Annotated in this window: 60 protein-coding genes, 1 tRNA gene and 3 pseudogenes; 40 read left to right on the top strand and 24 right to left on the bottom strand. The window is 59.3% G+C overall.

The genetic code is table 11. From position 1 onward, the window contains the following. Positions 1–25: 25 nt before the first annotated feature. From fliG to motA, 4 genes are all read right to left on the bottom strand, one after another. Positions 26–1,069, bottom strand: coding sequence for a flagellar motor switch protein FliG (gene fliG, locus F3H58_RS24135; RefSeq protein ID WP_020811423.1), 1,044 nt, complete (start codon positions 1,067–1,069; stop codon positions 26–28). Between the two features lie 27 nt (positions 1,070–1,096). Further along, positions 1,097–1,636 carry a flagellar motor switch protein FliN gene (gene fliN / locus F3H58_RS24130; RefSeq protein WP_035263929.1) on the bottom strand — a complete coding sequence of 180 codons (540 nt, stop codon included), beginning with the start codon at positions 1,634–1,636 and terminating at the stop codon, positions 1,097–1,099. 64 nt (positions 1,637–1,700) lie between these two features. Beyond that, a complete protein-coding gene (locus F3H58_RS24125) occupies positions 1,701–2,660 on the bottom strand; it encodes a FliM/FliN family flagellar motor switch protein (RefSeq protein ID WP_188129056.1) in 960 nt (319 codons plus the stop codon). Then, positions 2,657–3,529: a flagellar motor stator protein MotA gene (motA, locus tag F3H58_RS24120; RefSeq protein ID WP_020010426.1), complete on the bottom strand. Its 873-nt coding sequence runs from the start codon at positions 3,527–3,529 to the stop codon at positions 2,657–2,659. The genes F3H58_RS24125 and motA overlap by 4 nt, the downstream gene beginning before the upstream one ends. Before the next feature lie 186 nt (positions 3,530–3,715). Here motA and F3H58_RS24115 point away from each other — a divergent pair, with 186 nt between their 5' ends. From F3H58_RS24115 to F3H58_RS24030, 17 genes and pseudogenes are all read left to right on the top strand, one after another. Further along, positions 3,716–4,495 (top strand): DUF1217 domain-containing protein, encoded by a 780-nt coding sequence (locus F3H58_RS24115; RefSeq protein ID WP_035263933.1) that lies wholly within the window; start codon positions 3,716–3,718, stop codon positions 4,493–4,495. A gap of 1 nt (position 4,496) precedes the next feature. Continuing rightward, positions 4,497–5,231, top strand: a complete 735-nt coding sequence (flgF, locus tag F3H58_RS24110; protein ID WP_004432506.1) for a flagellar basal-body rod protein FlgF — start codon at positions 4,497–4,499, stop codon at positions 5,229–5,231. Between the two features lie 11 nt (positions 5,232–5,242). Continuing rightward, complete coding sequence (gene fliI, locus F3H58_RS24105; protein ID WP_078051257.1) at positions 5,243–6,649, top strand: flagellar protein export ATPase FliI; 1,407 nt, start codon at positions 5,243–5,245, stop codon at positions 6,647–6,649. A gap of 42 nt (positions 6,650–6,691) precedes the next feature. Next, positions 6,692–7,216: a hypothetical protein gene (locus tag F3H58_RS24100; RefSeq protein WP_374996852.1), complete on the top strand. Its 525-nt coding sequence runs from the start codon at positions 6,692–6,694 to the stop codon at positions 7,214–7,216. Positions 7,217–7,387: 171 nt separating this feature from the next. Continuing rightward, complete coding sequence (gene flgB, locus F3H58_RS24095) at positions 7,388–7,780, top strand: flagellar basal body rod protein FlgB (RefSeq protein ID WP_004432502.1); 393 nt, start codon at positions 7,388–7,390, stop codon at positions 7,778–7,780. Between the two features lie 3 nt (positions 7,781–7,783). After that, a complete protein-coding gene (flgC, locus tag F3H58_RS24090) occupies positions 7,784–8,203 on the top strand; it encodes a flagellar basal body rod protein FlgC (RefSeq protein ID WP_004432501.1) in 420 nt (139 codons plus the stop codon). Then, on the top strand, positions 8,200–8,535 hold the full coding sequence (gene fliE / locus F3H58_RS24085) for a flagellar hook-basal body complex protein FliE (RefSeq protein WP_149744042.1): 336 nt from the start codon (positions 8,200–8,202) through the stop codon (positions 8,533–8,535). Before flgC ends, fliE begins: the two co-directional genes overlap by 4 nt. Positions 8,536–8,553: 18 nt before the next feature. Then, entirely contained in the window at positions 8,554–9,342 is a 789-nt protein-coding gene (gene flgG, locus F3H58_RS24080) for a flagellar basal-body rod protein FlgG (protein ID WP_004432499.1), read from the top strand. Positions 9,343–9,362: 20 nt separating this feature from the next. Next, positions 9,363–9,848 carry a flagellar basal body P-ring formation chaperone FlgA gene (gene flgA / locus F3H58_RS24075; RefSeq protein ID WP_149744041.1) on the top strand — a complete coding sequence of 162 codons (486 nt, stop codon included), beginning with the start codon at positions 9,363–9,365 and terminating at the stop codon, positions 9,846–9,848. A gap of 62 nt (positions 9,849–9,910) precedes the next feature. Next, positions 9,911–10,966: pseudogene (locus F3H58_RS24070) on the top strand (flagellar basal body P-ring protein FlgI); the annotation flags it as partial. Continuing rightward, the gene (locus F3H58_RS24065; protein ID WP_004432496.1) at positions 10,963–11,499 is read left to right on the top strand and encodes a MotE family protein; all 537 of its coding nucleotides are present in this window, start codon (positions 10,963–10,965) and stop codon (positions 11,497–11,499) included. The pseudogene F3H58_RS24070 and the gene F3H58_RS24065, both read left to right, overlap by 4 nt. Further along, positions 11,496–12,215, top strand: coding sequence for a flagellar basal body L-ring protein FlgH (gene flgH / locus F3H58_RS24060; protein ID WP_078051262.1), 720 nt, complete (start codon positions 11,496–11,498; stop codon positions 12,213–12,215). Before F3H58_RS24065 ends, flgH begins: the two co-directional genes overlap by 4 nt. A gap of 28 nt (positions 12,216–12,243) precedes the next feature. Next, positions 12,244–12,744 carry a flagellar basal body-associated FliL family protein gene (locus F3H58_RS24055; protein ID WP_035259607.1) on the top strand — a complete coding sequence of 167 codons (501 nt, stop codon included), beginning with the start codon at positions 12,244–12,246 and terminating at the stop codon, positions 12,742–12,744. After that, positions 12,741–13,478: a flagellar type III secretion system pore protein FliP gene (fliP, locus tag F3H58_RS24050; RefSeq protein WP_059760555.1), complete on the top strand. Its 738-nt coding sequence runs from the start codon at positions 12,741–12,743 to the stop codon at positions 13,476–13,478. Before F3H58_RS24055 ends, fliP begins: the two co-directional genes overlap by 4 nt. A gap of 372 nt (positions 13,479–13,850) precedes the next feature. Further along, positions 13,851–14,771 (top strand): flagellin N-terminal helical domain-containing protein, encoded by a 921-nt coding sequence (locus F3H58_RS24045; protein WP_149744039.1) that lies wholly within the window; start codon positions 13,851–13,853, stop codon positions 14,769–14,771. Between the two features lie 408 nt (positions 14,772–15,179). Next, positions 15,180–16,142, top strand: coding sequence for a flagellin N-terminal helical domain-containing protein (locus F3H58_RS24035; protein ID WP_149744038.1), 963 nt, complete (start codon positions 15,180–15,182; stop codon positions 16,140–16,142). 240 nt (positions 16,143–16,382) lie between these two features. Beyond that, entirely contained in the window at positions 16,383–17,324 is a 942-nt protein-coding gene (locus F3H58_RS24030) for a flagellin N-terminal helical domain-containing protein (protein ID WP_149744037.1), read from the top strand. A 187-nt stretch (positions 17,325–17,511) separates the two neighbouring features. On the opposite strand, the gene F3H58_RS24025 is transcribed toward F3H58_RS24030, so the two are convergent. Next, positions 17,512–17,586, bottom strand: a tRNA-Thr gene (locus tag F3H58_RS24025). A gap of 155 nt (positions 17,587–17,741) precedes the next feature. On the opposite strand from F3H58_RS24025, the gene F3H58_RS24020 reads away from it, so the two are divergent. The 10 genes from F3H58_RS24020 to F3H58_RS23975 all read left to right on the top strand — a co-directional run bounded on the left by F3H58_RS24020 (position 17,742) and on the right by F3H58_RS23975 (position 24,580). Then, positions 17,742–17,996 (top strand): hypothetical protein, encoded by a 255-nt coding sequence (locus F3H58_RS24020; protein WP_149744036.1) that lies wholly within the window; start codon positions 17,742–17,744, stop codon positions 17,994–17,996. A 101-nt stretch (positions 17,997–18,097) separates the two neighbouring features. Continuing rightward, positions 18,098–19,390 (top strand): UDP-N-acetylglucosamine 1-carboxyvinyltransferase, encoded by a 1,293-nt coding sequence (murA, locus tag F3H58_RS24015; protein WP_149744035.1) that lies wholly within the window; start codon positions 18,098–18,100, stop codon positions 19,388–19,390. A gap of 114 nt (positions 19,391–19,504) precedes the next feature. Continuing rightward, positions 19,505–19,945 carry a DUF2948 family protein gene (locus F3H58_RS24010; protein WP_149744034.1) on the top strand — a complete coding sequence of 147 codons (441 nt, stop codon included), beginning with the start codon at positions 19,505–19,507 and terminating at the stop codon, positions 19,943–19,945. A 133-nt stretch (positions 19,946–20,078) separates the two neighbouring features. Beyond that, positions 20,079–21,377 (top strand): histidinol dehydrogenase, encoded by a 1,299-nt coding sequence (hisD, locus tag F3H58_RS24005; RefSeq protein ID WP_149744033.1) that lies wholly within the window; start codon positions 20,079–20,081, stop codon positions 21,375–21,377. Between the two features lie 3 nt (positions 21,378–21,380). Next, positions 21,381–21,854: a UPF0262 family protein gene (locus F3H58_RS24000; protein ID WP_149744032.1), complete on the top strand. Its 474-nt coding sequence runs from the start codon at positions 21,381–21,383 to the stop codon at positions 21,852–21,854. A gap of 2 nt (positions 21,855–21,856) precedes the next feature. Continuing rightward, the gene (locus tag F3H58_RS23995; RefSeq protein WP_022555605.1) at positions 21,857–22,345 is read left to right on the top strand and encodes an arsenate-mycothiol transferase ArsC; all 489 of its coding nucleotides are present in this window, start codon (positions 21,857–21,859) and stop codon (positions 22,343–22,345) included. A gap of 144 nt (positions 22,346–22,489) precedes the next feature. After that, on the top strand, positions 22,490–22,708 hold the full coding sequence (infA, locus tag F3H58_RS23990; RefSeq protein ID WP_003503453.1) for a translation initiation factor IF-1: 219 nt from the start codon (positions 22,490–22,492) through the stop codon (positions 22,706–22,708). Positions 22,709–22,741: 33 nt separating this feature from the next. Next, entirely contained in the window at positions 22,742–23,365 is a 624-nt protein-coding gene (locus tag F3H58_RS23985) for a Maf-like protein (RefSeq protein WP_020010410.1), read from the top strand. Between the two features lie 3 nt (positions 23,366–23,368). Next, positions 23,369–23,596: a DNA gyrase inhibitor YacG gene (gene yacG / locus F3H58_RS23980; RefSeq protein ID WP_149744031.1), complete on the top strand. Its 228-nt coding sequence runs from the start codon at positions 23,369–23,371 to the stop codon at positions 23,594–23,596. Between the two features lie 150 nt (positions 23,597–23,746). Then, complete coding sequence (locus tag F3H58_RS23975) at positions 23,747–24,580, top strand: DUF6030 family protein (protein WP_188129055.1); 834 nt, start codon at positions 23,747–23,749, stop codon at positions 24,578–24,580. 12 nt (positions 24,581–24,592) lie between these two features. Here the strand turns inward: F3H58_RS23975 and galE are convergent, their stop codons facing one another. From galE to mscL, 3 genes are all read right to left on the bottom strand, one after another. Then, entirely contained in the window at positions 24,593–25,624 is a 1,032-nt protein-coding gene (gene galE / locus F3H58_RS23970; RefSeq protein ID WP_149744030.1) for a UDP-glucose 4-epimerase GalE, read from the bottom strand. A gap of 327 nt (positions 25,625–25,951) precedes the next feature. Continuing rightward, positions 25,952–27,118, bottom strand: a complete 1,167-nt coding sequence (locus tag F3H58_RS23965; RefSeq protein WP_149744029.1) for a pyridoxal phosphate-dependent aminotransferase — start codon at positions 27,116–27,118, stop codon at positions 25,952–25,954. 155 nt (positions 27,119–27,273) lie between these two features. Further along, positions 27,274–27,702, bottom strand: a complete 429-nt coding sequence (gene mscL / locus F3H58_RS23960; protein ID WP_003522754.1) for a large conductance mechanosensitive channel protein MscL — start codon at positions 27,700–27,702, stop codon at positions 27,274–27,276. Between the two features lie 218 nt (positions 27,703–27,920). Here mscL and F3H58_RS23955 point away from each other — a divergent pair, with 218 nt between their 5' ends. Then, positions 27,921–31,430 (top strand): hybrid sensor histidine kinase/response regulator, encoded by a 3,510-nt coding sequence (locus tag F3H58_RS23955; RefSeq protein ID WP_149744028.1) that lies wholly within the window; start codon positions 27,921–27,923, stop codon positions 31,428–31,430. A 57-nt stretch (positions 31,431–31,487) separates the two neighbouring features. Here the strand turns inward: F3H58_RS23955 and F3H58_RS23950 are convergent, their stop codons facing one another. The 13 genes from F3H58_RS23950 to F3H58_RS23890 all read right to left on the bottom strand — a co-directional run bounded on the left by F3H58_RS23950 (position 31,488) and on the right by F3H58_RS23890 (position 45,003). After that, positions 31,488–33,335 (bottom strand): methyl-accepting chemotaxis protein, encoded by a 1,848-nt coding sequence (locus F3H58_RS23950; RefSeq protein ID WP_149744027.1) that lies wholly within the window; start codon positions 33,333–33,335, stop codon positions 31,488–31,490. Positions 33,336–33,478: 143 nt separating this feature from the next. Further along, on the bottom strand, positions 33,479–34,180 hold the full coding sequence (gene visR, locus F3H58_RS23945; RefSeq protein WP_188129057.1) for a transcriptional regulator VisR: 702 nt from the start codon (positions 34,178–34,180) through the stop codon (positions 33,479–33,481). 53 nt (positions 34,181–34,233) lie between these two features. Then, positions 34,234–34,965: a transcriptional regulator VisN gene (visN, locus tag F3H58_RS23940; RefSeq protein WP_065654475.1), complete on the bottom strand. Its 732-nt coding sequence runs from the start codon at positions 34,963–34,965 to the stop codon at positions 34,234–34,236. Positions 34,966–35,335: 370 nt separating this feature from the next. After that, positions 35,336–37,018, bottom strand: coding sequence for a flagellar basal-body MS-ring/collar protein FliF (gene fliF, locus F3H58_RS23935; RefSeq protein ID WP_035262795.1), 1,683 nt, complete (start codon positions 37,016–37,018; stop codon positions 35,336–35,338). 129 nt (positions 37,019–37,147) lie between these two features. Further along, positions 37,148–37,531 carry a chemotaxis protein CheT gene (cheT, locus tag F3H58_RS23930; RefSeq protein WP_035262798.1) on the bottom strand — a complete coding sequence of 128 codons (384 nt, stop codon included), beginning with the start codon at positions 37,529–37,531 and terminating at the stop codon, positions 37,148–37,150. A gap of 14 nt (positions 37,532–37,545) precedes the next feature. Beyond that, positions 37,546–38,091: a chemoreceptor glutamine deamidase CheD gene (gene cheD, locus F3H58_RS23925; RefSeq protein ID WP_003522762.1), complete on the bottom strand. Its 546-nt coding sequence runs from the start codon at positions 38,089–38,091 to the stop codon at positions 37,546–37,548. Continuing rightward, the gene (cheY2, locus tag F3H58_RS23920; RefSeq protein ID WP_003503467.1) at positions 38,088–38,477 is read right to left on the bottom strand and encodes a chemotaxis response regulator CheY2; all 390 of its coding nucleotides are present in this window, start codon (positions 38,475–38,477) and stop codon (positions 38,088–38,090) included. The genes cheD and cheY2 overlap by 4 nt, the downstream gene beginning before the upstream one ends. Next, on the bottom strand, positions 38,477–39,532 hold the full coding sequence (gene cheB, locus F3H58_RS23915) for a protein-glutamate O-methylesterase CheB (RefSeq protein WP_149744025.1): 1,056 nt from the start codon (positions 39,530–39,532) through the stop codon (positions 38,477–38,479). Before cheB ends, cheY2 begins: the two co-directional genes overlap by 1 nt. Further along, positions 39,529–40,437 carry a protein-glutamate O-methyltransferase CheR gene (gene cheR, locus F3H58_RS23910; protein ID WP_149744024.1) on the bottom strand — a complete coding sequence of 303 codons (909 nt, stop codon included), beginning with the start codon at positions 40,435–40,437 and terminating at the stop codon, positions 39,529–39,531. The genes cheB and cheR overlap by 4 nt, the downstream gene beginning before the upstream one ends. 13 nt (positions 40,438–40,450) lie before the next feature. Continuing rightward, positions 40,451–42,718, bottom strand: coding sequence for a chemotaxis protein CheA (locus tag F3H58_RS23905; RefSeq protein ID WP_065654479.1), 2,268 nt, complete (start codon positions 42,716–42,718; stop codon positions 40,451–40,453). A 16-nt stretch (positions 42,719–42,734) separates the two neighbouring features. Next, the gene (cheY1, locus tag F3H58_RS23900; protein ID WP_003493773.1) at positions 42,735–43,100 is read right to left on the bottom strand and encodes a chemotaxis response regulator CheY1; all 366 of its coding nucleotides are present in this window, start codon (positions 43,098–43,100) and stop codon (positions 42,735–42,737) included. Next, entirely contained in the window at positions 43,097–43,396 is a 300-nt protein-coding gene (locus F3H58_RS23895; RefSeq protein ID WP_003503483.1) for an STAS domain-containing protein, read from the bottom strand. Before F3H58_RS23895 ends, cheY1 begins: the two co-directional genes overlap by 4 nt. Further along, positions 43,396–45,003, bottom strand: a complete 1,608-nt coding sequence (locus tag F3H58_RS23890; RefSeq protein ID WP_502706424.1) for a globin-coupled sensor protein — start codon at positions 45,001–45,003, stop codon at positions 43,396–43,398. The genes F3H58_RS23895 and F3H58_RS23890 overlap by 1 nt, the downstream gene beginning before the upstream one ends. A gap of 505 nt (positions 45,004–45,508) precedes the next feature. Here F3H58_RS23890 and F3H58_RS23885 point away from each other — a divergent pair. The 7 genes from F3H58_RS23885 (at position 45,509) to mnhG (ending at position 51,993) form a co-directional block, all read left to right on the top strand. Then, entirely contained in the window at positions 45,509–45,886 is a 378-nt protein-coding gene (locus tag F3H58_RS23885; protein WP_065654481.1) for a hypothetical protein, read from the top strand. A 106-nt stretch (positions 45,887–45,992) separates the two neighbouring features. Further along, entirely contained in the window at positions 45,993–48,911 is a 2,919-nt protein-coding gene (locus F3H58_RS23880; protein ID WP_149744022.1) for a monovalent cation/H+ antiporter subunit A, read from the top strand. Next, positions 48,911–49,246, top strand: a complete 336-nt coding sequence (locus F3H58_RS23875; RefSeq protein WP_020810384.1) for a Na+/H+ antiporter subunit C — start codon at positions 48,911–48,913, stop codon at positions 49,244–49,246. The genes F3H58_RS23880 and F3H58_RS23875 overlap by 1 nt, the downstream gene beginning before the upstream one ends. Beyond that, the gene (locus tag F3H58_RS23870; RefSeq protein ID WP_188129054.1) at positions 49,243–50,889 is read left to right on the top strand and encodes a monovalent cation/H+ antiporter subunit D; all 1,647 of its coding nucleotides are present in this window, start codon (positions 49,243–49,245) and stop codon (positions 50,887–50,889) included. Before F3H58_RS23875 ends, F3H58_RS23870 begins: the two co-directional genes overlap by 4 nt. Continuing rightward, positions 50,886–51,374 carry a Na+/H+ antiporter subunit E gene (locus F3H58_RS23865; RefSeq protein ID WP_188129053.1) on the top strand — a complete coding sequence of 163 codons (489 nt, stop codon included), beginning with the start codon at positions 50,886–50,888 and terminating at the stop codon, positions 51,372–51,374. The genes F3H58_RS23870 and F3H58_RS23865 overlap by 4 nt, the downstream gene beginning before the upstream one ends. Beyond that, entirely contained in the window at positions 51,371–51,652 is a 282-nt protein-coding gene (locus F3H58_RS23860) for a K+/H+ antiporter subunit F (RefSeq protein ID WP_003522772.1), read from the top strand. The genes F3H58_RS23865 and F3H58_RS23860 overlap by 4 nt, the downstream gene beginning before the upstream one ends. Continuing rightward, entirely contained in the window at positions 51,649–51,993 is a 345-nt protein-coding gene (mnhG, locus tag F3H58_RS23855) for a monovalent cation/H(+) antiporter subunit G (protein ID WP_149744021.1), read from the top strand. The genes F3H58_RS23860 and mnhG overlap by 4 nt, the downstream gene beginning before the upstream one ends. Position 51,994: 1 nt before the next feature. Here the strand turns inward: mnhG and F3H58_RS23850 are convergent, their stop codons facing one another. Then, positions 51,995–52,273 carry a hypothetical protein gene (locus F3H58_RS23850; RefSeq protein ID WP_149744020.1) on the bottom strand — a complete coding sequence of 93 codons (279 nt, stop codon included), beginning with the start codon at positions 52,271–52,273 and terminating at the stop codon, positions 51,995–51,997. A 99-nt stretch (positions 52,274–52,372) separates the two neighbouring features. On the opposite strand from F3H58_RS23850, the gene F3H58_RS23845 reads away from it, so the two are divergent. The 5 genes and pseudogenes from F3H58_RS23845 to F3H58_RS23835 all read left to right on the top strand — a co-directional run bounded on the left by F3H58_RS23845 (position 52,373) and on the right by F3H58_RS23835 (position 54,009). Continuing rightward, the gene (locus F3H58_RS23845) at positions 52,373–52,621 is read left to right on the top strand and encodes a helix-turn-helix domain-containing protein (protein ID WP_149744019.1); all 249 of its coding nucleotides are present in this window, start codon (positions 52,373–52,375) and stop codon (positions 52,619–52,621) included. A gap of 171 nt (positions 52,622–52,792) precedes the next feature. Then, complete coding sequence (locus F3H58_RS27615) at positions 52,793–53,059, top strand: DUF488 family protein (protein WP_353619450.1); 267 nt, start codon at positions 52,793–52,795, stop codon at positions 53,057–53,059. Then, positions 52,956–53,321: a DUF488 domain-containing protein gene (locus F3H58_RS23840; protein WP_286170037.1), complete on the top strand. Its 366-nt coding sequence runs from the start codon at positions 52,956–52,958 to the stop codon at positions 53,319–53,321. Before F3H58_RS27615 ends, F3H58_RS23840 begins: the two co-directional genes overlap by 104 nt. Further along, positions 53,245–53,451, top strand: a pseudogene (locus F3H58_RS27830) (DUF8758 domain-containing protein); the annotation flags it as partial. The gene F3H58_RS23840 and the pseudogene F3H58_RS27830, both read left to right, overlap by 77 nt. 84 nt (positions 53,452–53,535) lie before the next feature. Then, positions 53,536–54,009, top strand: coding sequence for a DUF8757 domain-containing protein (locus tag F3H58_RS23835; protein ID WP_149744018.1), 474 nt, complete (start codon positions 53,536–53,538; stop codon positions 54,007–54,009). Between the two features lie 45 nt (positions 54,010–54,054). Here F3H58_RS23835 and F3H58_RS23830 read toward each other — a convergent pair. Both F3H58_RS23830 and F3H58_RS23825 read right to left on the bottom strand, forming a co-directional pair. Then, a pseudogene (locus F3H58_RS23830) lies at positions 54,055–54,270 on the bottom strand (integrase core domain-containing protein); the annotation flags it as partial. 16 nt (positions 54,271–54,286) lie between these two features. Beyond that, on the bottom strand, positions 54,287–55,333 hold the full coding sequence (locus F3H58_RS23825) for an IS110 family RNA-guided transposase (RefSeq protein WP_149744017.1): 1,047 nt from the start codon (positions 55,331–55,333) through the stop codon (positions 54,287–54,289). Between the last annotated feature and the right edge of the window lie 289 nt (positions 55,334–55,622).

Below are 55,622 nucleotides of genomic sequence, written 5' to 3'. Positions count from 1 at the left end.
GGGCGGGTTATCAACCGGCTTCCGCTTAAGCCGCGGCCGGTTGTTCCTCCGCGGAGGCTTCCTTCAGCTGGATCTGGCCGGAATTAGCGAGCCGGATCGCTTCCTGCGCGACGGCGCGGCGTGCGATTGCCACTTCGCGGGTGTTGATCGAGGCCTGCGGCACCGCAAGGTCCGATTCGATCATGCGGCGCTGGCGCGGGCTGATGCTGGAGAGCACGCATTCCTTGATTTCCATCGTGGCGCCGCGCAGCGCCATCGTCAGAACATCGGCCGAAACATCGTTGAGCAGCAGAACGCGGCTGCGCTGCGGCATGAACATGAGGTCGTCGAAGAGGAAGATCTTCGGCTTGACCTTGTTTGCGGCTTCCTTGCTGAGCGTCTCGAGCGAGCTGAGCAGCGTATCGACCTGCGGCTTGTCCAGTTCGTTCATCAGATCGGCAACCTTCGTGGAACCGCCGGCATTACGCTCGGCTTCGATTTCGTTGATGAGGTTGACCACACGCTTCTCGATGATCTGGGCAGCCGTGGGGCTGACTTCCTTCATGTTGACAGTGCGGTTCATGATATCGGCGCGCTGCTCTTCCGGAATGGTCAGGAGAACCTTGGCACCGAAGGACGAGGGCAGCATGGAGAGAATATAAGCGATGGTCTGCGGATGTTCGCGCAGCAGGAACTTGCCGACGAATTCCGGCTCGGCTTCCTGCAGGCGGTCCCAGATCGACGCTTCATAGGCCTGGAAGGCCGCGCGGCGGCCGAGAAGGCTGTCCACTTCTTCAGGGGTGAGGCCTTCTTCGAGAATGCTTTCGATTGCCTTGGCATTGTCCATCAGACCCGTGCCTTCGGTGAACAGGTCTTCAAATTCCGCCACGATCTGCGCGAGTTCATCCGGAGGAATGACGCGCAGGGTCTGGGCCGAGGAAATGATCATCTGCAATTCGTGCTGCGTGAAAAATTTGAGCAACTTGCCGGCGACGCCCTTGCCCATGGCAAGCAGCACCGCGGCCGCCTTGTCGGCCTGAGACAACGGCTTGCCCGCAAGGGGGTTACCGAAATCCTCGAAGTCCATCATGGTCTTTCCTCTCCGTCCCCACAGGGATCAGGCTTTTCGCGTACTCAGTACTTCAATCAATTTTACGCCGAAGCGCGTATCGTCGTCTTCCAGAACCGTTATTTCACCGCGCGCAATACGGCGGCCATTCACCATGATCTCGACCGGCTCGCCGATCTTGCGATCAAGCGCGATCGTTGCGCCCTCTTCAAGGCTCATCAGCCCCGAAACGAGCATTCTGCTGGTGCCAAGCACGATCTGGACATCGATCGGGATGTCCATGATCATTTCCATGTTTTCGGACAATCCGCTGCCAAGCGGCGCCTTCACGCCCGCAACCTGCGGGGCGGCGGCAAAATCATCCATCCCAAAATCGGCCGTTCCGCCACCGAAAGCGGAAAGGTCGGTATCCGTCGAGACCTCGTCCGTGCTGCCGAAATCGCCGAAGTCGCCGAAATCGGAGAGCGAACCTTCCGCATCCGTCTTGAGGACGCCACGCAGATCGCCGATAGCCTGGTCGAGGTCGCCGCCGTCTTCAAACGACGGCAGCGCCGCATCATCGGTCACAGGTGTTTTCTTCGTAGCCATGCGCTGATTATTCCCTTTGAAACTTGCGTCAGCCTGCCCAGAACCCGAAAAGGCCAGGCAGGATTTAACCCATCAAATGTCGTAAGATCTCGTCGTCCGTGCTGACATTGTTCTTCACCCGAACCATGTAGCGGTCGCCGGACTTGCCGAATTCGCAATTATAGAGCTTGGAACCGTTGGCGCTGACCTCGACGCCGATGTCATCCTGCTTCAGAGCCTGGAACGGGATGACATCGCCGGCCACCAGCTTCGAGATCGTTCGAAGCGTCAGCGTTTCGAGCTTGATGCGCGCCTCGAGCGTGACCTGCGATCGCTTCACCTGCTCCGAAATCATCTCCATCCACTCTTCCTGCTTCTTCAGCGCCTGGGCTGAAGCCTTGGGGGCAACGATGGAGGTCTTGAGCAGGGGGCGCTGCGGCACGATCAGCGAGAATTCCGACGATACCTTGCCGATATCGATCTTCAGGCGGATGGTCACGCCGTAAAGGCCGGCGATCATCTCGTCGAAGGCGCTTTTACCGTTGGAATTGAAGGGTGCATCGATGGCCGCCTCAAAACCGCCCGGCGCGTTGACACCGGAGCGCAGGACGCCTGCGATGCGGCCAAGAACCATGGCCGCGAGGTCGAGCTCGATATGGGACAGGCTGCGCTCGTCCGGTTCGCCGATCATGTCCGGCGACGCGCCCAGCATGCGCTCCATGAGCGCGATGACGAAGCCGTTGCCGACCGTCATCATGAAATTGGGGCACCAGTTGCGCAGGGAGCAATCGGCAACCGCGACATTGCGCCCGACATTGGCAATCAGATCGGTCATCAGTCCCGATTCGGAGCCGACATATTCGACGTCGATTGCGATACCGGTCTCGCTGTGGAAAATATCAGGCAGGAATTCGCTGTAGAGATGGCCGATATCGGAGCCGATCTTGGCAATCGTCTTGCGGTCGGACAACCCACCCGTCAATTTTGCGAGAAGGGCGGTGTCGATGGCGGGTGCTTGTTGTGCTGCAGCTTTTGCCATCGTCATGCCGCCTTGTTTTCGCCGCCGGGGTTCATCATCTCCTGTTCGACGGCGTCAATCGACGGCCGCTCGTAGTTGGAGATGGTCTTGCGGCCGTATTCGAGCGCGACCTGCGGCACCGAGCCGTTCATGTAGGCGATTAGCGTCTGCTTGACGATGATGTAGAGGCGGTGCTGCTTGGTGCGGACGATCTTGACCTGGGACGCCAGCGGGTTGCAGATCGAATAGGACAGGATGATGCCGAGCATGGTGCCGACGAGTGCGGCGCCGATCAGGCCGCCCAGCACTTCCGGCGATTCGTTGATCTTGCCCATGGCCTTGATGACGCCGAGAACCGCCGCGACGATACCGATGGCGGGGAAAGAATCGCCCATGGTGGTGATCGCATGATAGGGCTTCAGCTTGTCGTTCAGGATGGTCTCGATTTCCTCATCCATCAGCGCCTCGATTTCGTGGCTGCGGGCGTTGCCGATGATGATGAGGCGGACATAGTCACAGATGAACGAGGTCAGTTCCTTGTTTTTCAGAACCGAGGGCGCGCTCTGGAAGATCGAGGATTCTTCCGGATTGTCGATATGGGCCTCGATCTCGTTGCGCGATTTCGTGCGCAGATCGCGCATCAGCGAATAAAGCACGCCGAGCACGTCGAGATAGTTTCGCTCCTTCGGGACCGAATGCTTGAAGGCCTCGCCGAGCGCCTTGCCCGAGTCCTTTACGACCTTCATGGGGTTCGCCATGATGAAGCCGCCGAGACCGGCGCCGCCGATGATCATCAATTCGAACGGCTGAACCAGCACGTCCAGATGACCGCCCATCGCCATATAGCCGCCGATGATGCAGCCGAAGGTGATTATAAGTCCAATTACAATATTCATTGATCGACCACGCCCGAACAGTGTTCCATGCCCCCATGTCTAAAAAATGTGGCTTGCGTGAACCTGTCCGCAAAGCCTCTCCCGCGCTGCCGCCTCCAGCCAGTTTCGCACAAGCAAGCCACGGCACTATGCCGGCAAAGGCGGACGTGCGCCTTGAGATCGGGATCAAACGAGAGCGGCGGTTCAGTGACTTCCACCTACACCAGCTACAGACTGATCAGTCAGGATATCGGCAAATCGCTTGAGCGGGTGTCGGAGCAGCCCGACGTGGCGCGCGAGACCGAATATTACCGCGCGAAGATCGGCGATGTGAAATCCATCGACGACTTCATGGCCGATACGCGCCTTTACAATTACGCGCTGAAGGCCCACGGGCTCGAGGACATGGCCTATGCGAAGGCCTTCATCCGCAAGGTGCTGACGGAAGGCACCTCGGACAAGGACGCCTTCGCCAACAAGCTCTCCGACAGCCGTTATGCGGATTTTGCGAAGTCGCTGGATTTTGCCGGCCTGGGGGCCGCGGCAACCTCCACCGAGGCCGCCAAATCGGGCGTCATCGGCAAATACACCCGCCAGACGCTGGAACAGGAAGCGGGCGACGACAATAACGGCGTCCGGCTTGCCCTTTATTTCGAACGCAAGGCGTCAACCATCACATCCGGCCTCGACTTTCTGGCGGACGATGCACTCGCGCAGGTGTTTCGCACGGCCTACAACCTTCCCGACGAGTTTGCCGCCGCCGATGTCGACAAACAGGCGGCGCTCATCGAAAAAACCATCGATATCAAGGATCTGCAGGATCCCGAAAAGGTCGGCAAGCTGCTCGAGCGTTTCACCATCATGTGGGAAATGCAGAACCCCTCGACGACCTATGACCCTCTGGCCGTTTTCGGCTCCTCCAGCGGCTACGGCATTTCCCCGGACCTGCTGATCTCCATCAACTCCCTGAAACTCGGAGGCAAATGATATGCAATCCGGACTATACGTCGCCCTGTCCTCGCAGATCGCGCTTGAGCGCCGTCTCACCACCATTTCCGACAATATGGCGAATGTGAACACGGTCGGCTTCCGCGGCTCCGAAGTGAAATTCGACGAAATGGTCGCCAAGAACCACAATGACATGAATGCCAGGGTGGCCTTCGTTTCGCAGGGCAACGACTATCTCTCCACTCGTCAGGGCGCGTTCGAACAGACCGGCAACTCCTTCGATTTCGCCATCAAGGGCGACGCCTGGTTTTCGCTGGATACGCCCGACGGCCAGATTCTGACCCGCGACGGCCGCTTCACCATGCGTCCGGACGGCGCGCTCATCTCCTCGAACGGTTATCCCGTTCTCGATGCCGGCGGCGGTCCGATTCAGCTCAATCCGAATGGCGGCCCGATCACCGTCGGTCTCGATGGCGCCATCCGGCAGAACGAAAACATCGTCGCTACCCTCGGCATCTTCCAGGCGGATTTCTCGCAAGGGTTCCTGCGTCATCCCAATAGCGGCGTGAAGCCGGTGGCCCAGCCGGTTCCGGTGGTCAACAATCATGAAGTCGGCGTCGTGCAGGGTTATCTCGAACAGTCCAACGTCAACGGCATTTCCCAGATGACGCAGCTCATCCAGGTCAACCGCGCCTTTGAAAGCATCTCCTCGCTGATGCGCGATACCGAATCGACCTTCGGCGAAGGCATCAAGACGCTTGGCGGCGCGCGTTGAGGAACTGAGTAATGACAATGCCGGAATCCATGCTCTCGGCTGACGCCATTTCACCGAAGCTTGCACAGCTCGCCAGCCTTGCCGGGCATTATGCCGATCCGGAATTTTCGGTGGCGCATGGAGGCCATGTCCGCACCATCGCCGCCGGTCACTATACGGTGTCCGGCCTGTCACGGCATGTGCGGCTCGGAGAATTCGTCGCCCATCGCAGCGCGACCGGCATTCATCTCGGTGAAGTGGTGCGCGTGGAACCGGACATCTGTTATGTCTGCCCCATCGAGCCCGGCGAGCCGATCGGCATTCACGACACCGTCATCCGCAAGGGCGCCTTCCGCGTTTCGCCCGACGACAGCTGGTGCGGGCGCACCATCAATGCGCTCGGCGAACCTATCGACGGCCAGGGTCCGCTGGCCTCCGGCATCGAGCGCCGTTCGATTTCCAACAATGCGCCGCCCTCGATGACGCGCAAAAGGGTGGAAACGCCTTTCAAGACGGGTGTGCGGGCAATCGATATCTTCTCGCCGCTTTGCCTCGGCCAGCGCCTCGGCATTTTCGCCGGTTCCGGTGTGGGCAAATCCACCCTGCTGTCGATGCTCGCCAAGGCAGACGCCTTCGACAAGGTGGTAATTGCTCTTGTCGGCGAACGCGGCCGTGAAGTGCGCGAATTCATCGAAGACACGATGGGCGAAAATATGAGCAAGTCCATCGCCGTCGTCGCGACAAGCGATGAAAGCCCGATGCTGCGCAAGATGGCGCCGCTTTCCGCCGTCACCATCGCCGAACATTTTCGCGATCAGGGCGACAATGTTCTTCTCATCATCGACAGCGTGACGCGCTTTGCCCATGCGATCCGCGAAGTGGCGGTCGCTTCGGGCGAGCCGCCGGTGGCGCGCGGCTATCCGGCCTCGGTCTTCACCGAACTGCCGCGCCTTCTCGAGCGGGCAGGACCGGGCGCGGAAGGCACCGGCACCATCACCGCCATCGTCTCCATTCTGGTGGATGGCGACAATCACAACGACCCGATTGCCGATTCGACGCGCGGTATTCTCGATGGCCATATCGTGCTCGACCGCAGCCTTGCCGAAGAAGGCCGTTACCCGCCGATCAATCCGCTCGCCTCGATCTCGCGTCTCGCCAAGAAGGCCTGGACACCGGATCAGGAAAAGCTGGTGTCGCGCCTCAAGGCGCTGGTGCATCGCTTCGAGGAAACGCGCGATCTTCGCCTCATCGGCGGTTATCGGCCCGGCACCGATCCTGATCTCGACATGGCGGTGAAGCAGGTTCCGATCATCTACGAAACGTTAAAGCAGCTGCCGAACGAACCGGCGGCGCAGGATGCCTATGCTGATCTGGCGACCGCCTTGCGAAGCGGCGCGCAGAACGGTCAGCCGCAGGTAACTCCCAGAGCGAGAGGCTGACCCGTGAAGAAAAAACGGACCAACGATAGCAACGATGAAGACGTGCTGCCCAAGCCCGCATTCTTCACGCCCGACCGTATTCTTGCATGGACAGGCATTACGCTTGCTGCCGCGGCAGCCTTCTTTCCCTGGTACGTTTTCTTCAACGAAGAAAAGTTCGGCATGAAAGTGGCGGGCGGCGACCGCACCCGCGATCTGCCACATACCGGCCCACGGGAAGTCTTCAGCGTTTCGCCGATGGCCATGACCAACCGCAACAAGGAAGACACCCCGCCGCCGGCGGAGTTGCCCGACATGCTGACGACGGCGACCGTGAACGCAGGCGGCAAGGAAAAACAGAACAATCTGGCAGCCGGGATCGAGGACCAGCCCTTCCCCGGCCAGACCTCCTTCCGTCTGCTGCATGTTTCCAACGGGCGCGCCCTGATCGAGGACGGTTCGGGCATGTATATGGTGAGGGTAGGTTCAACCCTGCCGGACAATGCGTTGCTGACGAAGATCGAACAGCGCAACGGCGAATGGCTGATAGAGACGTCTTCCGGGAAGACCTATCGTCCTGAAAAATAAAAGATTTTTCTCTGCTCCGAAAGGCGCGCCGCATCTGCCGGCGCGCCTTTTTTGTTTTTGGCAGGCCGCATCCATATCCGCGTCTTGCGCCGTTCCGCGCCTTCTCCCCTCTCCGCAAGTCTGACGCAAGATTAGCCCCGTAGGTTCGGGCCATACGAGATGGAGAAGTCTATGCAACCGATTCAACTGTTCGATCTGGCATCCCGCCAAGCGGAATGGCTGAGCGTGCGGCAGGAAGTCGTGGCGACCAACATCGCCAACGCCAACACACCCAAGTTCCGCGCCAAGGATGTCAGCCCTTTCGAAGCGGTCATGCAGGCCACCAGCCAGCAGGTCGGCATGGCGAGGACCAACCCTGCCCACTTTGGCGAGAGCACACTCAGCGACAATATCGCGGTGCGCGACAACCCGGTCAATAACGAGATCGGCATGCAGGAATCGGGCAATTCGGTCGCGCTTGCGGAAGAAATGACCAAGACCGGCGAGATCAAGCGGCAGTACGAGCTGAACGCCAATCTCGTCAAATCCTTCCATCGCATGATGCTGATGACGGTTAAGAGGTAAGCCATGGATCCCTTGAGTGCGGCGAGCAAGATTGCCGGCAGCGGCCTGGAAGTGCAGTCCACGCGACTGCGCATCGTCTCCGAAAACATCGCCAACGCCAGATCGACCGGCGACACCCCCGGCGCCGACCCCTATCGCCGCAAGACCATCACTTTCGGTTCCGAGCTGGACCGCGTCAGCGGCGTGGAACGCGTGACGGTGAAGAAGCTCGGCGTCGACCGTGGCGATTTCGTCAACGAGTACGATCCCGGCAACCCGGCCGCCGACAGCAATGGCATGGTGAAGATGCCAAACGTCAATATCCTGATCGAAATGGCGGACATGCGCGAAGCAAACCGCAGCTACGACGCCAATCTTCAGGTCATCCGCCAGACACGCGACCTCGTCGCCTCCACAATCGACCTTCTGAAGGCATCGCAATGATCGACGGTATCAAGCAAGTCAGTTCCCTTTCGCTCGCCCGCGGCGCAAGCGGTATTTCCGCACTGACGGAAAGCGTTTTCGGCAGCGAGCAGACGACGCCCGCCCAGCAGACGGGCGCAAGCTTCGCCAGCGTTCTCGGCAATATCTCGGTGGATGCGATGAACAATCTGAAGAAGGCGGAAGTCGCTTCCTTCGAAGGCATTCAGGGCAAGGCGAATACGCGTGAAGTTGTCGATGCCATGCTTTCGGCCGAACAGTCGCTGCAGACCGCCATCGCGCTCCGAGACAAGATCGTGTCGGCCTATCTCGACATTACCAAGATGCAGATCTAGCCCAGCAGGAATATTGACATGAGAGCTCTTGCCATCGCTGCCACCGGTATGGACGCCCAGCAGACCAATCTGGAAGTCATCGCCAACAACATCGCCAATATCAACACCACCGGTTACAAGCGCGCGCGGGCGGAGTTCACCGATCTTCTTTACCAGACCGAGCGCATGCAGGGTGTGCCAAACCGCGCCAACCAGGCGATCGTGCCCGAAGGCGCCAATATCGGCCTCGGCGTGCAGACCTCGGCCGTGCGCAACATCCACACCCAGGGCAACCTGATCGAGACCGGCAACAAGCTGGACGTGGCGATCATCGGCCAGGGCTGGTTCCAGATCGAGGCGGCGGACGGTTCGACGCTCTACAGCCGCGCCGGCGCCTTCAACAAGAATGCCGACGGCAATCTCGTGACGATCGATGGCTATAACGTCATTCCGAACATCAATATCCCGACCGATGCGCAGGACATCACCGTTACCCGCACGGGCCAGGTGACCGCCCGTATCGGCAATGCCACGGAATTCACCGAACTCGGCCAGCTCACCATCGCCAACTTTGCCAACGAAGCCGGTCTGAAGCCGCTCGGCGACAACCTCTTCGCCCAGACGCCGGCCTCCGGCGACGCGGTGATCGGCGTGCCTGACGATCCGAGCTACGGCTACATCAAGCAGTCCTATCTCGAAGGCTCGAACGTCGACGCCGTCAAGGAAATCACCGACCTGATCACGGCGCAGCGCGCCTACGAGATGAATTCCAAGGTCATCACCACCGCTGACGAAATGGCTTCGATTGTCAGCAAGAACCTGAAGTAAGAACGGAAAGGCAGGCGAACATGAGGTTTGGCCGGAAACATAGCAGCAGAACGGCGCTCGTCCGCATATGCCTTGCGTCTGCCTTTTCACTGGGCGCCTTGACGCCCGCTCTTGCTCAGGCGCCGATGGCGCTGGTTCCCACCCGCACGATCTATCCAGGCGAGACGATCACGCCCGAACAGGTGAAGCCGGTGGAAGTGACCAATCCCAATATTTCCTCGGGTTATGCGAGCGATATCAGCGAAGTGGAAGGCATGATCTCCAAGCAGACTCTGCTTCCCGGACGCACGATCCCCGTTGCCGCCCTGCGCGAACCCTCGCTGGTGGTGCGCGGCACCAGCGTCAAACTCGTCTTCACCATCGGCAACATGACGCTGATGGCTTCGGGAACGCCGATGACCGACGGATCGCTCGGCGAGGTCGTGCGCGTGCGCAACATCGATTCCGGCGTGATGGTCAGTGGCACGGTCATGAAGGACGGAACCATTCAGGTGATGGCGAAATGAGAATGCTTCGTATCATAGCAGCAGCCATTCTGTTTTCGGCCCAGCCGTTCCTTTCCGTGCCCGCAGCCCATGCCGATACGTCCCGCATCAAGGATATCGCTTCGCTGCAGGCGGGACGCGATAACCAGCTGATCGGTTATGGTCTCGTCGTCGGACTGCAGGGTACCGGCGACAGCCTGCGCTCCTCGCCCTTCACCGAGCAATCGATGCGGGCGATGCTGCAGAACCTCGGCATCACCACGCAGGGCGGCCAGTCGAACGCCAAGAACATCGCCGCTGTCATGGTCACGGCCAACCTGCCGCCCTTCGCCAGCCCCGGCAGCCGCGTCGACGTGTCGGTCAGTTCGCTGGGCGACGCCTCGTCGCTGCGCGGCGGCACGCTTATCATGACCTCGCTTTCCGGTGCGGACGGGCAGATCTACGCGGTCGCGCAGGGTTCGCTGATCGTCAATGGTTTTTCGGCCCAGGGCGATGCCGCGACATTGACGCAGGGCGTCACCACCTCCGCCCGCGTGCCGAACGGCGCGATCATCGAGCGGGAGTTGCCGTCGAAGTTCAAGGATTCGGTCAATCTGGTCCTTCAGCTGCGCAATCCCGATTTTTCGACGGCGGTGCGTGTCGCCGATGTCGTCAATGCCTTTGCCCGCGCCCGTTATGGCGATCCCATCGCCGAGCCGCGCGATTCGCAGGAAATCGCGGTACAGAAGCCCCGCGTCGCTGACCTCACCCGCCTGATGGCGGAAATCGAAAACCTGACCGTGGAAACGGATACGCCGGCCAAGGTCGTCATCAACGAGCGCACGGGTACGATCGTCATCGGCGCAGATGTGCGCATTTCCCGCGTCGCCGTCAGCTACGGAACGCTGACCGTGCAGGTGACGGAATCGCCGCAGGTCATTCAGCCGGCGCCCTTCTCGCGCGGCCAGACGGCCGTGCAGCCGCAAACGGATATCATGGCAATGCAGGAAGGCAGCAAGGTCGCCATCGTCGAAGGACCTGACCTTCGCACGCTGGTTGCCGGTCTCAACAGCATCGGGCTCAAGGCGGACGGCATCATCGCCATTCTGCAAGGCATCAAATCCGCCGGCGCCCTTCAGGCGGAGCTTGTGCTGCAATGATGGAAACCCGGAAGAACAACGCTTTCCCGAATGGTCTTGTCCGCTTCGCGGCCGTCGCCTCGCTGCTTTTCCTGCTTCCCGCTGCTGGCGCCGAAAGCCAGCAGAACGTGGTTTCGGAACTCAGCACGCAGGATGAAATCCAGAAATTCTGCACCAACATCGCCGATGCGGCCCGCGACCAGCGCTATTTGCTGCAAAAGCAGGAGCTGGAAAAGCTGCAGTCCGACGTCAACGAGCGCATTGCCGTGCTGGAAGACCGCAAGGCGGAATATGAGGACTGGCTGGCCCGCCGCGAACATTTCCTCAATCAGGCGAAAAGCAATCTCGTCGATATCTACAAGACGATGAAGGCCGATGCCGCCGCCCCCCAGCTCGAAAAGATGCATGTGGAAATAGCGGCCGCCATCATCATGCAGCTGCCCCCGCGCCAGTCGGGCCTCATCCTCAGCGAGATGGATGCGCAGAAGGCCGCCGTCGTCGCCGGCATCATGTCGCAGGCAACCGATAAAAACACTTCGAAGGATCCTTCATGAGCACGCGTCGTCTTCCGGCCCTCCTCCTGCCGCTCGCCTTGCTTGCCGGCTGCCAGAACAACCAGACCCTGAAGGAAATCGGCAACGCACCCGCGATGAGCCCGATCGGCAGCGGCCTGCAATTCAGCCAGACGCCGCAAATGGGCATGTATCCCAAGCAGCCGAAGCACATGGCCAGCGGCTATTCGCTGTGGAGCGACAGCCAGGGCGCCCTGTTCAAGGATCTGCGCGCGCTCAACATCGGCGACATCCTGACCGTCAACATCCAGATCAACGACAAGGCCGACTTCGACAACGAAACCGAGCGCAACCGCACCAATTCCAGCGGGCTGAACTGGAAGGCCAAAGCTCAGATTCTGGGATGGACGCCGGATGCGGATTCCAGCATCAATTACGGTTCCGACACCGATACCCAGGCAAAGGGCAAGACCAAGCGTTCTGAAAAGCTGACGCTGCTGGTGGCCGCTGTGGTGACCGGCATTCTGGAAAACGGCAACCTCATCATCAGCGGTTCGCAGGAAGTGCGCGTGAACCACGAAATCCGCATCCTCAATGTCGGCGGTATCGTCAGGCCGCAGGATGTGGATGCACAGAACATGATCTCCTACGAGCGCATCGCCGAAGCCCGCATCTCCTATGGCGGTCGGGGACGTCTGACGGAAGTGCAGCAGCCCCCGGTCGGGCAACAGGTCGTCGACCTGTTCTCGCCGCTCTGACCTCGGCACACGGGAACGGGACTGACCCATGGAAAACGAACAGGCTGAGGGCAAGAAAAAATCCTCCCCTCTGGTCATGACCATCGCAGGCGTTGCGATCCTCACCCTGCTCGGCGCGGGCGGCGGCTGGCTGGTGGGCGGTATGATCGCGCCGAAGATCGCCGGCGCGGAGGCGCATGCCCCGGCTGCCGCCGGCGGACACGGTGAAAAAAAGGAAGAGGGTATCGAGAAAATCTCGGCCGAGGCGAACGGCATCGTCCAGCTCGATCCCATTACCACCAACCTCGCCTATCCCTCGACGAACTGGGTGCGGCTGGAAGTGGCGCTGATGTTCAAGGGGCCGGTCGAGGTGGGTCTGGCGGAAGATATTCACCAGGACATCATGGCCTATGTCCGCACCGTTTCCCTTCAGCAGCTGGAAGGGCCGCGCGGCTTTCAATATCTTAAGGATGACATTCAGGAACGAGTTGACCTGCGCTCTCAAGGGCGCGTATCCAAGGTCATGTTCCGGACCTTTGTCATCGAATGATTCGATTTCTTGTAACCATCGCCGTCCTCCTTGCCTTGCCGGGTCTTGCCAGTGCCCAGCAATTTCCGTCCGATCTGTTCAACACGCAGATAGACGGCTCCGTCGCGGCATGGATCATCCGCACCTTCGGCCTGCTGACGGTTCTCTCGGTCGCGCCGGGCATCCTGATCATGGTCACGAGCTTTCCGCGCTTCGTGATCGCCTTTTCTATCCTCAGATCCGGCATGGGACTGGCTTCGACCCCGTCCAACATGATCCTGCTGTCGATGGCGATGTTCATGACCTTCTACGTCATGTCGCCGACCTTCGACAAAGCCTGGACCGACGGCGTGCAGCCGCTTCTGCAGAACCAGATAAACGAACAGCAGGCCGTGCAGCGCATCGCCGAGCCCTTCCGCACCTTCATGAACGCCAATACGCGTGACAAGGATCTGAAGCTTTTCGTGGACATCGCCCGCGAGCGCGGCCAGGAAGTGATGACCGACAATGTCGTCGATTACCGTGTGCTCGTGCCGGCCTTCATGCTGTCGGAAATCCGGCGCGGTTTCGAGATCGGTTTCCTGATCATCCTGCCGTTTCTGGTCATCGATCTGATCGTCGCAACCATCACCATGGCAATGGGTATGATGATGCTGCCGCCGACCTCGATTTCGCTGCCGTTCAAAATCCTGTTCTTCGTGCTGATCGACGGCTGGAACCTACTGGTCGGCAGTCTCGTCAGATCGTTCAACTGACGGCGTCTGTGCCTGATTGACACCCGTTAACCCTGTTTTTTAACCCCGCGTGGCCAGCTACGCGGGTTTTGCGCGTTTTTACGCTTTGGTTACCAGTTTTTCTGGCGACTTGGTAACTATCTTTTTCAATAAAAAAATTACCATTTAACTAAATCAAAAAGTAACCATAAGTATTTTCCAATATTTCTTGGCCCTCAAATTAATAATTGGGCAATTTTTCGCTGCGAGTTTCTTTCTACACGCAGCGGGTTTGGTTTCTGAAACTAAGCATTTCCGAACCGAGTGGCATGAAGCCGAAACGTTGCGACCGGTAATACCAAGCCCGGTATGTCCCCACTCCAGTATCTCGTAAAAACAAGGGACACATTTATTATGGCAAGCATTCTCACCAACACCAACGCAATGGCCGCTCTCTCGACCCTGCGTTCCATCGCTTCCGACCTGTCGACCACGCAGGACCGCATTTCTTCCGGCCTGAAGGTTGGTTCGGCTTCGGACAACGCTGCTTACTGGTCGATCGCGACCACCATGCGTTCCGACAACAAGGCTCTCGGCGCAGTCTCCGACGCACTGGGCATGGGCGCTGCCAAGGTTGACACCGCATCTGCCGGTATGGAAGCCGCTATCGATGTTGTCACCCAGATCAAGGCCAAGGTCGTTGCCGCTAAGGAAGAAGGCGTCGACAAAACCAAGGTTCAGGAAGAAGTCACGCAGCTCCTCGACCAGCTGAAGTCGATCGGCACGAGCGCTTCCTTCAACGGCGAAAACTGGCTTGTTTCCACCGCGAACGCTACCAAGACTGTCGTATCCGGCTTCGTTCGTGACGACAACGGCAACGTCAGCGTCAAGACGACGGACTATGCTCTCGACGCAACCTCCATGCTTTACACCGAAGCTACGCCGGGCACGATCGACGCAAACTCCGGTATCCTGAACGCTACCGGCGCAACCACCACCGTCGGCGCGAAGACCTACACCCAGATTTCCGTTCTCGACATGAACGTCGGCACCGATGACCTGGACAACGCTCTTTACTCCGTTGAAACGGCCCTGACGAAGATGACCAGCGCCGGCGCCAAGCTCGGCTCGCTGTCTGCACGTATCGACCTGCAGACCGACTTCGCTGACAAGCTGTCCGACTCCATCGAAAAGGGTGTTGGCCGCCTCGTCGACGCCGACATGAACGAAGAGTCCACCAAGCTGAAGGCTCTGCAGACGCAGCAGCAGTTGGCAATTCAGGCTCTGTCGATCGCCAACAGCGACTCGCAGAACATCCTGTCGCTCTTCCGCTAAGAGCTGAGCTTCTCATAGCCTTTCGGGGCTGGGGGACCCATTTTCTTCCCACATGCATTCGGGGGCTGACCAAATGCATATCCGGGCAGAAAGCATAAAGGTTCGATAGGCTGAATCGAACCGAATGCACCAGACAGGCCGCATCCCGAATAAGGATGCGGCCTTATCTTTTTTTTAAATATTTCGGGATACGCGCGCGCACGCGCGAGAGTTGTAATTTTGAATTTTCATAATTCGGATTTTCTTTTCCCGCTTATCAATTCATTAACCAAACTGGCGTTACCTAAGCTCATCGAAACGGCGAGCTAACGTTAAAAATCAGCCAGTTAGCAGGCATGATGCTGTGCGCCGTTCCCGGTGAAACCGGAATGTCCCTTCTTTAATCAGCCATTCAAGGGGCACACTACTATGACGAGCATTATTACCAATGTCGCAGCAATGTCTGCACTCCAGACTCTGCGCACCATCGGCCAGAACATGGAATCCACCCAGGCACGCGTTTCCTCCGGCCTCCGCGTTGGCGAAGCTGCTGACAATGCTGCCTACTGGTCGATCGCGACCACCATGCGCTCCGACAACATGGCGCTTTCCTCGGTTTCCGACGCCCTCGGCCTCGGCGCCGCCAAGGTAGACACCGCTTCTGCCGGCATGGAATCGGCAATCGAAGTTGTTAAGGAAATCAAGGCAAAGCTGGTCACGGCAACTGAAGAAGGCGTCGACCGCACCAAGGTTCAGGAAGAAATCGATCAGCTGCAGAACCAGCTGGTATCGATCGCTCAGGGCGCATCCTTCTACGGCGAAAACTGGCTCGTAGGACCTTCGACCCTCGGCGCGGCAACACCCGGCACGGATCCCGACAAGTCGGTCGTTGCTGGCTTCGTTCGCTCCACCGGCGGTGCCGTTAGCGTCACGACCACGAAATACGCCCTCGACAACACGGCGACCGGCAACGTTCTTTTCGGCTCCGTCGACGCTGCAGGCGTTCCCGACACCTCCGGCATCCTCGGCACGACCGGAACGTTCACGACCGTCGCCGCCCAGTCCGTCTTTACACTGGACATCACCCAGTATGCAGCCGCAGACCGCGCCACCAACATGGCCGAAGCCCTGACGCTGGTTGAAAACTCCCTGAAGGCGATGACGAGCGCCGCAGCCAAGCTCGGCTCGCTCTCCATGCGCATCGGCCTGCAGGAAGACTTCGCTTCCAAGCTGTCCGACTCCGTCGAACAGGGCATCGGCCGCCTCGTGGACGCCGACATGAACGAAGAGTCCACCCGCCTCAAGGCCCTGCAGACGCAGCAGCAGCTCGGCGTTCAGGCTCTCTCGATCGCCAACAGCAACTCCGAAAGCATCCTGTCGCTCTTCCGTTAATCGAAGACCGAAAGCAAAAAAATCAACCGCGCCGAGAGGCGCGGTTTTTGTTTGTGCGTTTGACTGCAAAATTCATAAATTTCCCGATTAAGACTTCATTAACCAAATCACCGCTAAATCAAGCCATCGAAACGACTCATTAACCAAGACGAAAAAGAGGTTAACAGGCATCACGCCGCGTTGTCGTTTCCGGCGATCCCGGAATGTCCCTTCCCATTTAGCCAGCTCAGAGGGGCAATTATGACAAGTATTCTGACAAACACCGCCGCCATGTCGGCGCTTCAGACACTGCGTGCAATCAGCGGCCAGCTCGAAGAAACACAATCCAGGGTATCTTCAGGCCTGCGGGTCAAGACCGCATCCGACAATGCCGCCTACTGGTCGATCGCGACAACGATGCGCTCCGACAACATGGCCCTTTCCGCGGTTCAGGATGCGCTGGGTCTCGGTGCAGCAAAGATCGATGTCGCTTATTCCGCAATGGAAAGCGCCGTCGAAGTCGTCAAGGAAATCAAATCGAAGATCGTCGCGGCAACCGAAGAGGGTGTCGACAAGACGAAGATCCAGGAAGAAATCGACCAGCTGAAAAAGCAGCTGGAATCGATTGCGCAGGGCGCGTCTTTCAGCGGCGAAAACTGGTTGCTGGGCACCGGCGCCAAGACCGTCGTTTCCGGCTTCGTCCGCGACGGCAGCGGTTCGGTCAGCGTGACGAAAACCGACTATACCCTTGTTGACACAACGACCGCGACGGAAACGGCCAACGTTATTTTTGGCCTGACCGGCACACCTGCAACGGTTGACACGACAAAGGGCATCATCGGCGAGGTCGGAACAGCCTCTGGCATTTCCGTATGGGACATCGATCTCAAACTTTTCGACAGTGCAACGCCCCCCACCTACACGATCGGCAATCTTCTCACCGATGTCGAAACCGCGTTTCAATCGCTGAGCAGCGCCTCTTCCGCCCTCGGCTCGATCAAGATGCGCATCGGTCTGCAGGAAGATTTCATCTCCAAGCTCACCGACTCCATCGATAGCGGCATCGGCCGCCTGGTGGATGCGGACATGAACGAAGAATCAACACGCCTCAAGGCATTGCAGACACAGCAGCAGCTGGGCATCCAGTCGCTTTCCATCGCCAATACCAGTTCCGAAAATATCCTGTCGCTATTCCGTCAGTAAGCGGCGCCCGATGGCTACGGGCGGTTTCGTCCCGCTCTGGCAGCAACAGAATATTCGGATGTGGAAACCGCGCTTCGCAAGGGGCGCGGTTTTCCATTTGCCGCTAACTGCGCGGCGCGCATATGCATCAACCGCCGCAGGCGATCGGTTCAACAACCACGTAAACATTTGAAACTTTGGGGAGAAATGGTGCTGCTAGAGAGATTTGAACTCTCGGCCTCTCCCTTACCAAGGGAGTGCTCTACCCCTGAGCTATAGCAGCGTCCGGTGCCGAAGCGTTTGCTTCAGCGTCAAGCGTGGCGGCCTATTGCCATAGGTTTTTGACGAGCGCAAGTCGCAAAACGATATTCTTCATCAAGCGGGGCAAAAAAGCGTGCCCCCTGTTGAAAAATACATTTTTCAGATATTGCTGAATCTATGGACGAACATCATGACAAACAGGCAAAGGCAGCGGTTTCCGCAGAGGCATCCGCTCCGGTGGCCGATGGCAAGCCGCAGGCAGGGCCCGGCGAAAAGGCGCGCCAGCGCGAGGCGGAGCGCAAGGCGCGGGCGGCCAAGAAGCTTCGCGAAAATCTTTTGAAGCGTAAGCAGCAGGTTCGTGCGCGCCGCGCCGGCGAAGAAGACGAGACGATTGGCCTGCCTGCCGCAAAAACGGACGAATCATCCTCATAGAGAATTCACCAGCATAAAATTGAAACGCCGCGGAAACTGGTCTAAGGACAGGCCTTTCCGCAAGGCACGATAGAAAGGCGGGCACAGGCCCGTAGGGACGCATGGATCGCATCAGAATTACGGGTGGCAACAAGCTCAACGGCATCATTCCCATCTCCGGCGCAAAAAACGCCGCCCTGCCGTTGATGATCGCATCGCTTCTGACCAGCGATACGCTAACACTCGAAAACGTGCCGCATCTGGCGGACGTGGAGCAGCTCATCCGCATTCTCGGCAATCATGGCGTCGATATTTCCGTCAATGGCCGCCGCGAGAGCCAGGGCGAAGCCTATTCCCGCACCGTGCATTTCACCTGCCGCACCATTGTCGATACGACCGCGCCCTATGAGCTGGTCTCCAAGATGCGCGCAAGCTTCTGGGTCATCGGCCCGCTTCTGGCGCGTGAAGGCCGCGCCCGCGTTTCCCTGCCCGGCGGCTGCGCCATCGGCACGCGCCCGGTCGACCTGTTCATCGAGGGTCTCGAGGCGCTGGGTGCAACGATGGAGATCGACGGCGGCTACATCAACGCCACCGCACCCAAGGGCGGCCTGATCGGCGCTGTCTACACCTTCCCGAAAGTTTCCGTGGGTGCGACACATGTGATGTTGATGGCCGCAAGCCTTGCCCGCGGCACCACCGTCATCCACAACGCCGCCCGCGAACCGGAAGTGGTCGATCTCGCGCACTGCCTGATCGCCATGGGTGCGAAGATCGAAGGCGCCGGCACCTCCACCATCACTATCGAAGGCGTCACCTCGCTTTCCGGCGCGCGCCACCGCGTTCTGCCTGATCGTATCGAAACCGGCACCTATGCCATGGCAGTGGCCATGACCGGCGGTGACGTGGTGCTGGAAGGCACGCGCGCATCGTTGCTGGACAACGCGCTCGACACACTCAAGCTTGCAGGCGCCACGATCAGTGAGACGGAGACCGGCCTGCGCGTCGTGCGCAACGGCAACGGCATCCAGCCGGTCGATATCGTCACCGAGCCCTTCCCCGGCTTCCCCACCGATCTGCAGGCGCAGTTCATGGCGCTGATGACCCGTTCGCAGGGCGTCTCGCACATTACCGAGACCATCTTCGAAAACCGCTTCATGCATGTGCAGGAACTCGCCCGACTCGGTGCGAAGATTTCGCTTTCCGGCCAGATGGCACGCATCGAGGGTGTCTCCCGCCTGAAGGGCGCGCCTGTCATGGCGACCGATCTGCGCGCTTCCGTATCGCTGGTCATTGCCGGCCTCGTGGCGGAAGGCGAGACCATGGTTTCGCGCGTCTACCACCTCGATCGCGGCTTCGAACGCCTTGAGGAAAAGCTCACGCGCTGCGGTGCGCTGGTCGAACGCGTCAGCGATTGATCCTGTCTTCGCCGCTCATCCGTTTTCTACCCGTTGCAGAGTGGGCCCGGACCGCCTATTTCCAATGTAAGTCATGGAAATAGCGGTCCGCACCGCAAAAGAAGGAAGAAAAAGATGAGCGGCCTGAAATTGCTCGCGCTGGATACTGAAGATCTCTCCGTCATCTCGACGCATATGCAGGACAGTGTCTTCAAGCTGAAGGATGTTGCCTTCGAGCCGAAGCAGGGGCAGTTTACCCTTTCGGCCAACCGTTTCGTTTGGGAAAGCGCCAGCAAAAAGAATTTGCCGCCAGAGCGCTGCCGCAGCGTGGTTTTCCTGAAGCGTGTGTCTGCCGTCCGTTCGCAGTCCATTAACTTGGCCGACAGGGAACAGGTGCTTTCGCTTCTGGCAATGCGCTTTACTCCGAATGGCGAAGGGCCGGATGGTGCCGTTGAACTGACGCTTTCCGGCGGCGGAACCATCGCGCTCGATGTGGAATGCATCGAGGCGCAGCTAACCGATGTGAGCGGCGCGTGGGAAACCAACACCAAACCGCATCATCCAGACAGCGAATAAGCACACCGCGCCATTGCAACGGTTGCCTTTCGTCACCGTTTCGATTTATGCCACATACCAGAGCCGCAATTTTTCTGCGGCGAGTTCGTGCACCTCGCGGGTCCACCCGCGGGGACTATGAAAGGGTAATGGCGTGGCAATCTGGCTGGAGCGGGCATCGGCTGATTTCGAACAGAAATTCGCTGTATTCCTGACAACCAAAAGAGAAGTTTCCGAAGACGTCAACGCGACCGTTCGCGACATCATCAACGATGTTCGCGATCGCGGCGATGCGGCCCTTGCCCATTATTCCCAGAAATTCGACGGCATTGATTTTACCAGGGTTTCGATGCGGGTGACGGCGGATGAAATCGACGCCGCGTTCTCAGCGGTCGATAGAAACGTCATCGAGGCGCTTGAACTCGCAGCCCGGCGTATCGAAAAACACCATGCGCGGCAGATGCCGAAGGATGATATATACGAGGACGAGATCGGCGTGGGCCTCGGCTCGCGCTGGACGGCTATCGAGGCTGTCGGCCTTTATGTGCCAGGCGGCACGGCGAGCTATCCGAGTTCCGTGCTGATGAATGCCGTGCCAGCCAAGGTTGCCGGCGTGGAGCGTATCGTCATGGTCGTGCCGGCCAATGGCGGCGCTGTCAATCCGGCGGTGCTCGCCGCCGCTCGTATTGCGGGCGTCGAGGAAATCTACCGTATCGGTGGTGCACAGGCCGTGGCCGCACTTGCCTATGGCACGGAGACCATAGCGCCCGTCGCCAAGATCGTCGGCCCCGGCAATGCCTATGTGGCGGCCGCCAAGCGGCAGGTGTTCGGCACCGTTGGCATCGACATGATCGCCGGGCCTTCCGAAGTGCTTGTCATCGCCGACAAGGATAACGACCCTGACTGGCTGGCTGCCGATCTTCTGGCACAGGCGGAGCATGATCGCGGCGCCCAATCCATTCTCATCACCGACAATGCCGACCTGGGCAAGGCGGTGGAGGCAGCCGTCGAGCGGCAGCTGAAGCGCCTGTCACGTTCCGAAACGGCAGCAGCGAGTTGGGCGGATTTCGGCGCGATCATTCTGGTCGAAAAGCTCGACGATGCCATTCCGCTTGCCAACCGCATCGCAGCCGAGCATCTGGAGCTTGCCGTCGACGACCCTGACGCCTTGATGGCCAACATCCGCAATGCGGGAGCAATCTTCGTCGGGCGTCATACACCCGAAGTAATCGGCGATTATGTCGGCGGTTCCAACCACGTTCTGCCGACGGCACGCTCGGCGCGCTTCTCCTCCGGCCTTTCGGTGCTGGATTTCGTCAAGCGCACGTCGATCCTGCGGCTTGGACCGGAGCAGTTGCGACAGCTTGCGCCGGCGGCGATTACCCTTGCCCATTCGGAAGGGCTGGACGCGCATGCGCGCTCGGTCTCCATCCGCCTCAACCCGGAAAATTAAGCGATGGCTTCAGGCGATTTCCGGCTCTGCGATGTGGTACTGGACGACAGCATCGGCCGGTCCACGCCTGATGTGGAGCATGAACGCGCCGTTGCCATTTTCGACCTGATCGAAGAAAACACCTTTGAGCCTGCCGGGCATGAGGGCGGGCCCTACCGGCTGCATATATCGCTCGTCGATGCCAAGCTGGTCTTCGCGATCAAGACCGAGGATGACAAGGATGTCTCCACCCACATCCTGTCGCTGACGCCGTTCCGCCGCATCATCAAGGATTATTTTCTGATCTGCGAAAGCTATTACGAGGCGATCCGCTCCTCGACGCCAAGCCAGATCGAGGCGATCGATATGGGCCGGCGGGGTATCCACAATGACGGTTCGCAGACCCTGATGGATCGGCTATCCGGCAAGATAAAGGTGGATTTCGATACGGCGCGCCGCCTCTTCACCCTTGTCTGCGTCCTTTATTGGCGGGGTTAGAGATGAGCGATCCTGCCGCAGCGCCGAATGAAGGACGAGCGCCGAAATCGGTTCTTTTCATGTGCGGCATGAATTCCATCCGCTCTCCCATGGCGGAAGTCATCGCCAAACGGCTGGTGGCGCCAGGCATATACATACAGTCGGCCGGCGTGAGGGCGGGCGAGCGCGATCCCTTCGTGGATGCGGTGCTGGAAGAGCAGGGTTTTTCGCTCGGCAAACACAAACCGCGTACTCTTGATGAGATCGAGGATGATTTTTTCGATCTGATCATTACATTAACACCCGAAGCCCATCATGCCGCACTGGAGCTGACGCGCTCGAATTCTCTCGATGTGGTCTATTGGCCGACGATGGATCCGACGGTCGTTACAGGGACGCGGGAGCAGATACTCGACGCCTATCGCGAGGTGCGGGATCATCTTGCAAAACTTATTGCCGAACGCCTGCCAAAGCGGCAGCAGCCGGTGGCGGATACGCTTTCAAAAGACTGAAAACTGCCCTCACATCGGGAAAAGCGGTACTGATTTTCAAGCCGATGCTTTAGAGGTTCACAAATGTGCCGGGATTGTGTAGTTTCCGCGCAATTTTCCCGGACAGGACACGTCCGGCACTATCAACAGGAAGAAAACCCTTACATGACAAAAGAAGAAGTCCTTGAATTCCCGGGCATCGTAACCGAATTGCTGCCGAACGCAACATTCCGCGTGAAGCTTGAGAACGACCACGAAATCATCGCCCACACGGCGGGCCGCATGCGCAAGAACCGTATCCGCGTTCTGGCGGGCGACAAGGTGCTGGTCGAAATGACGCCTTACGACCTGACCAAGGGCCGCATCACCTATCGCTTCAAGTAATCCATCTTCCGCATCGGACGCCCGGGCAGCGCAATGACCAATTCAAAACAAAAGCTCGTTCTGGCATCCGGCTCGCCGCGGCGTCTGGAGCTGCTGCATCAGATCGGTATCGAACCGGCACGTCTGATGCCGATGGACATCGACGAGACGCCGGCCAAGCTCGAGCATCCGCGCACGCTCTGCCGCCGTCTGTCATTGCAGAAGGCGGAAGCCGCGCAGGCGGCGCTGAAGAACGAACAGGCGTGGAAAGACGCATATGTTCTGGGATCCGATACGGTGGTCGCCGTTGGTCGCCGCATCGTCGGCAAGGCCGAATATACGGAAGAGGCCTCGGCGGCGCTGCATCTTCTCTCGGGGCGCAGCCATTGGGTCTATACCGGCATCTGCCTTGTGACCCCCGGCGGCAAGATCCGCCAGAAGGTGGCGGAGACCAAGGTGCGCTTCAAGCGCCTCTCCACGCGGGAGATCGAGGCTTACATCGCGTCGGGCCAGTGGCGAGGCAAAGCGGGAGCCTATGGTATCCAGGGCATCGCCGGCGCCTTCGTGCAGAAACTGACCGGCTCCTATACCAATGTCGTCGGCCTGCCGCTTTATGAAACCATGTCGCTTCTTTCCGGAGAAGGATTTGAGGTGACTTCGGGCTGGCTCGAAGGATAGGCCATGGTAAAGTCCCCCACCGAAGGCGCTGGAAACGTCACCCCGCTTCGCAAATCCCAGCCATGCCCTGAATGCGGGCGGGCCTCGACGCGCGAAGACTATCCTTTCTGCTCGGATCGCTGCCGCTCGCTCGATCTCGCGCGCTGGCTGAACGGCTCCTACGCCATTCCGGTTGCGGACGATGAAAGCAGCGCCGGCGGACAGGACGGCGGCAAGAATAACGCCGAATGAGAACCTACACCGCCGGAAACTTCGGCGGTGAATTGCATAAGATTTTCAGAGCCACCGCTCACACCACATATTCACCGGGTTGCCGACAGCCCGAAAAACCATATCAGAACCGGCTGACGCCTTTTTCCGCCAGCCCTTTAAGGTCTTGCGATGGACGCAGGCTTGCAGAAGAGAGTGAGCCATGGCGCGCTGCTGTTTGCGGTGCTGGCCGTTTGCCTTGCCATAGGCGCGACGGTGCTGCTGGCCAATGACAAGAAGCACCTCAAAAGCCTGCTGGCCTATCTCAATCTGGCGCCCGCCATACAATCCGCCACGCCGCCGAAGATGAAGCCTGTCAAACGGCAGAAACTCGCCGTCCAAAAAGTCTCGCTGCCGCCACATCTGCTGAAGTTCGAGCAAGTGGGCGACAGAGCATCTTTTGCCCGCGATTTCGTTGTTTCCGGCAAGGAACTTTGCGACCGCTTTACCGCCGCTGGTTTCTCCAACCCGCAGGGCTGGCACGCCAGCCCGGTCAACATCCGCAGCTTCGAATGTATGGCCGATTTTGCGGCAGGAAACGCATCAGACCCGGCCGAGCGGGCATCGTTCTTTCTTGAAATCAGGGGGGAAGCCTCGGGAGAAATTCGCACCATCCGGATGAAGGCCGTTGCCCCCAAGACACCGGACGGGGCGGCCGTTCTGACGAAGCTCGATGAAGCACTCACCATGATTATCGGACAGACACGCTGGGCCGATCTGGTGGACATGCTTGAGCCTGCACGCCGGATGCAGCCTTATCAGGCACAACATTTCGGTATTTCGGTTTCCATGAAACCGGAGCCGACGGCGCCGCATCGCCTGAACGTGATTTTGCTCGCAAACGAACAGTCGCCGGGGTTGAAGCTGACACGCAGCTTCTTTGACAGGGATCGCTGGCTTAGCCCAGCCGCTCCACAGGATCGGCCGGCGCTCTATCCCTCCGTCAATAAAGACCGTGTCCGGTGAGGCGAAGGCCGCTCAGCCTATTGCAGCCAGTTTGCGCCGCACCGGCGGAATCCTGTCGCTTTGCTGGGCCTGACGTTTGGCCTCCCACTGAAGCGCGGTGCGAACGATTGTCGCCAGATCGTTGAAGCGGGGACGCCAGCCCAGTTCCGACTGGATACGCGACGAATCCGCCACCATGGTCGCAATATCGCCCGCGCGGCGCGGACAATGGATGATCGGGAAATCACGTTCCGATTCCCGCTGCACGGCCTGCAGAACATCCAGAACCGAATAACCGACGCCATAACCGCAATTGAGTGTGCGGGTGCCGCCACCGGCGCGCAGATGCGCCATGGCCAGCATATGGGCGTCGATCAGGTCGCTGACGTGAATATAGTCGCGGACACCGGTGCCATCGGCGGTCGGGTAATCCGTTCCGTAAACTTCCACCCGGTCGCGGCGACCGGTTGCGGTTTCGCAGGCGACTTTGATGAGGTTCGCCACGCCCGTGGGCGAAGGCCCGGCGCGGCCCTGCGGATCGGCTCCGGCGACGTTGAAATAACGCAGCGCCACATAGTTGAAATCATGCGCCTGCACGACGTCGCGCAGCATGATTTCAGAGGCGAGTTTCGACAGGCCGTAGGGGTTTTCCGGGCTGAGGATCGCGGTTTCAGGAACCGGGCCATCAAAGGGCTGGTTTCCATAGACGGCGGCTGTCGAGGAGAAGATGAAATTGCGGATGCCATGGGCGACCGCCGCAGCGACGAGGGCGCGGGTCGTGCCCGTATTGTTTTCGTAATATTCGAGCGGCTGGCTGATCGATTCAGGAACGCTGACAGAGCCTGCGAAGTGGAAAATGGTCTCGATCTGGTTTTCTTCGAAAATCTGGTCCAGCAGGGCGCGATCCGCCGCATCGCCCAGATAAAAACGCGCCGCTGGCGCGACTGCCCAGCGCGACCCCGTCGAAAGCCGGTCGACAACAACGACCTCTTCCCCGGCATCGAGCAAAGCCCACACCATGTGACTTCCTATATAACCGGCCCCACCCGTGACCAGAACAGCCATGACACTACTTCCCTGTTTGCTTTTCTTGAGCTCATCAAAGCCAATAATTCTTCATCATTGATTACTTGCACAGCGAATACGCAGCCGATCCCTCGCCCCATTAAAAAGGTGGCTTACGATTGGTTAGCGCAATGAAGTGCTTTTTATCGATTAGTGAAAATGTTCTCATGAATGGAACAAGGAGCGCATATCACAGAAAATCCCCCACGTCGATGGTTGCGCCGTAGGGTTGCAGTTTTAGGTCTTTGCTGTGATTTTGTTGTCGATTTCCCTACCGCAGCGCGATCCCGGCACGGCAGGGGAAACCATTGCACGGAAAGCCGACGCTTACCTGCCGAGGATATAGGAGGCCAGCCGATCGGCCGCGTCTTCTATCTGCCTGGGGTTGCGCAGGAAGCAGGCGCGGAGGAACAGTTCGCCTCCCGGGCCAAAGGCCGTGCCGGGCGCAAGACCGACCCCGGTCTTGTCGACGATATCCAGCGCCGTCGCCCGGCTGTCCGTCACGCCGTCAATCTTGAGGAAGGCGTAAAGGGCGCCGTCCGGCTTCAGGGTTTCCACACGGTTCGTCGCGATGAGCGCATCGCAGAGAATGTCGCGGGATGTCAAAGCGCGTTCGTAATTCTCACGGACGAAACCATCGCCGTGATCGAGGGCGGCGACCGCGCCGCGCTGCATGAATTGCGCCACGCCTGAGGTGGAATATTGAATGAGATTCTCGATCACCTGACCGATGGCCGGCGGGGCGACAAGCCAGCCGACGCGCCAGCCAGTCATGGACCAGTTCTTCGAGAAGGAGTTGGCGAAGACGATCTTGTCGTCCGGCTCCATGACGTCGAGGAAGGACGGCGCACGGCTGCCGGAATAATGATAGAGCGCATAAATCTCGTCGGCGACGATCCACAGATCGTGTTTGCGTGCGAGCGTCAGAACGTCGCGGAGATTGTCGAGCGTCGCCGTCCACCCGGTCGGGTTGGAGGGAGTATTGATGAAAAGTGCCTTCGTCTTGCCGGTGATCGCGCTTTCCAGCCTGTTGATATCGAGATCCCAGCGGCCATCGCGGAAATCGATACCGACCGGAACCGCCTTCGCACCCGCCACGCCGATGGCGGCCACGATATTCGGCCATGTCGGAGACAGATAGACCATTTCGTCGCCGGGCGAGGTCAACGCCTGCACGGCAAGCACGATGGCCTGCATGCCGGAACCGGTCGCATAAAAATGTTCCGGCGGCAGCGATGCTGCGAAATGACGTTGATAATAGCGGCTCAGCGCCTGGCGCAATTCGGGAATGCCGCGCTGCCAGGTATAGAAGGTTTCGCCATTGTTCAGCCCATCGATGGCGGCCTGATTGATGAAGTCCGGGCTCGGCAGATCGCCTTCACCGACCCATAGCGGCAGGAGATTGTCCCGCCCCCGGGCATAATTCACGACTTCAACAATGCCGCTCTCGGGAGCCGCCAGAGAGCGCGCACTCAGACTGTTCAAAATGGACATTAAAGACACTCCGTTTGGTGCCTTCTTATCGCATCGAACCAGCCATGTGCATGATATTCCGTGAGGCGATCATGGATTTTCTTTATGGGTCATCCCCGGCAGGAGATCGCCGGCCGCATGGGGCCGGCACATCAGGCCGGGGACGATGGCGACAATCAACGCGTTTTCAGCAGATCGCGGATTTCGGTGAGGAGCTTGACGTCTTCCGGCGGCGGTGCTGCTTCCGGCTTTTCCTCGACCTTCTTGCGCTCAACGGAATCACGAAGCTTGTTGACGCCCTTGACCATCAGGAAAATGATCCAAGCCAGGATAAGGAAGTTGATGAGAACCGTCAGAAAGTTGCCGTAGGCGAAGACGGCGCCCTGATCGCGGGCGGCGGCGAGCGACGTGGCGTTGACGCTGGAGCTCAGCGGCAGGAAGTAGTTCGAAAAATCGAACCCGCCGAAGATCGCGCCGACAATCGGCATGATGAGATCGTTGACGACGGAGTCGACGATCTTGCTGAAAGCTGCACCGATAATAACACCCACGGCCAGATCCATGACATTGCCGCGGGCAATGAAGGTTTTAAATTCGTTAAGCATTCAGATTGTCCCTCTCTCCTGCTTCGCGAGCTGAAGCTATGTGACTGTCCCTACGGGTCGAACCATATAGGGTACGGGCTTCATTTGGAATCCGCGGGATTGCATTTATTAGCTTTTTTGCACGCTCACCTTGAACTTTATGCTCAGACCGCGCTCATTCTCAACGGCGCGGAATTCGCCTATGCTGATATTCGGGAATTCTTGCATGGGGAGGATGCGTGCTTCCTGGGTGGATCATATTCGGTTCGGCCTTCGCTTATGTCCTGCTGCTGTTTGCGGTTGCAAGCTATGGGGACAGGAAGAGCCGCAAAAGAAACGCTCCGAACAAGGGGCGTCCGTTCGTCTATGCGCTCAGCCTCGCGATCTATTGCACCTCCTGGACCTATTTCGGCGGTGTGGGTCTTGCGGCAGACAGGGGGCTGGAGTTTCTCGGCATCTATACCGGCCCCATCCTTGCCTTCACCATCGGCATGCCGATCATCCGCCGCATCGTTGAGCTGGCGAAAACCGAAAAACTGACTTCCGTTGCGGATTTCATCGCCGCCCGTTACGGCAAGAACTCCACCGTGGCGATGATCGTCGCCATCATCGCTCTCGTCGGCGCCATTCCCTATATCGCTCTGCAACTGAAAGCCGTTTCCAGCTCGGTGGCGACGATGGTCGATCCCGGCGACTACGGCATTGGCAGCGGCAATCTTTATTTCCTCGATCTGCCGCTGGTCGTCACCATCGTCATGGCGGGGTTTGCCGTCATGTTCGGCACCCGCCACACCGATGCCACCGAACATCAGGACGGGCTCATTCTGGCGATCTCGATGGAATCGCTGGTCAAGCTCGTCGCCATGTGCACCGTCGGCTTTTATGTGCTGTTCGTGCTCTTCGACGGTCCCGTGCACCTATGGCAGCTCGCCTCCGATAACGAACAGGCCATGCGGGCCATATCCTATCACACGCCCGTCAGCCGCTGGATCGTGATGACCCTGCTTTCCGGCTTCGCCATCATCCTGCTGCCGCGCCAGTTCCACGTTACCGTGGTTGAAAACCGCACACCACAAGAGCTGCGCATGGCTGGGTTCCTGCTGCCGCTTTATCTCATCGCGATCAACATCTTCGTGCTGCCGATTGCGCTGGCCGGCATTCTGACGCTCAGCGCCAATGGCGATGCCGATCTCTACGTGCTGCAATTGCCGCTCAATCACCAAATGCCGGTCGTGTCGCTGATCACCTTCATCGGCGGATTTTCGGCGGCGACCGCGATGGTGATCGTCGCCTCGGTGGCGCTATCGATCATGATCTCCAACGACATCGTCATGCCGATCTTCCTGCGGCAGAAGCTGCTGAACCGTTCTCCGCACCGGGACGACTTCGCCAAGACGCTGCTCAACATCCGCAGGACGGCAATCTTTGCGGTGCTGCTTCTGGGCTATGGCTATTATCGCGCCGCCGACAGCGCCACGGGCCTCGCCTCCATCGGCCTTCTCGCATTCGCCGCCATTGCGCAGATGGCCCCTGCCTTGTTCGGCGGGTTGTTCTGGCGGCGCGCCAATGCGCGCGGCGCAATCGCTGGCTTAAGTTCCGGCTTTTTCGTCTGGGCCTATCTGCTGTTCCTGCCGAGCTTCGGCGGGCCGGATAATTCCGAGGTCGCGGCGAATATTCTCGGCTTCCTGTTTTCCGGCAGCACGGTGTTCAACGGGCCTGAAGCCGACCCGTTCGTGAATGCGGTCATTCTCAGCCTGCTCGTCAACAGCCTTGCCTTTGTGCTCGGCTCGCTTTCGCGCAATCCGAGACCGGTGGAGCGCATCCAGTCCGGCATCTTCGTCAAGCGCCACTCGAAATCGCAATTCGCGACGCGCGGCTGGAAAACCCGTGTCAGTGTCGGCGACCTCAAAAGCGCGGTAGCGCGCTATCTCGGCGAGGAGCGCATGCTGCGGTCACTCGCGACCTATGAAAAGACGGCGGGCAGGAAACTCAATGACGACCAGCCGGCGGACATGGCGCTGATCCATTTCTCCGAACAGTTGCTGGGCAGCGCCATCGGCTCCTCCTCCGCCCGCCTGGTGCTTTCCATCATTCTTCAGAAGGCGGAAGATACCAGCGCGGACACGGCATGGCTGCTCGATCAGGCAAGCGAAGCCCTGCAATATAATCAGGACATGCTGCAAACGGCGCTCGCCCAGATGGATCAGGGCATTGCGGTTTTCGACAGTTCGCAGCAATTGACCATCTGGAACCGGCGCTTCCGCACGCTCTTGGATTTGCCCGAGCAATTCGGCCAAGTCGGCGTGCCGCTTACGGACATCGTTGCGATGCTGCAGGAACGCGGCGATATGCCGGAAGGCGATTTGAGCGAGCTCATCACCAGTTTCCTGACAATGGACCTGCCTTTCTCGCTGGTGCTCGGGGGCGGTGAACGCATCATCGAAGTGCGCTCCAACACCATGCCGGACAAGGGCATTGTCGCCACTTTCACGGATATTACCCAGCGCGTCGCAAGCGATCAGGCGCTGAAACAGGCAAACGAAACGCTGGAGCAGCGCGTGGAGGAGCGCACCGTGGAACTGACCCGCGTCAACCGCGCACTGGCGGAAGCCAGAGCTGCCGCCGATGAGGCGAATATCGGCAAGACACGGTTCTTCGCCGCCGCCGGTCATGACATTCTTCAGCCCCTGAATGCCGCGCGCCTCTATTCCTCCTCGCTGGTCGAACGGCTTGGCACATCGGGAGAAAGCGATCTCGTCCACAATATCGATTCGGCGCTGGAATCGGTCGAAACCATTCTCGGCGCGGTTCTCGATATTTCCCGTCTCGACACCGGCTCGATGAAGGCGCGCATGACATCCGTGCCGCTGAATGAGCTGCTGAAACGCATCGAAACCGATTTCGCGCCGATGGCGCAGGAAAAGAACCTCGACCTCGTGGTCATGCCAACCTCGCTCACGGTCCGCTCCGACCCCAATCTCCTGCGGCGTCTGATACAGAATCTCGTTTCCAACGCCATCAAATACACGCTGAAGGGCAAGGTGGTCGTCGGTGCGCGCCGCCGGGGCGGCGAAGTGGTCATTCAGGTGACGGATTCCGGTATCGGCATTCCCTCATCCAAGTTTCGCACTGTCTTCAAGGAATTCGCCCGATTGGACGAGGGCGCAAGAACAGCATCCGGCCTCGGGCTCGGTCTTTCCATCGTCGACCGGCTGTCGCGCATGCTGCACCATCCGGTACAGCTGATTTCCACCCCGGGAAAAGGCACGACCTTCCGCATCCACCTGCCGCGCGAGGCGGATCGCCTCGTACCGGCCAAAGCTGATGGCGGAACAATCAGTCCCGCAGCCAGCGACCGCCTTCAGGGCGTCCGGGTGCTCTGCATCGACAACGAGCCGAAAATCCTCGAGGGCATGACGCTGCTCTTGACGGGATGGGGTTGTGAGGTTTTACCCGCAGGTTCCGTGGCGACGCTTGAGGAGCCCTTCCTCACTTTGGCCTCAGCCCCCGACGTCATCGTCGCCGATTACCATCTGGACGATGGCGACGGCATCAGCGCCATCCGCCTCATCAGGACATTTTACGGCAAGACGATCCCTGCCCTGCTGGTGACGGCGGACCGCAGCCCGGAAGTGCGCAGCGATGCTGAAAAATACGGGATTTCGGTTCAGCACAAACCGGTCAAACCGGCAGCGTTGCGGGCCTACATCAACCAGATATCCAGTACGGTGCGGGCAGCGGCCGAATAAAAACTCCCGGACCTTGCGATCCGGGAGCGGTTTTGACCTTCAAAAAAAACAGACCTATCAGGCCGCCTGATTGTAGCGATCCCTGCCGGTCGCCGAACCCTGTTCCATCTGGAACCGCTGCACCAGATCGAGCAGCGCTTCCACCTCGCCGGAAAGCACCCGGCTGGCCGCGCTCGACTGTTCGGCAAGCGCCGCATTCTGCTGCGTCATCTGGTCCATCTGGTTGACGGAGCTGTTGACGTTATGAAGCGCGGAGGACTGGTCCTGGGTCGCCGTCGCGATGGTTTCGACATGCTGGCTGACGGTAACGATCTGCTGGCTGATGGCGGAGAGGACCGTGCCCGCCTCCTGTACCAGCTTCGAGCCGGAACTGACCTCATGCGTCGACTGGTTGATGAGCTGCTTTATCTCGCGAGCCGCGTCGGCGGAGCGCTGGGCAAGCTCGCGCACTTCCTGCGCCACAACGGCAAAACCCTTGCCCGCCTCGCCCGCACGCGCCGCCTCGATGCCCGCATTCAGGGCGAGGAGGTTGGTCTGGAAGGCGATGTCGTCGATGACCTCGATGATCTGCTCGATCTTGCGCGAGGCGTCTTCAATGCGGCCCATGGCGTCGACGGCGTTGCTGACGACCGAACCGGAACTGTCGGCGCTCTGCTTGGTGATGCGCACGGCCTCATTGGCCTCCCGCGCCCGCTCGGCCGACGATCTGACGGTAACCGTGATTTCGTCCACGGCGGCGGCGGTTTCTTCCAGCGAGGCGGCCTGATTTTCGGTGCGCTTCGACAGATCGACTGACGACTGCTCGATTTCAAAGCCGCTATGCTGGATGATGAGCGTGCGCTCGCGGATCTGCCCCAGCGCATCGCGCAGGTTGAGAAGGGATTCGTTGAAATCCGTGCGCAGACGATCAAGACGACCAGCGAAAGGCGTCTCGATCGTGCGACTCAGATCGCCACGCGAAAGCCTGCCGAGACCGGAAGCAATCTCGCCGACCGCAAATTCGATCTGGCTGTCCATTTCCTGCTTCTCGGCATCGTTGCGGTGACGTTCGGATTCGGCTGCGGAGCGTTCCTCGGCGCTTTTGCCTTCAATCGCCAGTTTCTCGATCGCATTCTCGCGGAAAATCACCAGCGCGCGGGCGATGTTGCCGAATTCATTGGTGTTGGTGGCGTAGGGGATCGGCGTGTCGAGATTGCCGTCCGAAAGGGACTTCACCGCATCGGTCAGCTTGCCAAGCGGCTGAAGCGTGCGCTTGATGACGAAATAGGCGAGCAATCCGACGCCAAGCATGGCGAGCGCGCCGCAGATCAGCATCATGTCGCGCAGGCTGTATATCTGCGCATCGTAGACATCCATGGGAACGCCCACGAACAGGATGCCGACCGTTGCGCCGGTCTTGTTCGTAACCGGCATATAACCGGTCATGTAGCTGGTGCCGAACAGCGTGGCGGTGCCAAAATAGGCCTCACCCTTGGAGACTTTCGCAAAAGCGGGATGATCGGTAGCAAGCTTGGTGCCGGCTGCTCTCTCGCCCTTTTCGTTCTTCAGATTGGTGGTCATGCGAATGAACTCGCCGCCCTTGGCTTCAAACACGGTAGAAATACCGCCGTTACCGGCTGCCGTGCGGTCGACGAGATCATTGTCGCGCATCGTTCCGATGCTGGCGCGACCCACACTTTTGAGGTCCCCATCCACCATTTCGAGGGCGACGCCGCCGACCTTCAGTTCGTAAAGGATCGCCATGCTGCGCATTGCGCTGTGCGTATCACGCAGCGCGGTGGTGATGATGTTGTCCTTCAAGCGAATGTAGGTCGAAAAACCAACTGCCGCCACGCTGAGCGTGATCAGGCCGATCGTCAACGCGACGACCTTGCCGGCAACGGACTTAAAGAGCCGGTTGTGCATGAAACAGTTCCCCAAAGCCAAACTTATAAAAGTTCTAGTAGGCAACTGTTAAAAAAACGCGAAGCGTCGATAGCGCCTTTTAGGGGGGCACAAGCCGGGCCGGCGCCTGCCGGCTTGTGAGGGACGGGAAACCCCGTCCACGATCAGTGGATATAACCGAGCCGGATGGCCTTGGCGATCGCCTGGATACGGTTGACGGAATCGAGCTTGATCGTCGCCGAACCGAGATAGGCGTTGACGGTGTGCACGGAAAGCCCGAGCTTGACCGCGATTTCTTCACTGATACGGCCGTCCCCCGCCAGTTGCAGGCAGGCGATTTCCCTCTCGCTCAGCGCCTCGGAAGGCGCCACCTTGCGCTCGTCCAGCGCCAGCATGTCCACCATGATCTCGCAGCATTTGATGTGCTGTTCGATCACGACCTCATTGTCGAGAACGAGGTTGGTGCCGCAGAAGACAATGTAACCGTTGCCGATGGTGCCAAGCCGCACCGGGAGCGCGAGCCCCGCATAGGGCAATGTGTCGTTCTCGATACGGCGCAGAAGTGCGGGCACATCGGGAAGATCGGCAAAGCCGCCGGCATTCTTGTTGCGCCAGATGACCGGCAGGAGCGATGTCTCGATGTGATCGAGAAGAATGTCGCCGACGGCGCGGATGAACTGCGCGCTCTGCTCTGCGGCATTCATGCCCCAGTTTTCCAGCTCGCAGGTCAGCTTCTTCTTGTTGGGGAAACCGGAAGCCGCAGCCTTCGTCACCACGAAATTGCGCGCGCCGACCAGCTTCTGCATGGCGACGAGCTTCGGAAAAAGATCCGACCGGCTCGTCACGACAGGGCTGCGGTAAAACATGCCCGTCTGACCTGAACCCTCATTGTCTTTCGTCTGTACCATCCGTCCGACCATTATACGAGGTTGTTGCGCACGGCGTAGGCAATTGCCTCCGAGCGGGTTTTCGTCGCGGTTTTACGCATCACGCTTGTAATGTAATTATTGATCGTATTGCGCGAAATGCCAAGGATCATCGCAATTTCATCGCTCGTCTTGCCTTCCGCGATCCAGAACAGGCATTCGAGCTCGCGCTCCGTGAGATCGATATCGCGCACGGTTTTTGCTTCGCTGGCAATGCCGAAGCTGACGCAATAGCCCGTCAGCAGGGCGATTTCGCGCAGTCTTTCCGGCGAAGGCACCGCTTCTTCGGGAAACAGCAGCAGCAGCGAAAGCCGGATGCGTCCCACACAGAAAGACAGCGCCGAATATTGCCGGTCTATGCCGTAGGGAACCGAAACATCGTCCGGAAGGAAGAGCAGCCGCGGCTGCAGAAGCGAAAGGCATTTCTCCATTTCGCTCGATCTGTTCTGGCTGTTGGCCAGTTCGACACCAAGCCTGCGGACCAGATCGAAAGGCCAGTCGGAGGTGACGATGAATTTCAGTCCGGTTTCTTCGAGAAGATCATCCCGCGCCAGCAGATAATGCGAGGCGCCAGCGTAGGTTACGAGCAGATCCAGTGCGCCTGCAACGTTACCGGCAGCAGCCGTGGCTGCGACGTTTTTAGCAAGCTGATCGCGCGGCAAGGGCTTACCCATGCCCTCCATAGGCTTGGCAGACAGCCTGCGGATATCAACATCGACTTTCAATCGCCTACGCCCTCTTGCTCCCAGTGGGAGATTATACCTCGGGATGGAATCATTCCATTCGAGAAGCTTACCAAAATGGGACGGCAAGCCCCCGGAGACCGAATCACTTCATTTTATGGAACGGACTGGGATTTGCCATTACCTGACACCAGCCTTTCCACGTATTTCCCTGCTCGTCTATTACTAAAAAAACATACTGAAAAGCTGTTCAATCCATAAACGGCATTCTCAGCCAATTCCCAGCAAACTGTATCGTTGCTGAATTTTTTGTAAACACTGTGCTGAAACGAGATTGCCACGGCTCGCCCGCCAAGCATAGCGAAAAGCCCAAAAACGGGAAAAAGGCCGGGTAAAACCGGCCTTTTCGATATTATGCTGCTTTTTCCACCGCCCATTTGCGCAGGATCTTGGCGGCTCTTTCCTCGCTGATTTCCACCATGCGGGAGAGCCTGCGTTCCGGTCCTTCGCGAACCCGGCGGTTGAATGTGCCCTCGCCATCGCCGCCTGCCAGAAGGTCGTCGGTGCTGTCGAAGCCGAAGTCCGCCCCGAAGCCTTCCATGAGACCGCCTGCGCCCGCATCCATGCCGGGAGAGAAATCCGGCAGTTCGAGACCAGCGGCCTCCTGGCTGAGCTGACCTGCGGCGGCACCGTTGCCGGTCACCGTGCGGACCAGAGGGCGTACACCGAGCCAGACGACAAGGAAGGCGACCGCGACAAAGGCGAGCGAGTTGATGATGCCGGCGGAATTGCGGCTCAGCACTTCCATGATGCCCGGGCCGGTTGCGGCCTCATCCAGCAATTGCGTTTCGAGGAAGTCCATCGCCGTCAGCGAGACGATGTCGCCACGGTCGGAGGAAATGCCCGCTGCCGAGGTGACGATCTTCTGCATTTCGGCAAGATAGGCGTCAATCTTCGCCTGATCGGCGGGCTCGCCGACCATCTTGGCGATCCGGCCCTTGTTGACGACGACCGCGACCGAAATCTTCTCGACAGTGTAGCCGTTCTTGACCGTGGCTACCGTCTTGGAATTGATCTCGTAATTGGTCTGCTCTTCCTTCTTGGCCGACTGGTCGGAGGACTGCGGACCGCCGCCGCCGCCCTGGGGCGCTGCCTGCGGTACGTTCTGTTCCACGGTCGCGGCCGTATCCGGCTGCGTTTCCTGGGACTTCTGGTCTTCCTTTACCGTGCGCACGGAGCGCTCGACGCGCGATTCCGGATCGTAGACGGTTTCCTGAATCTGACGGCTGTCGGTATTCAGCTGCGCCGTAACGCTGGAGCGGAAATTGTCCATGCCGAGGAAAGGCGCCAGCGCCTTGTCGATATTGGTTTCGATTTCCTGCTGCACATTCTGCGCCAGCGTCAGCGAGCGGTTCATGGCGGCATTGGTGACATCGTCGCCGGAAGCGAGAAGCTGGCCGGTCGAATCAAGCAGGGTCACATCATCGACTTCAAGGCCGGGAACGGCCGAGGCGACGAGGTGGCGGATGGATGCGGACGCCTTGCGGCCGGCCGAAGCACTGGCGCGAATCATGACCGATGCGGTGGGCTTCTGTTCGCCACGGCGGAAATTGCCGACGTCAGGCATGACGATATGGACGCGTGCGGCCGCAATGCCGTCAATCTGCTGGATGGAGCGGCCGATCTCGCCCTCAAGGGCGCGAACGCGCGTCACTTCCTGCATGAAGGAGGTCAGGCCGAGAGAGCCGACATTGTCGAAAAGCTCATAACCGGCATTGGCGCTGTCGGGCAGGCCGCGCTCAGCCAGAAGCAATCTTGCCTTGCTGGTGAGGCCGACAGGAACCTGAAGGCTGGAACCATCGGTCCCCACCTGAAAGTCCAGACCCGATTCGGCAAGCGCAATGCTGATCTTGTTAAGGTCGCTTTTTTCAAGTCCCACATAGAGGGTCTCGTAAGCGGGACGGTTCACGTAAAGAGCTGCGGCAAGGATGATGGCCATGGACACAACGCCCACGCCGCCCAGCATCAGCAGCCGTGTCTGCCCCAGCGCCGCGACATTCTTCAAGACCTGAGGGATTTGATTTAACAGATTCATTCTGTTCCGCACCGTCATTCATAGAGTCCGAGACCTTTTGGCCCCGTCGTGACAATAGGGTGCGAAGCTTGCGCGAGCGTTGCCTTTCTCCGCATTCCGCGAAGGACGGCAACGCTGACGGAAATAACTCTAGAACAGGTCGAAGTCGCCCGAGGCCTTGTCGAGCGGCTGGGAATGGCCATGGCGGAAGGCCGCGCCGAGCGCCTTCTGCATTTCGGCCAGCTTGACCAGGCTTAGGGCGGTGGAAACATCCACGATCCAGTCTCCGGGGATGGAACCGGTGATGGTATCGATGAATTCCGCAAGGCCGCGGGTTTTCTGGACGGCAAGGTCGATGCCCTGCAACAGCTTGACGCCTTCACTGGACAATTGACCACTGGTCACTTCAAGCAATTGCGGCTCGATGCGCTCGATGAGATAGGCGACGTCGTGCAGTTCCGATACCACGCGCATCAGAACGTCCGGCAGGGCTTCTTCGAACGGAGTGGCGGCGGTGTGCTCTGCAAGCTGCATTGGAAACTCCGTGACTAGAAAAATTCGATGTCGTTGGCGACTGGCTTGGGGGCCGGCACCGGACGCGTTTCCATGGCAACCGTCTTCTGGGTTTCCGCACCGCTGAGCGGATGCTGACGCGCGCGCCCGGAGACCGGCCAGAATTCGATCTTTCGGCCGTGGTCCCCGCCCGTGGAGGAGCTTAAGACCGGAATACCTTCATCCTTCAGAAACTGCATGGCGAAGATGGCATTCTGCTCGCCGACATTGGAGAAGCTGGCGATCGTCTTTGCGCCGCCGAAAACCTTGGCCTCCAGCCGGTCGCGCCGCGCCCCCTGCTTCAGGAGGCCGTTGATCAGGAGCTCCATGAGATGTACGCCGTAACGCGTGGCATCTCCGCCGGTCACATTTCCCGTTCCCGGCAGCAGGAAGTGATTCATGCCCCCTAAGCCGGCAACAGGGTCTCTCAGACAGGCGGCCACGCACGAACCGAGTATCGTCGTCAGCACCACATCGGGATCGCTGACGACCTTATACTCGCCCTGAATGATATGTACGCGCTTGGCCGCAGCTTCAATCATTTCAGCGATCCGAAAACCGCCTCGATGGCAGCGCGCATCTTGTCGATCGTGAAGGGCTTGGCCAGCACGTTGTTGGCGCCGAGCTGGGCTGCCTTCTGCACCAGCGCGCGGTCGCCCTGCGCGGTGAGGATGATGAAGGCGGCCTTCTTGGTCGTCGGGTTGGCCCTGACGGCGTGCAGGAAACCGAGACCGTCCATCTTCGGCATGTTGAAATCGGAAATGACGAGATGATGGGGCTGCTGCTCCATGATCTTCATTCCCTGCTCGCCGTCACCGGCGGCGGTGATCTGCTTGAAGCCGAGCTGTGTCAGCGCATCGCTGAGGAGCAGCCGGCTGGTCACCTGATCGTCGACGATCAGAACTTTGATCTTTTCTGCGAGAGACATTAGTCAGCACCTTCTTTACGGGCAGTGGTTAGTTTCAGGATTTCTTCGCCGATGGAGGCCAGCGGGAGTTGCTGTTCCACGGCGCCAAGTTCATAGGCCACGCGGGGCATGCCGTAGACGACACATGTTTTTTCGTTCTGACCGACGGTGCGCGCGCCGGCATGACGCATCTTCAACAGCCCGGCTGCGCCATCGCGGCCCATGCCGGTCAAAATGACGCCGACGGCGTTACGGCCGGCAAGCTCGGCCACCGAATCGAACAGCACATCGACGGAGGGTCGGTGGCCGTTGACGGGATCGCGTTCGAGGAGCCGGCAGCAGGGTGCGGACCGGTTGGCGATCTGCAAATGGCGCTCGCCGCCCGGCGCAAGATAGATCTTGCCGGTCTGAAGACGTGCACCGTCCGTCGCCTCTTCCACCACGGGCGCGCAGATACGGTTCAGCCGTTCGGCAAAACTCTTGGTGAAGGTCGGCGGCATGTGCTGGGTGATGACGGTCGGCGGGCAATTGGCCGGGAATTTCTGCAGCACGGCGATCAGCGCTTCGACACCGCCCGTGGAGGAACCGATGGCCACAACCTTGCGCCCAGCCCGATATTCACTGACCGGGACCGGCTGCGGCGCGGCTGCGGCTTCCGGGCGCGCCGCGCGGTAGGCGGCGTGTTGCGAGCGGGCGGCGGCCTTCACCTTGTCGGCCAGATCGCCGAAGGGGCGCGCATCGCCCGGCGCCGGCTTGCCGACACAGTCGAAGGCGCCGATTTCAAGCGCGGCCAGCGAAGCATCCGCGCCGCGATGGGTCAGCGACGAGACCATGATGACCGGCATGGGCCGCAGGCGCATGATCTTTTCGAGAAATTCCAGCCCGTTCATTTCCGGCATCTCGATGTCGAGCGTCACGACATCGGGGTTGAGCTGCTTGATGGCGGCCCTCGCTTCCATGGCGTTGCCGGCCTGTCCGACCACTTCGACTTCCGGATCGGCCTTGAGGACAGCCGAAATCAGGCCGCGCATGGTGGGGCTATCATCAACGACGAGTACCCGTGCGAGTGCGCTCATGCCTTCCTCCCCGAAGCGTGGCCAGTGAAGCGGTAGGTGGTGATGCCCGTATTGTCGAACAGGTTCTTGGCGTCACCGGAAACGCGTTCGGAATGCCCGATATAAAGATGACCGCCTTCCGGCAGCAGCCCGGCAAAACGCGACCAGATGCGCATCTGCGTCGGCTCGTCGAAATAGATGACGACGTTGCGGCAGAAAATGACGTCGAAATTGCCTTTGAAGGGCCATTGCGTCATCAGGTTCAATTCGTTGAAGGTGATGAGGCGCCTGACCTTGTCGTCGATACGGAACTTGCGGCGACCGCCGGCATCGACTTCCGTGAACCATTGCTTGCGCATGGCGGGAGATACGGTTTCGAGCGCATTGTCGTCATAGACCCCTGCCCGGGCCTGCGCCAAAATCTTGGGGTCGATATCCGTCGCCAGGATTTTGAAATCGTAATCCGCCGCATTCGGGAACATGGCAAGCACGGTCAGCGCGATCGAATAGGGTTCCTGCCCGTCGGAACAGGCGGCCGACCAGATGCGGACACGTCCGCCGCTCTTCGCCCGGGCGATGAGGCCCGGCAGGACTTCGTCACGCAGATGTTCGAAATGGTGGTTCTCGCGGAAGAAGCGGGTGAAATTCGTCGTCAGGTGCGACAGCATTTCGCGCCGCGCCTGCGCGCCATCCGGCGAGGACACCAATGAACAATATTCGCGAAAACCCGACAGGCCGAGATTGCGGATATGCTTCGACAGGCGGGAATAGACCAGCGACGCCTTGGTGTCGTTGAGATAGATGCCCGCATCGGCATAGATCATCGCCGCGATTTCCGACAGGTCGCGTCTCGTCAACGGGTATTCGCCGCTGGCAAGAACCTCGTCGGGAGACTGGCGCTGATCGCTGAAATTAAGTGCTGCCATGAACGATCCGCTCTCAACCCGTCGCCGCAAGCGACATTTCCTGCTTCAGGGGCTGTCCGCGCGAGGCGCTGACGATGGCATCGACATCCAGGATGAGCGCGACACGTCCGTCACCGAGAATGGTGGCGGCGGCAATGCCCGGAACATGGGTATAGTTGGCTTCCAACGACTTGATGACGACCTGGCGCTGGCCCTGGATCGCGTCGACCATCAGGGCGCGCTGGCCGCCGCCTTCCGATTCCACCAGAAGGGCGACACCTTCGACCGGATCGGCCTGGGTCGGGCGGAAGTTCAGCACGCGACCGACATCGACCAGAGGGCAGAAGGAGTTGCGGATGGAGATCAGCCGCTGGTTCGCGCCGAAGGAATGAATGTTCTTCGCTTCCGGTTGCAGGGTTTCGACGATTGCCGTCAGCGGCACCACCAGCGTCTGGCCGGCGACCGTTACCACCATGCCGTCCAGAACGGCGAGCGTCAGCGGAAGGCTCATGGTGAAGGTCGAGCCATGGCCGGGGCGCGAGGAGATGCTGATACGGCCGCCAAGCGCCTGAATGGAGCGTTTGACCACATCCATGCCAACGCCGCGGCCGGAAATGTCGGAAATCTTGTCAGCGGTGGAGAAACCCGGCGCGAAGATCAGATTGTCGATCTCTTCATCCGTCAGGTTCGCATCGGCGGCGATGAGATCGTTGTCGATTGCCTTCTGGCGAACGCGCTCGCGGTTGATGCCGGCGCCATCGTCCTGAAGCTCGATCAGGATGCGGCCCGAACGGTGCTTGGCCGAAAGCTTGATGGTGCCTTCCGGGTTCTTGCCCGCCGCTTCGCGTTTTTCCGGCGTTTCGATGCCGTGGTCGACGGCATTGCGGATCATATGCGTCAGGGGTTCGGCCAGCTTGTCGATGACCGTCTTGTCGACTTCCGTGTTCTCACCTTCGGTGACGAGGCGGATCTGCTTGCCGATCATGTCGGCGACTTCGCGGACGATACGGGACATGCGCTGGAACACCGGCTTCACCGGCTGCGCGCGGATGGCCATGACGCTATCCTGGATTTCGCGCGTCAGCTGCTGCAGCTCGTCGAGGCCCATATTGACGGCAGACGTGCCGCTCGCATCGTTTTCGATGACGCTCTGCGAGAGCATCGCCTGATTGATGACGAGTTCGCCGACGAGGTTGATCAGGCGGTCGACGCGGTCGAGGTCGACGCGGATGGTCTGGCCGGCGCTGGCATTGGCCGCCGCATTGGCATTCGCCTGGGCTGCGGCAGGCGCTGCCGCCGCTTCACGCTTTTCGATTGCCGCATTGACGCTCTGGGCGATCTGCGTCGTCGCAACGGCCGTTTCGACGGCTGCTGCAACGTAAGACGCTTCAGCCGTGGCGGTTTCAACAGCGGGCTGCTCTTCCGGTCCGCTATCGAGGGCCGAAAGATCGAACGGCACCGGGATCATCGGAAGCTCTTCCGCGTCGTCTGCGGCATCCGAAACAACCGGCACGATTTCGAGATCGCAATCCCATTCGGCAAATTCGAAGACGCTGCGGATGCCCTCTTCGCCCTTGTCGGTCGCAATCGAAACCGTCCAGGAAAGATAGGATGCTTCGGGATCGAGCTTGTCGAGCGAAGGCAGCTCCGACATGTCGCAATTGATGCTCATTTCGCCGATGCGCGAAAGATCGCGCAGGAGAAGAGCTGCCTCGTTGCCTTTCGAATAAAGCGACGCATGCGGCTTGAAGGTGATCTGGAAGGACGGAGCTTCCATCAACGGCGTGGTTTCGTCGGCAAAGTCCGTGAAGGAGAACGGGATCGGCTCGAAGCCGCTCTCATCCGTCGGCTTGGGGGCGACGGGTTGCGGCGCCTTGACGGCGGCAGGCGCTGCCACAGGCGCGGAAACCTGCACGGTTTCGCCGTTTGCCAGCGCTTCCAGCTCCTTGACGAGGCCGCGGGTGCGGCTTTCATCGACGCTGCCGCCGTCTCTTGCCGCATTGGTCAGGTCCGCCAGCACGTCGGCGGAGCGCAGCATGACTTTCAGAACATCCTGGGTCGGCTCCAGCTTGTTGGAGCGGACGCAGTCGAGGGTCGTTTCAAAAACGTGGGCGAAGGCCACGAGATCATCGAGACCGAAGGCACCCGCCCCGCCCTTGATGGAATGAACGGCACGGAAAACGGCGTTGACGGTTTCCGGATCGCGGTCGCCGTCATTCAATTTAAGAAGCCCCGATTCCAGTTCCGCGAGCTGCTCCTCGCATTCCTGGAAAAAGATTTCCTTGATTTCGTTCATATCCATCGTGAAATGTCCCGTATCAGGCGGTTACGCGTTCAATGGCATCGATGAGTTTCGCAGGGTCGAACGGCTTGACGATCCAGCCCGTCGCACCGGCCTGACGGGCGCGGTTCTTCTTCTCTGCGTCGCTTTCGGTCGTCAGGACGAGGATCGGGATCGCACGATACTTTTCGTTGCGCCGTACACCCTCGATGAAGCCGAAACCATCGAGACGGGGCATGTTGATGTCCGTCACGATAACATCGGGGTTGCTCTGCTCGAGCACTTCGAGGCCCTCGATGCCGTCTTCAGCCTGAATGGTTTCGAAACCGGCATTGTTGAGCGTGACCAGGAGCATGTTCCTGATCGTCCGGGAATCATCCACGGTAAGAACTTTTTTCTTCACTTTTGCATCTCCTTGGGGAGCAAATGGTCAATATCGACGCCTATCAGTTTCATCGTCTTGTCGAATGCATCGGACACCCTGGCAAAACCGAAGGGCTTGCCATCCTCTTCCCAGGATTTCGCGCCGGCCATGAGGACCTGGGCGCAAAGCGCACCGATACGCTCCACCTCGGACGCATCTACCGACAAAGGTGCTCCCCTCAACGTCATCAGCTTGCCGTGCAGGGCCGATGCTTCGTTGAGATCCAGCACCGGTGACAGTTTCAGCGTCGCCTCAGCTGCTTTTCTGGCTGCCATTACATGACTCCCTGACGTCTGAATTGTTGGTAATCCTGGCCGTAATCCGTGCGATTATCCGCACGGGCCATAAATGAAGTGTCCTGCCGGTCCGCACCGGACGCCGCTCTCGCCTGCCCCTGACGGGCGATGCGGAATTCGCGGATGGTGCGGCCGAGTTCCAGAATAACGGTTTGAAGCGCGTCGGCCTCGGAAGCGCTCGCGCTGATATCGACGGCGTTCCGGCCGGCCTGCCTTTGCTGCTCGCCAATATCGGCGGCAACCGATTGCAGTTCGCCGGCCTGCTCGGCCGTATGCCGGGAGACTTCCGCGATCATCTCGTTGATGCCAGAGACCTGCCGGACGACACCGCCGATTGCGTCCTGCGTGCGGTTGACCATGCGCACGCCGCCCTCAACCTGCGTCTTGGTGGTGCCGACAAGGCTTTTGATCTCCCTTGCAGCGTCGGCGGAACGCTGGGCGAGCGCCCGCACCTCCTGGGCGACGACAGCGAAACCACGTCCGCTTTCACCCGCGCGCGCCGCCTCGATGCCGGCATTGAGGGCGAGAAGGTTGGTCTGAAAAGCAATCTCGTCAATCGTGCCGATGATCCTGCCGATCTGTTCGGCGGATTGTTCGATGTCCGACATGGCGTCAATCGCCTCGCCGATAGCCTTGCCGCTTTCGACCGCCGCCTCGCGGGCGCGGGAAACAGCCGTTTCCGTAGCCGATATGCGCGCGCCGTTTTCCGCAACGTTCCCGATCATCGTCTGGATGGCGCGTGAGGTTTCGGCAAGGGCTTCGGCCTGCTGGCGGGAGCGCTCGGCCATGGAGCGGCCCATATCGGCAAAGCGCGCGCCGAGCGCCTCGGCCTCGCCGATGCTGTTTTGCGCCGCGATCAGCGATGCGCCAATCGTTTCCAGGGCCGTATTGAAGGAAGCCGCAACATCGCGATAGGCTTCCGGCACTTCTCCGTCGATGCGGGCCTGCAAATCGCCTGCGGCAAAGGCCGTCAGCGCTGTGCCCAGCAACTTCGCCGCTTCGGAGCGGTCATTGTCGCGCTGTTCCGCCAGTTCGCGGCCATGGCGCAGGCGCAATTCGTTGAAGCGCAGCGAGACAGCGATTTCGGTATCGACCATCACCAGACGGACGACATTCTTGACGGCTTCCGCCAGTTCACGGGTTTTCTTGCGGTTGCCGGGCAGGATGGAGCGCGGCGCGTGTTCGGCCACCAGCCCGCCGACGAGATGTTCCAGAACCACCGCGTGGCTGGCGATCTGCCAGCGCGGATCGAGCCCCATGCGGCTGGCATTGTCGGAAAGAACCTTCACCCGCTCGGCATAGAGCGCGTCGAAACGCGCATCGGTCAGAACGCTCCAATGCGAGGATTGCAGATCGTGCAGCCGGTCGAGCTGGTTTTCGCTTTCGAAAGACGGAGAACAGTCCGGCATGGACTGAAAACGGGTCATCACGTCCCGAAGGCCGGCCTTGACGTAAGGCTCCAGCATGCTGCGATAATTGCGCAGGAAATCGGATTGCGTCTCGTCGAGGCCGGCAAAACGCAACCGTCCCGCCAGGCTTCCGCCTGCCGATCTGCGCGCTTGATCTGATGGCAAATCCTGCCCCAACCGACGTCCCCAACAACATGACGGCCGGTAAAACCCGGCCAAATTGGCCAAGGTTCAGAACGCCAGCACCCTAAGGGGATTTTTGAACGAACATACCCATCGCGGACGATGCGGCATCGACGCCTGCCAGACCTTCTTGAACCAAGAAACGAAAATACCGGATCGGCACCGGTACGGCAGTGCGGCGTCATGCCTGGAAGGGGAGAGAACCCCATTCCGCCGTGGAAATACCATCAATCTTTATGGTTAATTCCTTGCTTGAAAGTTAAGAAACACAGGCGTCGGCGTCAAACGGTAAAATTTGTAAAAGCTTTTAGCCAATGCCGCCCTCACTTTGCCGCAAACGGGCAAAAACGAAAAGGAATCGGACGCTGCGGGCGGTTTTTCCCGCATGCGCGCTGGACAAGCATGTCCGGCTTCCCCTAAAACAAATCAACAGGATATTCGCTCAACGGTGATGCTTTAAAGAGACCTTTACGATCAAGGAGATGCCAACTTGCCATGGATGGAGAAAAGCCGCAGTTCAAGGCGCCATCCGCAAGTGTTGATCGGTCTCGTGGTCGCGAGCCTGCTGGTCATGATCGGCTTTCAGGCGCCGGCCGGCGTCAAGCCCCTTTCCAAAACCAGCCGTCTCGAACGATTGCAGAGCGTCGATCCTGGCCGTTCCCTTTCTCTTCGCCAAAAGGATTGCGATAGCGGCAATGATTTCGGCTGCAGGACCGGCGATGCCGGTTCAGGCCTTCGCCTGGACGCGTTTGCCTCACCCACGCCAAGCCTCAGGGATAATGCGGACGTCTCGTTCGTTGCTGTTGCCATCGTGCCACAAGCTTTCCGAGACTTTGCCAGCGTGGTTCCACGCGCGCCTCCGCATATTATGTATTAGTCATTCCGGCGGTCCTCATCATTCGGTTCATTGCGAACCTTGAGGGATCGGAGTCGTCGGAAACCCGCCGTAGGCTCCCATTCCAGAGAGAAAACCGCCGCCGCATATGACACTTGCAACCATTCTTCCATTCATTGTCGCATTGCCCTTCGTTGGCGCGCTTCTGACGGCCTTCATGCCGCGCGAGGGTGCGGCCGCCGGTCCCGCCTCCGTTGCGGGCGCAGTCGCCCTTTTCGGCCTTGTCAGCAGCATTTTTCTTTATACGAGCGTCAGCGGCGGCGCGGTTCTCAAGTATGATGTGGAATGGCTGCCTCAACTCGGCCTGAACTTTACCCTGCGGCTGGACGGATTTGCCTGGATTTTCACGATGCTCATTACCGGCATCGGTCTGCTGGTGGTGCTCTACGCGCGTTATTATATGTCGGCCGAAGACCCGATTCCCCGTTTCTTCGCCTTCCTGCTCGCCTTCATGGGCTCAATGCTTGGCGTGGTGCTCTCCGGCAACGTCATCCTGCTGTCGATCTTCTGGGAAATGACCAGCATCTTTTCGTTCCTGCTGATCGGCTACTGGCATCAGAACGCGGGTGCGCGCGACGGCGCACGCATGGCGCTGACCGTGACCGGCATCGGCGGCTTCAGCCTGCTGGCGGGCCTGCTGATCCTCGGCCATATGGCGGGAAGCTATGATCTCGACAAGATCATCGAGGCCGGTGCGGCTATCCGCGCCCATTCCCTCTATGTGCCCGCGCTCATCCTCATCCTCGGCGGCGCGCTGACCAAGAGCGCGCAGTTTCCGTTCCATTTCTGGCTGCCCAACGCCATGGCGGCGCCCACACCTGTTTCCGCCTATCTGCATTCAGCCACCATGGTGAAGGCCGGGGTTTTCCTGCTTGCACGGTTCTGGCCGGTGCTGGCGGGCACGCCGGAATGGTTCTGGCTCGTGGGCGCGGCCGGCATCATAACCCTGCTGCTCGGCGCTTATTTCGCCATGTTCCAGCAGGATCTGAAGGGGTTGCTGGCCTATTCCACCATAAGCCATCTCGGCCTCATCACCACGCTGCTCAGCCTCGGCAGCCCGCTTGCGGCAGTGGCGGCCATCTTCCACATGGTCAACCACGCCACCTTCAAGGCCTCGCTCTTCATGGCGGCCGGCATCATCGACCATGAAACCGGCACCCGCGACATGCGGCGCTTAAGCGGGCTTTATACCTATATGCCCGCAACCGCGACGCTCGCCATGGCGGCAAGTGCGGCAATGGCCGGCGTGCCGCTGTTCAACGGCTTCCTCTCCAAGGAAATGTTCTTTGCCGAGGCCGTCGAAACCCATGCCGACTCGCTGCTGGACCGGGCCCTGCCCTATGTCGCGACGCTGTCGGGCGCCTGCGCCGTCGCCTATTCGCTGCGCTTCATCCATACGGTCTTCTTCGGCCCCAAGCCCGTCGATCTGCCGAACCCGCATCCGCACGAGCCGCCGCGCTGGATGCGTTTCCCCATCGAATTCCTCGTCTTTGCCTGCCTGATCGTCGGTATCGTTCCGAGCCTCTCCATCGGCCCGTTCCTGCATTCGGCCGTGCTTTCGGTTCTCGGCGCGCAAACGCCGGTCTACAGCCTGTCGATCTGGCACGGTTTTAACCTGCCGCTGATCATGAGTATCGCGGCGCTGATCGGCGGGGTTACGATCTATGCCCTGCTCGGCGGTTATTTCTCGCGCTGCGACGACGGCCCGCCGGTCTTCCGGCATTTGCGTGGACAGCGCATCTTCGAGCGCATTCTCGTCACCGTGTCCTGGAAATGGGCGCGGTGGCTGGAAAGCACGCTCGGCACGCGGCGTCTGCAGCCGCAGCTGAGGCTTCTTATCCTCGTGGCGCTTCTTGCCGGTTTCTCGCCTCTCTTCCTTTCGGAATTCTCCCTGTCGCTGCCGCGCGTCACGACCTTCGATCCGATCTTCGCCATTCTCTGGCTGATCGGCATGATCGCGGCCATGGGTGCGGCCTGGCAGGCGAAATATCATCGCCTCGCCGCGCTCGTCATGCTCGGCGTCTCGGGCCTCGTCACCTGCCTCACCTTCGTCTGGCTTTCCGCGCCGGATCTGGCCATCACCCAGCTGCTGGTGGAAATCGTCACCACGGTTCTTATCCTGCTCGGCCTCAGATGGCTGCCGAAACGCGTCGAGAAGGTCGACAGCAGCGATGAACTGCCGGCGCAGCTTCGCCGCGCCCGCGACTTCCTGCTCGCCGCAGGCAGCGGTATCGGCATGTCCGTCATCGCCTATGCCGTGATGACGCTGCCTGTGCCGAACGCGATTGCGACCTATTTCCTCGAACGCGCCTATACCGAAGGCGGCGGCACCAATGTCGTCAACGTCATCCTCGTCGACTTCCGTGGCTTCGATACCTTCGGCGAAATAGCGGTGCTGGCCATCGTCGCGCTCACCGTCTTTGCGCTGCTTCGCCGTTTCCGCCCCGCCCATGAAAGCATCGGGGTGCCGGAACAGCAGCAGATGCAGAACGCCTTCGATGCCGAACGGCCAGACCGCAGCAATGGCGATACGGTTCGCGACTATCTCTATGTGCCGTCCATCGTGATGCAGTGGATGTTCCCGGTCATCATCACCTTCTCGATCTTCCTGTTCATGCGCGGGCACGACCTGCCGGGCGGCGGCTTTGCGGCCGGCATCACCATGGCCATCGGCTTCCTGCTGCAATATCTTGCCGGTGGGGCACGCTGGGCGGAGGACCGCATCCGCATCCTGCCGCTGCGCTGGATGGGTTTCGGCCTTTTGATGGCGGCGGCGACGGGTATCGGCTCCTGGTACTTCGGCTACCCGTTCCTGACCTCCTATTTCCAGTATACGGAGATACCCTATATCGGCAAAATGCCGACGGCGTCCGCCCTGCTGTTCGACCTCGGCGTCTTCTCGCTGGTCGTCGGCTCCGTTGTTCTTATCCTGATAGCACTGGCACACCAATCGTTGCGTAACTACCGCGTTCGCACGCCTGAAGCCGCAAAAGCGGAGGACGTGTAATGGAACTCATTCTCGCCATCGGCATCGGCATCATGACCGGCTCCGGCGTCTGGCTGGTGCTGCGCCCGCGCACCTATCAGGTCATCGTCGGGCTTTCGCTGCTGTCTTACGCCGTCAATCTCTTCATCTTCGGCGTCGGCGGCATCAAGACCAATGCGCCGCCGGTGCTGGTCAACGGCGTCGACAGCTCCACGCTCGCCGACCCCGTGCCGCAGGCACTGGTGCTGACGGCCATCGTCATCGGTTTTGCCACCACCGCATTGTTCCTCGTCGTGCTGCTTGCCGCCCGCGGCCTCACCGGCACCGACCACGTGGACGGGAGGGAGACGAAATGATGTCGTTCCCCTTCCACATCGTCATCGCGCCTATCCTGCTGCCGCTGATTACCGCGGCCCTTCTGCTGTTCTTCGACGAGCGCCAGCGCGTGGCGAAAGCCGCCATCAGCCTCACCTCGACCGTGCTGTTGCTGGTGGTCGCCATATTGCTGTTCCGCGAGGTGAACTCGACGGTCAATACCGAGATCGCGGCCGTGGTGTCGAGCGGTGTCTATCTGCTCGGCAACTGGCCGGCGCCCTTCGGCATCGTGCTCGTCGCAGACCGTCTTTCGGGCCTGATGGTGCTGTTGACGGCGCTGCTTGCCATTCCGTCCCTGATCTATTCGATGGCGAAGTGGCACAGGTCGGGCGCGCATTTCCATTCGCTGTTCCAGATGATGCTGATGGGCGTCAACGGCGCGTTCCTGACCGGCGACCTCTTCAACCTCTTCGTCTTCTTCGAAGTGATGCTGGCCGCGTCCTACGGTCTGCTGCTGCATGGCTCCGGCCAGCAGCGCGTCAAGGCCGGGCTGCATTATATCGCCATCAACCTCGTCGCCGCCCTGTTCTTCCTGATCGGCGTCAGCCTCATCTATGGCGTTACCGGCACGCTGAACATGGGCGATCTCGCCCATCGCATCGAAGGGCTCAACCCCGATCAGCGCGTGCTCTTGGAAACCGGCTCGGCCATCCTCGGTATCGCCTTTCTGGTCAAGGCCGGCATGTGGCCGCTCAATTTCTGGCTGCCTTCCGCTTATGGCGCGGCATCGGCCCCGGTGGGCGGGCTCTTCGCCATCATGAGCAAGGTCGGGATTTATGTCATCGCCCGCCTGTCCTTCCTGCTTTTCGGGCAGACGGCCGGGGAATCGGCCGGTTTCGGCCATGATGCGCTGCTGGTCGGCGGCATCGCCACCATCATCTTCGGGGCTATCGGCGTTCTGGCATCGCAGGCGCTGGGGCGGCTTGCCGGCTTTTCGGTTCTCGTCTCGTCGGGAACGCTGCTTGCCGCCATGGGCACCGGCAATCCCACGGTTGCGGCCGGCGCGCTTTATTACATGGTCAGCTCCACCCTCACCATCAGCGCCTTCTTCATGCTGATCGAGCTCGTCGAGCGCGGACAGGATGCCGGCGCGAACGTTCTGGCCGTGACCATGGAGGCCTATGGCGAAGGCGACGAGGAAGAGGAGGAAGAGGAGGTCGGCGTGACCATGCCCGCCACCATGGCGGTGCTCGGTGCCTGTTTTGCCGCCTGCGGCATTCTTCTCGCCGGCCTGCCGCCGCTTTCGGGCTTCATCGCCAAATTCTCGATGCTGACCGCCATTCTCAATCCTTCCGGGCTCGGTGCCAATGACAGCGTTTCCACGCTGTCCTGGTGGCTGGTTTTCCTGATCGTCTTTGCCGGTTTCGCCTCGCTGATCTCGATGACGCGCGCCGGCATCCGCACCTTCTGGGCCTCCATCGAAGGAACCGTGCCCCGCGTGCTCGTTATCGAAATCGCCCCCGTGATGCTGCTGCTCGGCCTGACGCTTGCCATGACCGTGCAGGCAGGACCGGTAATGCGATACATGCAGGAAACGGCGCGTATTCTCGACCTGCCGGCAAGCTATATTCAGGGCGTCATTTCCGCACCCCGAGCGGGAAGCAACCCGGAGGCAGAGCCATGATGAGCCGTCTCCTCCCCTACCCGCTGCTGACGATCTCGCTGATCTTCTTCTGGATGACGATCAACAGCTTTTCGCCGGGGCATCTGCTGCTCGGCACCGGTGTTGCGCTTGTCGCCTCCTGGGCGATGGCGTCGCTTAGGCCCGCCAAGCCCCGCATCCGCAACTGGCACAGGCTGGTGCAGCTCATCCTGATCGTGCTTTACGATATTGTCAGGTCCAATCTCTCGGTCGTGAAGATTATCCTGTTCAAGCGCGAGAGGGACCGCAAATCCGGCTTCCTGGCCGTGCCGCTCGATATTCGAGATCCGATGGCGCTTGCGGTTCTGGCGACGATCCTGACCTCGACACCGGGAAGCGCATGGCTCGAATATAATTCCAGCCAGGGCACGCTGCTGCTTCACGTTCTCGACGATGTGGATGAGGCGGCCTGGATAAGCCTCATCAAGAACCGTTATGAAAAACTGCTGATGGAGATATTCGAATGAGTTCGATTATCCTTTTCTGGTCCTTTTCGCTGGCGCAGTTCATGCTCGCCATCGCCATGGCAATCTCGGTCTATCGCATCGCCATCGGCCCGCGCGCGCAGGACCGCGTGCTGGGCGTGGATACGCTCTATGTCAACGCCATGCTGCTTCTTTTGACCTTCGGCCTGCGCACCGGCAATGACATTTATTTCGAGGCATCGCTGCTGATCGCCATCCTCGGCTTCGTCTCCACCGTCGCCCTTTCCAAATTCCTGATGCGCGGGGAGGTGATCGAATGAGCGAGGCGCACGAATTTCCCCTCTGGGCCGCCATTGCCGTGGCCTTCTTCGTCCTGCTCGGCGCCTCGCTGACGCTGATCGGCACCATCGGCTTTGCCAGGCTCAACAGCTTCTATGAGCGCCTGCATGCGCCCACACTCGGCACCAGCTGGGGCACCGGCGGCATCGTCATGGCCTCGATCGTCTATTTCTCCGTCTCCGGCGACCGCTTCGCGTTCCACGAAATCTTCATCGGCATTTTCATGACGGTGACGACCCCGGTTTCCCTGATGCTGCTGGGACGGGCTGCGCTTTATCGGGACCGGGCGGAGCAGAATACGGATAATCGGGAGCATCTTTAGGCTAAGGCTCTTTACGGCGGTGAAGCTCCGCGCGCACCCGCCGCCATTTGCCTTGTTCGAAATTTTGGGAATATCGCCAGGCGCGATCTTCCTCGATGACCGCGAATTCCTCGGCAGCATTTCCATATGTCTTGCTTAAGATATCGGCGATGCGCGTTATCTCGGCGCGCGGGACAAGCATGGGTCGCACAGCTTGCTGCCAAGTGACATATATAAAAGCAAATAGCCCACATGCTCCAATTACCCCAATTAAAAGCAAGCTTGACGCGGATAGCTCCATGACCCCACTCCATGCAAATCCGCACGAATATATCCCATAATGGGATAATTCCAAATCAGGATTAATCCGTGAGCTCCTGAAATTTCGGGTCTGGAGCGCGTGACAAAGTCTACACATACAACCGAGTATCGGCTTCTTGTTGAGATACTGACCGACACGCGGCGAAAAGCAGGGTTAACCCAGCAGCAAGTCGCAGATCGGCTGGGAAAGCCTCAGTCCTATGTGGCAAAGGCTGAAGGAGCTGAAAGGCGAATAGACGTCGTTGAGTTTGTAAAATTGGCGAATGCGATGGGTGAAGACCCAATCGCGCTTTTTCGACTATTGCTTGTTGGAATAAATAAACAATAGCAGTCCGCTATGGATTTCTCGAAGACCACCATCGCATAGTGATATCAAAACCCTGCAGAATATTGCCAATTTCATGTGATAATAGCAAAGCACTCGCAGAATAGACCCTCGGGCAAGCTTCACAAACCATATCTAACATACCAATGCCTTGGGGAATGAAAGGAGAGATATATGACGAGCGTAATGACCATCGGCTACGAAGGCTCGACGATCGATGACTTTGTAAGAACTCTTAAAGTGGCGCGGGTGCAGGTTCTAATAGATGTGCGAGCAGTAACCGTCTCACGGAAGAAGGGGTTCTCAAAAAACAGTCTTGCCGCTCGATTGGAGAAGCATGGTATCTGCTATGTTCACGCTAAACATTTGGGTGACCCCAAGCCAGGTAGAGAAGCTGCTCGTGCAGGGCGACTTCGTAACATTTCGCAAAATATTCAATGAACATCTAGCGACAGAGGCCGCACAACAGGCAGTTCGAGAAGTGGCGGCAGTTGCTCAAGATAAAATGACTTGCCTAATGTGCTATGAGCGCGACCCCAAAACTTGCCATCGCCAGATTGTGGCGACTCAACTTAAGGATTATGATTTAGTTTCTTTCGACTTATTTGTTGATAAAATGGACAGGTATGAGCTTAACCCGGAAAAACTGCCAAGTCACAATTCTAGTAAAAGCTTTGCCCCGTCCGAGCAGTGGGCACTCTGAGACGGTTTGCTGCGCCGGCATCACCCCAGATGGCAAATAGAAGCGCTTGTATCCCATTCGCTATCGCCATGGTGGTGAAGAGTTTAATCGGTGGGACAATGTCTCTTTTGACTACGTTCCAAACGCTCACGATAAGCGTGTTGAGAGTTGTAAAGTTCTCCAAGGAACATTGAGAAACTTGGGCCCAACGCGGGGGGCCGATAAGCAAGCGATATTGGAGCCACTGATCACTTCTACTGTTGAAGAGGCGGCGACTCTCGGGCGATCCTTGACGGCTATACGCCCAGTGTCTCTAAAATTCATATACCGTCGCAAACAACAGCAGATAATCGCCGCCGAAAAGGCCGCTTACATCAGAGCTGCAAAGCAAGTGAACATGTTAGACCGTGAAGTCGAAGCGTTTGAGCCGACACCGTACGCTTTGAGCTTCGCATTTACGGACAAATTAGGCGGGCGACATACTCACCAATGCGGAGACTGGGAAACTCACGCTGCCTTCTTTGGTTGGAGTAAGGCGTACGGCGAAAAAGATGCGCTTCGCCGCCTAAAGGAAAAGTATGAAGAAGAATATATGGCGAAAGGTGTAGCGATAGTGCTGGGAACTCTAGCTAAACGACCCCGTCAATGGACACTTCTTGGAATTGTCCGCCTTGATCAAGGGGCGTACCAAACAGGCTTCCAATTCTAAGCTCTCTGAACCGCACCGGCTTTGCCGGAGACCGTTTGGTTTAAGTTATGCGGCCAATGCTGGTGCGTCCAGCATGGCGTAGTATCGTTCCTCGGCCTCTGCAGGCGGAATGTTTCCAATGGGCTCCAGTAGACGCCGGTTGTTGAACCAATCGACCCATTCCAGCGTGGCGAACTCCACAGCTTCGAAGTTGCGCCATGGTCCTCGGCGATGGATGACCTCAGCCTTGTAAAGGCCGTTGATCGTTTCGGCGAGAGCGTTGATGCTCCTATATCTGTCAAGGCCCAGAAGGTTTGGAAGCAGATGGCGCGCAGAGATATTGGTATATCTCCCTGATGATATATCGCTTTATGCATCGAACGATTTCTCGCTTGGTCTTGCCTTCTGCGGTTCGACGCGCCGCGTATGTTTTGGTTCGGTCGTCATCACGCATTCGAACGACCGCAACACGATAGACGGCGGCATTTGCTTGTCGATTTCCACCTCGATTGAGCCGCATTCGGTTGGTCTTGCCACTGGACGCCGGAATTGGGCAGATGCCGCACATTTTTGCCAACGCAGCTTCCGATTTGATGCGCTCGGGATTGTCGCCGATCAGGATCAACATCTCGGCGACTGTCATCGTCGAGATGCCGAACGACGTGATCAATGCAGGAGCTCTGTCGGTGACCAAGTGGTCGAGCTGGCGTTCGTGCTCTGAGATTTCTTCGTGCAGCATCAACCAACGGCGGGCGATAGACCGCATGGCAGCTTTCGCCGACGAGTTCGGCGAAAGTATCTCGCCGGGTCGAAATGCGGCTATGTGACGGATTAAGGCGATTCGCCCTTTGATCTGGTCGAGTGCATCACGCAGGTCGGACGGCGCATTTATTATCAACGTTCGTAAGGTGATCATCGCCTGCGACCTAGCCTTTACAGCACTGTCACGGGCGACTTTGATGTGCCGGATCATTTCTGATGTTCCAGTCTGGGCCTTTGCCAAAGCAGTTGCTTGCCCGTTCAAAACTGATCGTGCCGCGCTTTCGGCGTCGAGGCTGTCTGATTTGCCGTGAAGATAGCGGAGTTGTCGGTTAGGACGCATCACATCAAGAACCGTATGTCCATGAGCCAGCAGCTCCCGTGACAAGCCGGCACCATAGGAACCGGTACCCTCAATACCGAAGGCTCTGATTTGGCCAAGCTCGGACGCCCAGGCCTGCAGGTTCGAGTATCCTTTCCGAGTTGCTGGAATCGTGATGGTGTCCAAACGCGCCCCGTGCCCATTGATGGCAACGGCGATGTGATTGGCTTTGTGGGTATCAACCCCGACGATGATGTGATCCATTAGGTGCCTCTCCGTTAGAATGACCCAAGCACCGATCGAAGAGGACAGGACTGTGATGGTACGCTAACCGTCAAGCTCCTATGAAGTCACGTCTCGCCAGTGCCGGGGCAACGTGATGGTCGACACGTCAACGCAATGACACGCGATCAATCATAACTTGGGTCAGGCCATCAGGCTGCAATAGCACATTCACAGTCGTAGCTATCGCCGACGCTTCCGACGGAAGGTTCGATACCTGCCTCTGCCAACCGTTCGGAATACTTGATCGACACGTATTGCACGCCCCTGT

Origin of the sequence: Rhizobium sp. NFACC06-2, assembly GCF_900101425.1 — a bacterium.
GTDB lineage: Bacteria > Pseudomonadota > Alphaproteobacteria > Rhizobiales > Rhizobiaceae > Agrobacterium > Agrobacterium leguminum.
This window is presented reverse-complemented; position numbering and strand designations above follow the sequence as displayed.

Coding starts and splice junctions, on each gene's coding strand:
- F3H58_RS24020 (WP_149744036.1), top strand. CDS start 17,742: ATGGACGAACATCATGACAAACAGGCAAAGGCAGCGGTTTCCGCAGAG.
- flgF (WP_004432506.1), top strand. CDS start 4,497: ATGCAATCCGGACTATACGTCGCCCTGTCCTCGCAGATCGCGCTTGAG.
- F3H58_RS27615 (WP_353619450.1), top strand. CDS start 52,793: ATGACGAGCGTAATGACCATCGGCTACGAAGGCTCGACGATCGATGAC.
- fliG (WP_020811423.1), bottom strand. CDS start 1,069: ATGATGGACTTCGAGGATTTCGGTAACCCCCTTGCGGGCAAGCCGTTG.
- F3H58_RS24045 (WP_149744039.1), top strand. CDS start 13,851: ATGGCAAGCATTCTCACCAACACCAACGCAATGGCCGCTCTCTCGACC.
- fliF (WP_035262795.1), bottom strand. CDS start 37,018: ATGAATCTGTTAAATCAAATCCCTCAGGTCTTGAAGAATGTCGCGGCG.
- F3H58_RS23880 (WP_149744022.1), top strand. CDS start 45,993: ATGACACTTGCAACCATTCTTCCATTCATTGTCGCATTGCCCTTCGTT.
- cheY2 (WP_003503467.1), bottom strand. CDS start 38,477: ATGTCTCTCGCAGAAAAGATCAAAGTTCTGATCGTCGACGATCAGGTG.
- F3H58_RS23870 (WP_188129054.1), top strand. CDS start 49,243: ATGATGTCGTTCCCCTTCCACATCGTCATCGCGCCTATCCTGCTGCCG.
- F3H58_RS24055 (WP_035259607.1), top strand. CDS start 12,244: ATGGAAAACGAACAGGCTGAGGGCAAGAAAAAATCCTCCCCTCTGGTC.
- flgB (WP_004432502.1), top strand. CDS start 7,388: ATGCAACCGATTCAACTGTTCGATCTGGCATCCCGCCAAGCGGAATGG.
- F3H58_RS23875 (WP_020810384.1), top strand. CDS start 48,911: ATGGAACTCATTCTCGCCATCGGCATCGGCATCATGACCGGCTCCGGC.
- F3H58_RS24125 (WP_188129056.1), bottom strand. CDS start 2,660: ATGACGATGGCAAAAGCTGCAGCACAACAAGCACCCGCCATCGACACC.
- F3H58_RS23850 (WP_149744020.1), bottom strand. CDS start 52,273: ATGGAGCTATCCGCGTCAAGCTTGCTTTTAATTGGGGTAATTGGAGCA.
- fliI (WP_078051257.1), top strand. CDS start 5,243: ATGACAATGCCGGAATCCATGCTCTCGGCTGACGCCATTTCACCGAAG.
- F3H58_RS23865 (WP_188129053.1), top strand. CDS start 50,886: ATGATGAGCCGTCTCCTCCCCTACCCGCTGCTGACGATCTCGCTGATC.
- cheD (WP_003522762.1), bottom strand. CDS start 38,091: ATGATTGAAGCTGCGGCCAAGCGCGTACATATCATTCAGGGCGAGTAT.
- F3H58_RS23885 (WP_065654481.1), top strand. CDS start 45,509: ATGGAGAAAAGCCGCAGTTCAAGGCGCCATCCGCAAGTGTTGATCGGT.
- mscL (WP_003522754.1), bottom strand. CDS start 27,702: ATGCTTAACGAATTTAAAACCTTCATTGCCCGCGGCAATGTCATGGAT.
- mnhG (WP_149744021.1), top strand. CDS start 51,649: ATGAGCGAGGCGCACGAATTTCCCCTCTGGGCCGCCATTGCCGTGGCC.
- cheB (WP_149744025.1), bottom strand. CDS start 39,532: ATGAGCGCACTCGCACGGGTACTCGTCGTTGATGATAGCCCCACCATG.
- F3H58_RS24035 (WP_149744038.1), top strand. CDS start 15,180: ATGACGAGCATTATTACCAATGTCGCAGCAATGTCTGCACTCCAGACT.
- visR (WP_188129057.1), bottom strand. CDS start 34,180: ATGTTTTACCGCAGCCCTGTCGTGACGAGCCGGTCGGATCTTTTTCCG.
- F3H58_RS23895 (WP_003503483.1), bottom strand. CDS start 43,396: ATGGCAGCCAGAAAAGCAGCTGAGGCGACGCTGAAACTGTCACCGGTG.
- F3H58_RS23975 (WP_188129055.1), top strand. CDS start 23,747: ATGGACGCAGGCTTGCAGAAGAGAGTGAGCCATGGCGCGCTGCTGTTT.
- F3H58_RS23825 (WP_149744017.1), bottom strand. CDS start 55,333: ATGGATCACATCATCGTCGGGGTTGATACCCACAAAGCCAATCACATC.
- F3H58_RS24010 (WP_149744034.1), top strand. CDS start 19,505: ATGAGCGGCCTGAAATTGCTCGCGCTGGATACTGAAGATCTCTCCGTC.
- cheR (WP_149744024.1), bottom strand. CDS start 40,437: ATGGCAGCACTTAATTTCAGCGATCAGCGCCAGTCTCCCGACGAGGTT.
- infA (WP_003503453.1), top strand. CDS start 22,490: ATGACAAAAGAAGAAGTCCTTGAATTCCCGGGCATCGTAACCGAATTG.
- murA (WP_149744035.1), top strand. CDS start 18,098: ATGGATCGCATCAGAATTACGGGTGGCAACAAGCTCAACGGCATCATT.
- F3H58_RS23965 (WP_149744029.1), bottom strand. CDS start 27,118: ATGTCCATTTTGAACAGTCTGAGTGCGCGCTCTCTGGCGGCTCCCGAG.
- fliN (WP_035263929.1), bottom strand. CDS start 1,636: ATGGCTACGAAGAAAACACCTGTGACCGATGATGCGGCGCTGCCGTCG.
- cheT (WP_035262798.1), bottom strand. CDS start 37,531: ATGCAGCTTGCAGAGCACACCGCCGCCACTCCGTTCGAAGAAGCCCTG.
- F3H58_RS23985 (WP_020010410.1), top strand. CDS start 22,742: ATGACCAATTCAAAACAAAAGCTCGTTCTGGCATCCGGCTCGCCGCGG.
- F3H58_RS23840 (WP_286170037.1), top strand. CDS start 52,956: ATGGTATCTGCTATGTTCACGCTAAACATTTGGGTGACCCCAAGCCAG.
- fliE (WP_149744042.1), top strand. CDS start 8,200: ATGATCGACGGTATCAAGCAAGTCAGTTCCCTTTCGCTCGCCCGCGGC.
- yacG (WP_149744031.1), top strand. CDS start 23,369: ATGGTAAAGTCCCCCACCGAAGGCGCTGGAAACGTCACCCCGCTTCGC.
- flgC (WP_004432501.1), top strand. CDS start 7,784: ATGGATCCCTTGAGTGCGGCGAGCAAGATTGCCGGCAGCGGCCTGGAA.
- flgG (WP_004432499.1), top strand. CDS start 8,554: ATGAGAGCTCTTGCCATCGCTGCCACCGGTATGGACGCCCAGCAGACC.
- galE (WP_149744030.1), bottom strand. CDS start 25,624: ATGGCTGTTCTGGTCACGGGTGGGGCCGGTTATATAGGAAGTCACATG.
- F3H58_RS23995 (WP_022555605.1), top strand. CDS start 21,857: ATGAGCGATCCTGCCGCAGCGCCGAATGAAGGACGAGCGCCGAAATCG.
- F3H58_RS23905 (WP_065654479.1), bottom strand. CDS start 42,718: ATGGATATGAACGAAATCAAGGAAATCTTTTTCCAGGAATGCGAGGAG.
- F3H58_RS23950 (WP_149744027.1), bottom strand. CDS start 33,335: ATGCACAACCGGCTCTTTAAGTCCGTTGCCGGCAAGGTCGTCGCGTTG.
- motA (WP_020010426.1), bottom strand. CDS start 3,529: ATGAATATTGTAATTGGACTTATAATCACCTTCGGCTGCATCATCGGC.
- flgH (WP_078051262.1), top strand. CDS start 11,496: ATGAGCACGCGTCGTCTTCCGGCCCTCCTCCTGCCGCTCGCCTTGCTT.
- flgA (WP_149744041.1), top strand. CDS start 9,363: ATGAGGTTTGGCCGGAAACATAGCAGCAGAACGGCGCTCGTCCGCATA.
- F3H58_RS24000 (WP_149744032.1), top strand. CDS start 21,381: ATGGCTTCAGGCGATTTCCGGCTCTGCGATGTGGTACTGGACGACAGC.
- fliP (WP_059760555.1), top strand. CDS start 12,741: ATGATTCGATTTCTTGTAACCATCGCCGTCCTCCTTGCCTTGCCGGGT.
- F3H58_RS24030 (WP_149744037.1), top strand. CDS start 16,383: ATGACAAGTATTCTGACAAACACCGCCGCCATGTCGGCGCTTCAGACA.
- F3H58_RS24065 (WP_004432496.1), top strand. CDS start 10,963: ATGATGGAAACCCGGAAGAACAACGCTTTCCCGAATGGTCTTGTCCGC.
- F3H58_RS23860 (WP_003522772.1), top strand. CDS start 51,371: ATGAGTTCGATTATCCTTTTCTGGTCCTTTTCGCTGGCGCAGTTCATG.